The organism is Pseudomonas sp. FDAARGOS_380 (assembly GCF_002591235.1).
GTDB classification, from domain to species: Bacteria; Pseudomonadota; Gammaproteobacteria; order Pseudomonadales; family Pseudomonadaceae; genus Aquipseudomonas; species Aquipseudomonas salmasensis.
In genome coordinates this window covers 1597830-1655500 of sequence record NZ_CP023969.1, presented here as the reverse complement: position 1 = coordinate 1655500, position 57671 = coordinate 1597830, and the positions used below count along the sequence as shown (strand labels likewise).

At 60.5% G+C, this 57671-nt stretch carries 31 protein-coding genes (2 of these 31 cut by a window edge); 27 read left to right on the top strand and 4 right to left on the bottom strand.

Features of this window, described 5'->3' with window-relative positions; translation table 11 throughout:
• Window positions 1-17655: the 5' portion of a retention module-containing protein gene (locus CRN80_RS07765; RefSeq protein WP_098949902.1), read on the bottom strand. 66 nt of this gene lie to the left of the window's left edge; the window shows 17655 of its 17721 coding nt (coding positions 1-17655); the start codon lies at window positions 17653-17655; its stop codon lies beyond the left edge, outside the window.
• Window positions 17656-17991: 336 nt separating this feature from the next.
• On the opposite strand from CRN80_RS07765, the gene CRN80_RS07760 reads away from it, so the two are divergent.
• The 11 genes from CRN80_RS07760 (at window position 17992) to CRN80_RS07705 (ending at window position 33678) form a co-directional block, all read left to right on the top strand.
• Window positions 17992-19347 (top strand): TolC family outer membrane protein, encoded by a 1356-nt coding sequence (locus CRN80_RS07760; protein ID WP_098949901.1) that lies wholly within the window; start codon window positions 17992-17994, stop codon window positions 19345-19347.
• A gap of 41 nt (window positions 19348-19388) precedes the next feature.
• Window positions 19389-21545, top strand: a complete 2157-nt coding sequence (locus tag CRN80_RS07755; RefSeq protein WP_098952584.1) for a type I secretion system permease/ATPase — start codon at window positions 19389-19391, stop codon at window positions 21543-21545.
• Complete coding sequence (locus tag CRN80_RS07750; RefSeq protein WP_032894247.1) at window positions 21535-22899, top strand: HlyD family type I secretion periplasmic adaptor subunit; 1365 nt, start codon at window positions 21535-21537, stop codon at window positions 22897-22899. The genes CRN80_RS07755 and CRN80_RS07750 overlap by 11 nt, the downstream gene beginning before the upstream one ends.
• Before the next feature lie 215 nt (window positions 22900-23114).
• Entirely contained in the window at window positions 23115-23987 is an 873-nt protein-coding gene (locus CRN80_RS07745) for a TauD/TfdA family dioxygenase (protein ID WP_098949900.1), read from the top strand.
• 60 nt (window positions 23988-24047) lie between these two features.
• Window positions 24048-24968, top strand: a complete 921-nt coding sequence (locus tag CRN80_RS07740) for a LysR family transcriptional regulator (protein WP_032894244.1) — start codon at window positions 24048-24050, stop codon at window positions 24966-24968.
• Between the two features lie 581 nt (window positions 24969-25549).
• A complete protein-coding gene (locus tag CRN80_RS07730) occupies window positions 25550-27085 on the top strand; it encodes an MFS transporter (protein ID WP_047712278.1) in 1536 nt (511 codons plus the stop codon).
• A gap of 15 nt (window positions 27086-27100) precedes the next feature.
• Window positions 27101-28159 (top strand): HlyD family secretion protein, encoded by a 1059-nt coding sequence (locus CRN80_RS07725; RefSeq protein WP_098949899.1) that lies wholly within the window; start codon window positions 27101-27103, stop codon window positions 28157-28159.
• Window positions 28156-29601 (top strand): efflux transporter outer membrane subunit, encoded by a 1446-nt coding sequence (locus CRN80_RS07720; RefSeq protein WP_098949898.1) that lies wholly within the window; start codon window positions 28156-28158, stop codon window positions 29599-29601. Before CRN80_RS07725 ends, CRN80_RS07720 begins: the two co-directional genes overlap by 4 nt.
• Window positions 29602-29675: 74 nt before the next feature.
• On the top strand, window positions 29676-30185 hold the full coding sequence (locus tag CRN80_RS07715) for a sigma-70 family RNA polymerase sigma factor (protein WP_003187450.1): 510 nt from the start codon (window positions 29676-29678) through the stop codon (window positions 30183-30185).
• Window positions 30182-31132, top strand: coding sequence for a FecR domain-containing protein (locus CRN80_RS07710; protein WP_098949897.1), 951 nt, complete (start codon window positions 30182-30184; stop codon window positions 31130-31132). The genes CRN80_RS07715 and CRN80_RS07710 overlap by 4 nt, the downstream gene beginning before the upstream one ends.
• Window positions 31133-31224: 92 nt before the next feature.
• Window positions 31225-33678 (top strand): TonB-dependent siderophore receptor, encoded by a 2454-nt coding sequence (locus tag CRN80_RS07705; protein WP_098949896.1) that lies wholly within the window; start codon window positions 31225-31227, stop codon window positions 33676-33678.
• 241 nt (window positions 33679-33919) lie between these two features.
• On the opposite strand, the gene CRN80_RS07695 is transcribed toward CRN80_RS07705, so the two are convergent.
• The 3 genes from CRN80_RS07695 to CRN80_RS07685 form a co-directional block, all read right to left on the bottom strand.
• Window positions 33920-34279 carry a helix-turn-helix transcriptional regulator gene (locus CRN80_RS07695; RefSeq protein ID WP_098949895.1) on the bottom strand — a complete coding sequence of 120 codons (360 nt, stop codon included), beginning with the start codon at window positions 34277-34279 and terminating at the stop codon, window positions 33920-33922.
• 205 nt (window positions 34280-34484) lie between these two features.
• A complete protein-coding gene (locus CRN80_RS07690) occupies window positions 34485-35189 on the bottom strand; it encodes a DUF3142 domain-containing protein (protein ID WP_098952582.1) in 705 nt (234 codons plus the stop codon).
• Window positions 35186-37348: an outer membrane assembly lipoprotein YfiO gene (locus CRN80_RS07685; RefSeq protein ID WP_098949894.1), complete on the bottom strand. Its 2163-nt coding sequence runs from the start codon at window positions 37346-37348 to the stop codon at window positions 35186-35188. Before CRN80_RS07685 ends, CRN80_RS07690 begins: the two co-directional genes overlap by 4 nt.
• Before the next feature lie 193 nt (window positions 37349-37541).
• On the opposite strand from CRN80_RS07685, the gene CRN80_RS07680 reads away from it, so the two are divergent.
• The 16 genes from CRN80_RS07680 to CRN80_RS07605 all read left to right on the top strand — a co-directional run.
• Window positions 37542-39122 carry a glycosyltransferase family 39 protein gene (locus tag CRN80_RS07680; protein WP_098949893.1) on the top strand — a complete coding sequence of 527 codons (1581 nt, stop codon included), beginning with the start codon at window positions 37542-37544 and terminating at the stop codon, window positions 39120-39122.
• Between the two features lie 32 nt (window positions 39123-39154).
• Window positions 39155-39400, top strand: coding sequence for a DUF2789 domain-containing protein (locus CRN80_RS07675; protein WP_098949892.1), 246 nt, complete (start codon window positions 39155-39157; stop codon window positions 39398-39400).
• A 97-nt stretch (window positions 39401-39497) separates the two neighbouring features.
• Window positions 39498-40970 (top strand): Fic family protein, encoded by a 1473-nt coding sequence (locus tag CRN80_RS07670; RefSeq protein ID WP_098949891.1) that lies wholly within the window; start codon window positions 39498-39500, stop codon window positions 40968-40970.
• 52 nt (window positions 40971-41022) lie between these two features.
• Window positions 41023-41439 (top strand): hypothetical protein, encoded by a 417-nt coding sequence (locus CRN80_RS07665; protein ID WP_032894231.1) that lies wholly within the window; start codon window positions 41023-41025, stop codon window positions 41437-41439.
• A 289-nt stretch (window positions 41440-41728) separates the two neighbouring features.
• Window positions 41729-42148 (top strand): MarR family winged helix-turn-helix transcriptional regulator, encoded by a 420-nt coding sequence (locus tag CRN80_RS07660; RefSeq protein ID WP_003187465.1) that lies wholly within the window; start codon window positions 41729-41731, stop codon window positions 42146-42148.
• Window positions 42145-44223: an FUSC family protein gene (locus CRN80_RS07655; protein WP_056782539.1), complete on the top strand. Its 2079-nt coding sequence runs from the start codon at window positions 42145-42147 to the stop codon at window positions 44221-44223. The genes CRN80_RS07660 and CRN80_RS07655 overlap by 4 nt, the downstream gene beginning before the upstream one ends.
• Entirely contained in the window at window positions 44220-44429 is a 210-nt protein-coding gene (locus CRN80_RS07650) for a DUF1656 domain-containing protein (protein ID WP_003187469.1), read from the top strand. The genes CRN80_RS07655 and CRN80_RS07650 overlap by 4 nt, the downstream gene beginning before the upstream one ends.
• On the top strand, window positions 44426-45316 hold the full coding sequence (locus CRN80_RS07645; RefSeq protein WP_032894228.1) for an HlyD family secretion protein: 891 nt from the start codon (window positions 44426-44428) through the stop codon (window positions 45314-45316). The genes CRN80_RS07650 and CRN80_RS07645 overlap by 4 nt, the downstream gene beginning before the upstream one ends.
• Complete coding sequence (locus CRN80_RS07640; protein ID WP_098949890.1) at window positions 45313-46755, top strand: efflux transporter outer membrane subunit; 1443 nt, start codon at window positions 45313-45315, stop codon at window positions 46753-46755. Before CRN80_RS07645 ends, CRN80_RS07640 begins: the two co-directional genes overlap by 4 nt.
• 81 nt (window positions 46756-46836) lie before the next feature.
• A complete protein-coding gene (locus tag CRN80_RS07635; RefSeq protein ID WP_019819550.1) occupies window positions 46837-47469 on the top strand; it encodes a hypothetical protein in 633 nt (210 codons plus the stop codon).
• 252 nt (window positions 47470-47721) lie between these two features.
• Complete coding sequence (locus tag CRN80_RS07630; protein WP_098949889.1) at window positions 47722-49218, top strand: YdgA family protein; 1497 nt, start codon at window positions 47722-47724, stop codon at window positions 49216-49218.
• Window positions 49219-49555: 337 nt separating this feature from the next.
• On the top strand, window positions 49556-52036 hold the full coding sequence (gene pgaA / locus CRN80_RS07625) for a poly-beta-1,6 N-acetyl-D-glucosamine export porin PgaA (RefSeq protein WP_098949888.1): 2481 nt from the start codon (window positions 49556-49558) through the stop codon (window positions 52034-52036).
• Window positions 52037-52048: 12 nt separating this feature from the next.
• Complete coding sequence (gene pgaB / locus CRN80_RS07620) at window positions 52049-54046, top strand: poly-beta-1,6-N-acetyl-D-glucosamine N-deacetylase PgaB (protein WP_098949887.1); 1998 nt, start codon at window positions 52049-52051, stop codon at window positions 54044-54046.
• A gap of 2 nt (window positions 54047-54048) precedes the next feature.
• Window positions 54049-55389, top strand: coding sequence for a poly-beta-1,6-N-acetyl-D-glucosamine synthase (gene pgaC / locus CRN80_RS07615; protein WP_014716391.1), 1341 nt, complete (start codon window positions 54049-54051; stop codon window positions 55387-55389).
• A 2-nt stretch (window positions 55390-55391) separates the two neighbouring features.
• A complete protein-coding gene (gene pgaD / locus CRN80_RS07610; protein ID WP_032894220.1) occupies window positions 55392-55868 on the top strand; it encodes a poly-beta-1,6-N-acetyl-D-glucosamine biosynthesis protein PgaD in 477 nt (158 codons plus the stop codon).
• 455 nt (window positions 55869-56323) lie between these two features.
• Window positions 56324-57671, top strand: the 5' portion of a protein-coding gene (locus tag CRN80_RS07605; protein ID WP_098949886.1) for a ShlB/FhaC/HecB family hemolysin secretion/activation protein. The gene runs 374 nt beyond the window's last position; only the first 1348 of its 1722 coding nucleotides appear in the window; it begins with the start codon at window positions 56324-56326; the stop codon falls past the right edge of the window.

Genomic DNA, 57671 nt, shown 5'->3' with positions numbered 1-57671 from the left:
CCAATCGTTGCCTTCCAGCTTGATCGTCACATCGGCATTGGCCAGGCCACCGGCGGCGTTGAGCTTGCCTTCACTGCTCACTTGCAGGGTCGACACGCCGTCTACCGTGGTGATCTTGAGGTAGTTGTCGATGGTGCTGTCGGTTTCACCTTTCAACAAATCACGCAGATCAATGCGGTCGCCTTCCGAGGCCTTGAAGTCCTTGATCACATCGTTGCCGATGTCGCCAGACTTCCACACAAAGGTGTCGGCACCCGAGCCACCGATCAGGATGTCGTTGCCCTGGCCGCCAATCAACGTGTCGTTGCCGGTGCCACCCAGCAGGATGTCATTGCCTTTGCCGCCATCGAGCGTGTCGTTGCCGCCTTGGCCGAACAGGATGTCATCGCCAGCGCCGCCCAGCAGCGTGTCGTTGGCATCCTTGGCGCCGGAGACGTCGAAGTCCACATAGTGTTCGGTGACGTACTGGTGAACGTTAGAAGCGGTTACCGCAGAGACAGCCACGCCGGTCTTCTGTGCGACAAAGGCCTGCAGCGCGTTGTAACCCTCGCCATTGATCCCGCTGAAGCTCACCAGGTCGCCGAACAGGATGTCATTGCCGTCGCCACCGTTGATGGTGTCTGCGCCCGGCAACGTCGCCTCGGTGTGGCCGAGGATGGCGTTGGCCAGGTCTTTCGGATCGATGTTGGTTTGCGGCTTGCCATCGGTATCGTACGGCTTGAGATCGTCGAGACTGACGGCGCCGTTGATCCCGATTGCTTCCACCGCCGACAACCCTTTGAGCAATGCAAAACCGCTGTTGGCGTTGTTGATGGTTGCGGTGCTGGTGCCGTTACCGTAGCCGTCGAGGTAGGAGACTTCAAAAGTCCCGTCACCCTGGGCGTGCACGGTACCTATGACGCCGTTGTCGTACCAACCACCCAGGAACGTCTGCTTCCATTGGTGCAGTTGGCCCTGGCCGTCGATCAACTGCAGGTTAGCGCCATTGACGTTAATGCTGAACGTGTTACCCAGCACATAGTTGTTCGCACTGATGTAGTCGTCCAGGCGCCCATCGGTGGTGCGGAAGTCGTAGAAGTCAGTCACTACCGGGTTGGTCTGCTCGCCGCTCTGGTGGTAGGTCGGCTGGCCGTCGGTGATGAAGTACGTCAAGTTGGTTGCGCCGGTGTTTTTGGTCGCCAGGTCGCTCTGGAAGAAGTTGGCCGTGGCCTTGAACACGTCTTCGTAGTTGGTACCGCCTTCCGATGCCATCGAGTTCAGCACCGCTTTGAGCTGAGTCAGTGCACTAGGATCGTTGAGGTTGATAGCCACCGACTTTTTCACCTGGCTATCGAAGTCCGCCAGGAAGATATTTACGGTACCCGATGTGTTGGCGCCCAGGCTGTCCTTGAGGGAGTTGAACACCGAAGTCAACGAGGCCTTCGCGGCGTCGAGCGAGGCGACGCTCATACTGCCGGAGCTGTCCACCATGAACGCGATGTTGTAGTTCTTGCCCTGCACCACGTTCAGGCCGGCGATGTCGGCCACGACGATGTCGTTGCCATCGCTGCCATTGATAGTGTCGCTGCCCGAGGTGCCGGTGACCGAGTTGTAGGTCGCTGGGTGCACCGTGACGGGCAATTGCGCGGTGGTGGTCGCTGAACCGCCGATGCTCTCGGTGGAAGTCGAGGTGACCGTCAGGTTGAACTGGCCGCTGTAGTAGGTCGGCGGCTTGATGGTCAGGGTGTTCAGGTCCCAGCCGGTGACATTCACTTCGCCCACGGTTTTACCCGCGGTAAAGGTGTGCCCCGATGCGTCGGTAAGCACCGAGCCTGCCGGAATGCCGCTGATCTTCACGCTCAGGGTTTCCGAACCGTCGGTGTCGGTCAGCGCGGTGGTGACCTTGGACAATTTGACCGTGCCGTTTTCCTGGCCTTCGTTGAGCTTGTAGCCCACGTAGTAACCGTCGCCGTTGCTGCCATGCAGGTCGGACAGGGTTACGCCGGCGTTGGTCAGGTCGGTGAGGCCGGTGTACAGCGGCACGGTGCTGGTGCTCAGGTTCTGCACCGCCCCGCCGTTGACCGACAGGTTGACGTCAAAGCTGCCAGGCCCCGCCTGGTTGGCCTGGTAGATCTCAAGGCTGTAGTAACCGGTGGTGGTTGGCGTGAACGAGCCGCTGAACTTGCCGCTGTTGGTGCCCCACAAACCGCTGGCAACATCTTTACCGCCAACGTTGACCACCACGCTGTCATCGGCGATACCGCTGAAGGTGTAGCTCTTGCCCGCTTCCATATAGATCAGACCGGAGATCTTGGAACCCGAGCCGGCGGCGACGTTGTCGACGGACTCGACGTTGGTCACCACAGAGGTGTTGTTGGGTGTGCCCGCGTTGTCGATGGCTTTTTTCAGTACGTCTGGCGCAGCGCCGTTGCCGTTGTTTCCAAGGCCGGCGATGCTGTTCCAGCCCTGTTTGACCAGCCCGGTCGAGGCAACGTTGTTGTCGGCCACGCTGAGGGTCGGTGCGTCGGCCACTGGGGTGATATCGACTTTCACCGTGGCGCTGGTACCCAGGTCCTTGCCATCGGTTGGCTGGAATTTGAACTGCGCGTAATCCGCCTGCTTGTTACCCACACCGGTGCCGCCATAACCGTCGGCGCCGGACTCGTTGGCGTTCGGCGTAAAGCGCAGTTGGCCGCCGTCGATCTGGGCCTTGGTAAAGGTCTGGCCGCTGGTCACGTTGGTCCAGGTGCTGCCGTCCGCCGCCAGGTATTGCAGCTTGCCGGCCACCGGCAGCTCGGTGATTTTCACCCCGAGGCTGGCTTGCGGCGAGTCCACATCGCTCACGCCGAAGTTGGCCCAGGTCAGGGCCAGGGCGGTGTCTTCCGTACCGGTCACGGCACCGCCAGTGGCCACTGGCGCATCGTTGACCGCCACCACGTTGACGGTGGTGGTGGCAACGTTGGAGTAGTTACCGCCATCGGTCACCGTCACGGTGATGGTGCGCGGCGTGGTGCTTGGGTCGTGGCTGTTGTTGGTGAACGTGATGTTCTGGATACGCTGCATGTAGTCAGCCAGCGTCGCGCTGCCGGACAACGTCAGGGTGATAGTGCCCGTCTGGTTGTTGGTGCTGACGCTGATGCCATTCACGCTATTGCCCAGGTTCAGGGCGTCACCGGCCTGTGCGTTGGTCAGCGTGACCGTCGCGCCCGTCAGCAGTGTGCTGTCTGGGTCAGTGATCTTGATATCCGTGTCGGCGATCGACACGCCCGGCCCGGCGGTACCCTCGGTAAACGTCGTCTTGTAATCAGCACCCGTGGCGCCGCTGGAGTTGTTGGCATCCAGGTCGAGCACCGGCGGCGCATCGTTGTCGAGGATGTTGGTGGTGACGGTGCCTTTGTCGATCACCAGATTCTCGAAGTTGCCCCCGGTGACCTTGTCGATGGTGATAACGATCTGTTCCGTAGGTTCGGTGATCTTGTCGTCGAGCGTGCGGATATCAAACGGCACACTGCTGGAGCCTGCCGGGATCTTCACGGTGTACACGCCAGTGAAGTCCGAACCGTCAGTGGCGGTGCCGCTGTATTTGAGCGTCACGGTCACGTCGGTTTGCGGCGGGTTGGTCAAGGTCAGGGTGTAGTGGGCGGTGCCACCTTCAGTGACCGAGCCGTCGCCCGTAATGCTGATTTTGGTGTCCGTCACCACATCCGTGACTTTGGTGACCGCGGGGTTGCCGTCAACAATCAGATGCTCGTACTTGTCGCCACCGCTGACCACGCTGGTGATCTTGGCGCTGACATCATTGGCGCCGATATAGGCATCGTTCGGTGCGGTAGCCGTCGTGAAGCTGGTGGACTTGCCGTTGCCGATGGTGATGGTCGAGCCGTTATCCAGCCTTACCACCAGGTCGGAGCCCACGTTGTTCACGGCTGCGCCGTTTTTGTCGACCAGGGACGCGGTGTAGACGATCTGCCCGCCTTCGCTGACCGAGCCAGTGGCCTTGAGTACCACGGTCACGTCGTCGATGGTGTCGTTGACGGTGGTCGTGGCGCCCGCAGGTGTGAAGGTCACACCCTCGAAATTGCCGCCGGTGGTGCCGGTGATCTTGACGGTCTGGGTGCTCTTGTCGATGAACACGTCATCGGTAGGCGCCGGGACGGTCACCGTGCCCACGGTCTCACCTTGCTTGATGGTGATGCTCGAACCGTTGTCGAGCTGGACCAGCATGTCGCTGCCGGCCTTGTTGCTCAAGGTGGCGGTGTAGGTGATCTGGCCGCCTTCGTTAACCGCGGTCGGGGCGGTCAGGGTGATGGTGGTCAAATCGGTGGTGCCCGGCGTGTCGGTGACAGTGGTGTTCACCGCCGTCGTGCCCGGCACCAGGTTCTCGAAGTGCTCGCCGCCAGTCACGCCTTTGATGGCGGTGGTGACGGTTTGGTCGCCTTTGTAGACGTCGTTTGGTGCTACGGTGGTGATGGAGCCGCTCGACTGATTCACGCCGATGGTGATGGTCTTGCCATTGTCCAAGGTGACGGTCAGCGGATTGGTGATGTTGGTTACCGCTGCGCCGTTTTTATCCACAAGGCTGGCGGTGTAGACGATGTTGCCGCCTTCGCCGACGGTGGTGGTGGCGGTCAGAACCACATCGACTTTGTCGATGGTGTCGTTGATGGTGGTGGTTGCGCCGTTGCCTGCAACTTCCAGTTTTTCGAAGTTGCCGCCGGAAGCGTCGGTGATCTTGACGGTCTGGGTGCTCTTATCGATAAACACGTCATCGGTAGGCGCAGGCACAGTCACGGTACCGACGGTTTCGCCGGCCTTGATGGTGATGCTTGAACCGTTGTCGAGTTTCAGCGTGACGTCAGTACCGGCCTTGTTGCTCAAGGTGGCGGTATAGGTGATCTGGCCACCTTCGTTAACGGCACTTGGTGCAGTCAGGGTGACAGTAGTCGTGTTGTCGGTACCTGGTGTGTCCGTAACGGTGGTGTTCACCGCGGTAGTGCCAGGGACCAGATTCTCGAAATGCTCGCCGCCGGTCACGCCTTTGATGGCGGTAGTGACGGTTTGATCGCCTTTATAGACATCATCCGGAGCAAGAACCGAAACGCTACCGCTCGACTGGTTTACGCCGATGGTGATGGTCTTGCCGTTATCCAGGGTCACGGTCAGCGGATTGGTGATGTTGGTCACCGGCGCGCCGTTTTTATCCACAAGGCTAGCGGTGTAGACGATATTGCCGCCTTCGCCGACGGTGGTAGTGGCGGTCAGGACCACATCAACTTTGTCGATAGTGTCGTTGATCGTGGTCGTTGCGCCATTGCCTGCAACTTCGAGTTTTTCGAAGTTGCCGCCAGTAGTCTCAGTGATCTTGACGGTCTGGGTGCTCTTGTCGATGAACACGTCATCGGTAGGCGCGGGCACGGTTACGGTGCCAACAGTGTCGCCAGCCTTGATCGTGATCGACGAACCGTTATCCAACTTCAGCGTTACATCAGTGCCAGCTTTGTTGGAGAGCGTGGCGGTGTACGTAATCTGCCCACCTTCGTTTGCCTGGGCCGGAGCCGTCAGCGTCACGGTGGTGGTGTTGTCGGTACCGGGGGTATCGGTGACAGTGGTGTTCACTGCCGTAGTGCCAGGCACCAGGTTCTCGAAATGCTCGCCGCCAGTCACGCCTTTGATGGCGGTGGTAACGGTTTGATTGCCCTTATAGACATCATCCGGCGCAATGGTAGTGATGGAGCCACTCGACTGATTCACACCGATGGTGATGGTCTTGCCGTTGTCCAAGGTGACGGTCAGCGGATTGGTGATGTTGGTCACCGGTGCGCCGTTTTTATCCACAAGGCTGGCGGTGTAGACGATGTTGCCGCCTTCGCCGACGGTGGTGGTTGCGGTCAGGACAACATCAACTTTGTCGATGGTGTCGTTGATCGTAGTGGTCGCGCCGCTGCCTGCAACTTCCAGTTTTTCGAAGTTGCCGCCGGAAGCGTCGGTGATCTTGACTGTCTGGGTGCTCTTATCGATAAACACATCATCGGTAGGGGCGGGCACGGTCACAGTACCGACGGTCTCGCCGGCCTTGATGGTGATCGACGAACCGTTATCCAACTTCAGTGTTACGTCAGTGCCCGCTTTATTGGAAAGCGTGGCGGTGTACGTAATCTGCCCACCTTCGTTTGCCTGTGCCGGAGCCGTCAGCGTTACGGTAGTGGTGTTATCGGTGCCAGGGTTATCGGTGACAGTAGTGTTCACTGCCGTCGTACCAGGGACCAGGTTTTCGAAGTGCTCGCCGCCGGTCACGCCTTTGATGGCGGTGGTGACGGTTTGATCACCTTTGTACACATCATCCGGTGCGAGGGTGGTGATAGAGCCGCTCGACTGATTTACGCCGATAGTGATGGTCTTGCCGTTATCCAAGGTGACGGTCAACGGGTTGGTGATGTTGGTCACCGGTACGCCGTTTTTATCCACAAGGCTGGCGGTGTAGACAATGTTGCCGCCTTCGCCAACGGTGGTAGTGGCGGTCAGGACGACATCGACTTTGTCGATCGTGTCATTGATCGTAGTGGTTGCACCGTTGCCCGCAACTTCCAGTTTTTCGAAGTTGCCGCCAGTGGTCTCGGTGATCTTGACCGTCTGAGTGCTCTTATCGATAAACACGTCATCGGTAGGCGCAGGGACAGTGATGGTGCCAACAGTTTCGCCAGCCTTGATGGTGATGCTTGAGCCGTTGTCGAGTTTCAGCGTGACGTCGGTACCGGCCTTGTTGCTCAAGGTCGCGGTGTAGGTGATCTGACCACCTTCGTTAACGGCACTTGGCGCAGTCAGCGTAACCGTGGTGGTGTTATCGGTGCCTGGGGTATCCGTAACGGTGGTGTTCACCGCCGTAGTACCCGGCACCAGATTTTCAAAGTGCTCGCCGCCGGTTACGCCTTTGATAGCGGTGGTGACGGTTTGATCGCCTTTATAGACATCATCAGGAGCAAGAACCGAAACGCTACCGCTAGTCTGGTTTACGCCGATGGTGATGGTCTGGCCATTATCCAAGGTGACGGTCAACGGATTGGTGATGTTAGTCACCGGTGCGCCGTTTTTATCCACAAGGCTGGCGGTGTAGACAATGTTGCCGCCTTCGCCAACGGTGGTGGTCGCGGTCAGGACCACATCAACTTTGTCGATGGTGTCGTTGATGGTGGTGGTTGCACCGTTGCCTGCAACTTCCAGTTTTTCGAAGTTGCCGCCGGAAGCGTCGGTGATCTTGACGGTCTGGGTGCTCTTATCGATAAACACATCATCGGTAGGCGCAGGCACAGTCACGGTGCCAACGGTTTCGCCAGCTTTGATAGTGATCGACGAGCCGTTATCCAACTTCAGCGTTACATCAGTACCGGCTTTGTTGCTCAAGGTCGCGGTGTACGTGATCTGGCCGCCTTCGTTAACGACACTTGGCGCTGTCAGCGTCACAGTAGTGGTGTTGTCGGTACCCGGAGTGTCCGTAACGGTGGTGTTCACCGCGGTAGTGCCAGGGACCAGATTCTCGAAATGCTCGCCGCCGGTCACACCCTTGATAGCGGTGGTGACAGTTTGGTCGCCCTCGTACACATCGTCAGGAGCAAGAACCGAAACGCTACCGCTAGTCTGGTTTACGCCGATGGTGATGGTCTGGCCGTTATCCAAGGTGACGGTCAACGGATTGGTGATGTTAGTCACCGGTGCGCCGTTCTTATCCACAAGGCTGGCGGTGTAGACGATATTGCCGCCTTCGCCGACGGTGGTAGTGGCGGTCAGGACCACATCAACTTTGTCGATGGTGTCGTTGATGGTGGTGGTTGCGCCGTTACCTGCGACTTCGAGTTTTTCGAAGTTGCCGCCGGAAGCGTCAGTAATCTTGACGGTCTGGGTACTCTTATCGATGAACACGTCATCGCTAGGAGCGGGCACAGTCACAGTGCCAACAGTGTCGCCAGCCTTGATGGTGATGCTTGAACCATTGTCGAGTTTCAGCGTGACGTCAGTACCGGCCTTGTTGCTCAAGGTCGCGGTGTAGGTGATCTGACCACCTTCGTTAACGGCACTTGGCGCTGTCAGCGTCACAGTAGTGGTGTTGTCGGTACCCGGTGTGTCCGTAACGGTGGTGTTCACCGCGGTAGTGCCCGGCACCAGGTTCTCGAAATGCTCGCCGCCGGTCACACCCTTGATAGCGGTGGTGACGGTCTGATCGCCTTTGTACACATCGTCTGGCGCGATGGTGGTGATAGAACCACTCGACTGATTCACACCGATGGTGATGGTCTTGCCGTTATCCAAGGTGACGGTCAACGGGTTGGTGATGTTAGTCACCGGCGCGCCGTTCTTATCCACAAGGCTGGCGGTGTAGACGATATTGCCGCCTTCGCCGACGGTGGTAGTGGCGGTCAGGACCACATCAACCTTGTCGATGGTGTCGTTGATCGTGGTCGTTGCGCCATTACCTGCGACTTCCAGTTTTTCGAAGTTGCCGCCAGTGGTTTCGGTGATCTGGACGGTCTGGCTGCTCTTGTCGATGAACACGTCATCGGTAGGGGCGGGCACGGTCACAGTACCGACGGTCTCGCCAGCTTTGATGGTGATCGAAGAGCCGTTATCCAGCTTCAGCGTTACATCAGTACCGGCTTTGTTGCTCAAGGTCGCGGTGTACGTGATCTGGCCGCCTTCGTTAACGACACTTGGCGCTGTCAGCGTCACAGTAGTGGTGTTGTCGGTACCCGGAGTGTCCGTAACGGTGGTGTTCACCGCGGTAGTGCCAGGGACCAGATTCTCGAAATGCTCGCCGCCGGTCACACCCTTGATAGCGGTGGTGACAGTTTGGTCGCCCTCGTACACATCGTCAGGAGCGAGAACCGAAACGCTACCGCTAGTCTGGTTTACGCCGATGGTGATGGTCTGGCCGTTATCCAAAGTCACGGTCAACGGGTTGGTGATGTTAGTCACCGGCGCACCGTTTTTATCCACAAGGCTGGCGGTGTAGACGATGTTGCCGCCTTCACCAACGGTGTTAGTGGCGGTCAGAACTACATCAACCTTATCGATGGTGTCGTTGATGGTGGTGGTCGCGCCGCTGCCTGCCACTTCTAGTTTTTCGAAGTTGCCGCCGGTGGTTTCGGTGATCTGAACGGTCTGAGTGCTCTTATCGATGAACACGTCATCGGTAGGGGCGGGCACGGTTACGGTGCCAACCGTGTCGCCAGCCTTGATGGTGATGCTTGAGCCGTTGTCGAGTTTCAGCGTTACGTCGGTACCGGCCTTATTGCTCAAGGTCGCGGTATAGGTGATCTGGCCACCTTCGTTTGCCTCGGCCGGAGCGGTCAGCGTCACGGTAGTGGTGTTATCGGTGCCTGGTGTATCAGTAACGGTGGTGTTAACCGGGGTAGTACCTGGAACCAGATTTTCGAAGTGCTCGCCGCCGGTCACACCCTTGATAGCGGTGGTGACGGTCTGGTCGCCTTTGTAAACATCATCAGGAGCAAGAACCGAAACACTACCGCTCGATTGGTTTACGCCAATGGTGATGGTCTGGCCGTTATCCAAAGTCACGGTCAACGGGTTGGTGATGTTAGTCACCGGCGCACCGTTTTTATCCACAAGGCTGGCGGTGTAGACGATGTTGCCGCCTTCACCAACGGTGTTAGTGGCGGTCAGAACTACATCAACCTTATCGATGGTGTCGTTGATGGTGGTGGTCGCGCCGCTGCCTGCCACTTCTAGTTTTTCGAAGTTGCCGCCGGTGGTTTCGGTGATCTGAACGGTCTGAGTGCTCTTATCGATGAACACGTCATCGGTAGGGGCGGGCACGGTTACGGTGCCAACCGTGTCGCCAGCCTTGATGGTGATGCTTGAGCCGTTGTCGAGTTTCAGCGTTACGTCGGTGCCGGCCTTGTTGCTCAAGGTCGCGGTGTAGGTGATCTGGCCACCTTCGTTTGCCTCGGTCGGAGCTGTCAGCGTTACGGTAGTGGTGTTATCGGTGCCCGGTGTATCAGTAACGGTGGTGTTAACCGGGGTAGTACCTGGAACCAGATTTTCGAAGTGCTCGCCGCCGGTCACACCCTTGATAGCGGTGGTGACGGTTTGATCGCCTTTATAGACATCATCAGGAGCAAGAATCGAAACGCTACCGCTAGTCTGGTTTACGCCGATGGTGATGGTCTGGCCGTTATCCAAGGTGACGGTCAACGGGTTGGTGATGTTAGTCACCGGCGCGCCGTTTTTATCCACAAGGCTGGCGGTGTAGACGATGTTGCCGCCTTCACCAACGGTGTTAGTGGCGGTCAGAACTACATCAACCTTATCGATGGTGTCGTTGATGGTGGTGGTCGCGCCGCTGCCTGCCACTTCTAGTTTTTCGAAGTTGCCGCCGGTGGTTTCGGTGATCTGAACGGTCTGAGTGCTCTTATCGATAAACACGTCATCAGTAGGGGCGGGCACGGTTACAGTACCGACGGTGTCGCCAGCCTTGATCGTGATCGAAGAGCCGTTATCCAGCTTCAAGGTGACGTCAGTACCGGCCTTGTTGCTCAAGGTCGCGGTGTACGTAATCTGACCACCTTCGCTCGCCTCGGTTGGAGCCGTCAGCGTCACGGTAGTGGTGTTATCGGTACCCGGTGTATCAGTCACAGTTGTGGTGACGTTATCGGTACCTGGGACCAGATTTTCAAAGTGTTCGCCGCCGGTCACGCCTTTGATGGCGGTGGTGACGGTTTGATCGCCTTTGTACACATCGTCTGGCGCGATGGTGGTGATGGAGCCGCTCGACTGATTCACACCGATGGTGATGGTCTTGCCGTTATCCAAAGTCACGGTCAACGGATTGGTGATGTTGGTCACCGGTGCGCCGTTTTTATCCACAAGGCTGGCGGTGTAAACGATGTTGCCGCCTTCGCCAACGGTGGTGGTGGCGGTCAGGACGACATCGACTTTGTCGATGGTGTCGTTGATCGTGGTCGTTGCGCCATTGCCTGCAACTTCCAGTTTTTCGAAGTTGCCGCCGGAAGCGTCAGTGATTTTGACGGTCTGGGTGCTCTTATCGATAAACACATCATCGGTAGGCGCAGGCACAGTCACGGTGCCAACAGTTTCGCCAGCCTTGATCGTGATCGACGAACCGTTATCCAACTTCAGCGTGACGTCGGTGCCGGCCTTGTTGCTCAAGGTCGCGGTGTAGGTGATCTGGCCGCCTTCGTTAACGGCACTTGGCGCAGTCAGCGTAACCGTGGTGGTGTTGTCGGTACCCGGAGTGTCCGTAACGGTGGTGTTCACCGCGGTAGTGCCAGGGACCAGATTCTCGAAATGCTCGCCGCCGGTAACACCCTTGATAGCGGTGGTGACGGTCTGGTCGCCCTTGTAAACATCATCAGGAGCAAGAACCGAAACGCTACCGCTAGTCTGGTTTACGCCAATGGTGATGGTCTGGCCGTTATCCAAAGTCACGGTCAACGGGTTGGTGATGTTGGTCACCGGTGCGCCGTTCTTATCCACAAGGCTGGCGGTGTAGACGATGTTGCCGCCTTCACCAACGGTGGTGGTAGCAGTTAGAACTACATCCACCTTGTCGATGGTGTCGTTGATCGTGGTCGTTGCGCCGGAGCCTGCCACTTCGAGTTTTTCGAAGTTGCCGCCGGAAGCGTCAGTAATCTTGACGGTCTGGGTGCTCTTATCGATGAACACGTCATCGGTAGGGGCGGGCACGGTCACAGTGCCAACAGTGTCGCCGGCCTTGATGGTGATGCTTGAACCGTTGTCGAGTTTCAGTGTTACGTCAGTGCCCGCTTTGTTGGAAAGCGTGGCGGTGTACGTAATCTGCCCACCTTCGTTCGCCTCGGTCGGCGCTGTCAGTGTAACGGTGGTGGTGTTATCGGTGCTCGGTGTATCGGTAACGGTGGTGTTCACCGCTGTAGTGCCAGGGACCAGATTTTCGAAGTGCTCGCCACCAGTGACACCTTTGATGGCGGTGGTGACGGTCTGGTCGCCCTTGTAAACATCATCAGGAGCAAGAACCGAAACGCTACCGCTAGTCTGGTTTACGCCAATGGTAATGGCCTGGCCGTTATCCAAAGTCACGGTCAGCGGATTGGTGATGTTGGTCACCGGTGCGCCGTTCTTATCCACAAGGCTGGCGGTGTAGACGATGTTGCCGCCTTCACCAACGGTGGTGGTAGCAGTTAGAACTACATCCACCTTGTCGATGGTGTCGTTGATCGTGGTCGTTGCGCCGTTGCCTGCAACTTCCAGTTTTTCGAAGTTGCCGCCCGAAGCGTCGGTGATCTTGACGGTCTGCGTGCTCTTATCGATGAACACGTCATCGGTAGGCGCAGGCACGGTCACAGTGCCAACCGTGTCGCCGGCCTTGATGGTGATCGAAGAGCCGTTATCCAACTTCAACGTGACGTCGGTACCGGCCTTATTGCTCAAGGTCGCGGTATAGGTGATCTGGCCACCTTCGTTTGCCTCGGCCGGAGCGGTCAGCGTCACCGTAGTGGTGTTGTCAGTGCCTGGTGTATCCGTAACGGTGGTATTAACCGGGGTAGTACCTGGAGCCAGATTTTCAAAGTGCTCGCCGCCGGTCACGCCTTTGATGGCGGTAGTGACGGTCTGGTCGCCTTTGTAGACATCGTCTGGCGCGATGGTGGTGATAGAACCGCTCGACTGGTTTACGCCAATAGTGATGGTCTGGCCGTTATCTAAAGTCACGGTCAACGGGTTGGTGATGTTGGTCACCGGTGCGCCGTTCTTATCCACAAGGCTGGCGGTGTAGACGATGTTGCCGCCTTCACCAACGGTGGTGGTAGCAGTTAGAACTACATCCACCTTGTCGATGGTGTCGTTGATCGTGGTCGTTGCGCCGGAGCCTGCCACTTCGAGTTTTTCGAAGTTGCCGCCGGAAGCGTCAGTAATCTTGACGGTCTGGGTGCTCTTATCGATGAACACGTCATCGGTAGGGGCGGGCACGGTCACAGTGCCAACAGTGTCGCCGGCCTTGATGGTGATGCTTGAACCGTTGTCGAGTTTCAGTGTTACGTCAGTGCCCGCTTTGTTGGAAAGCGTGGCGGTGTACGTAATCTGCCCACCTTCGTTCGCCTCGGTCGGCGCTGTCAGTGTAACGGTGGTGGTGTTATCGGTGCCCGGTGTATCAGTAACGGTGGTGTTAACCGGGGTAGTACCTGGAACCAGATTTTCGAAGTGCTCGCCGCCGGTTACGCCTTTGATAGCAGTAGTGACGGTCTGGTCGCCTTTGTAAACATCATCAGGAGCAAGAACCGAAACGCTACCGCTCGATTGGTTTACGCCAATGGTGATGGTCTGGCCGTTATCCAAAGTCACGGTCAACGGGTTGGTGATGTTAGTCACCGGCGCACCGTTTTTATCCACAAGGCTGGCGGTGTAGACGATGTTGCCGCCTTCACCAACGGTGGTGGTAGCAGTTAGAACTACATCCACCTTGTCGATGGTGTCGTTGATCGTGGTCGTTGCGCCGTTGCCTGCAACTTCCAGTTTTTCGAAGTTGCCGCCCGAAGCGTCGGTGATCTTGACGGTCTGCGTGCTCTTATCGATGAACACGTCATCGGTAGGCGCAGGCACGGTCACAGTGCCAACCGTGTCGCCGGCCTTGATGGTGATCGAAGAGCCGTTATCCAACTTCAACGTGACGTCGGTACCGGCCTTATTGCTCAAGGTCGCGGTATAGGTGATCTGGCCACCCTCATTCGTTTCGGTCGGAGCTGTCAGCGTTACGGTAGTGGTGTTATCGGTGCCCGGTGTATCAGTAACGGTGGTGTTAACCGGGGTAGTACCTGGAACCAGATTTTCGAAGTGCTCGCCGCCGGTCACACCCTTGATAGCGGTGGTGACGGTTTGATCGCCTTTATAGACATCATCAGGAGCAAGAACCGAAACGCTACCGCTAGTCTGGTTTACGCCAATAGTGATGGTCTGGCCGTTATCCAAAGTCACGGTCAGCGGATTGGTGATGTTGGTCACCGGTGCGCCGTTTTTATCCACAAGGCTGGCGGTATAAACGATATTGCCGCCTTCGCCAACGGTGGTAGTGGCGGTCAGGACCACATCAACTTTGTCGATCGTGTCGTTGATGGTGGTGGTGGCGCCGCTGCCTGCCACTTCGAGTTTTTCGAAGTTGCCACCACTGGTTTCGGTGATCTTGACGGTCTGGGTGCTCTTATCGATGAACACGTCATCGGTAGGCGCGGGCACGGTTACGGTGCCAACCGTGTCGCCAGCCTTGATGGTGATCGAAGAGCCGTTATCCAACTTCAGCGTGACGTCAGTACCGGCCTTATTGCTCAAGGTCGCGGTATAGGTGATCTGGCCACCCTCATTCGTTTCGGTCGGAGCTGTCAGCGTTACGGTAGTGGTGTTATCGGTGCCCGGTGTATCAGTAACGGTGGTGTTAACCGGGGTAGTACCTGGAACCAGATTTTCGAAGTGCTCGCCACCAGTGACACTTTTGATGGCGGTGGTGACGGTTTGGTCGCCCTTGTACACATCATCAGGAGCTAGAACCGAAACGCTACCGCTCGATTGGTTTACGCCAATAGTGATGGTCTGGCCGTTATCCAAAGTCACGGTCAACGGGTTGGTGATGTTAGTCACCGGCGCACCGTTTTTATCCACAAGGCTGGCGGTGTAAACGATATTGCCGCCTTCGCCAACGGTAGTAGTAGCCGTCAGCACCACATCAACTTTGTCGATCGTGTCGTTGACGGTGGTGGTTGCACCGTTGCCTGCAACTTCCAGTTTTTCGAAGTTGCCGCCAGTAGTTTCGGTGATCTGGACGGTCTGGGTGCTCTTATCGATAAACACGTCATCGGTAGGCGCAGGGACAGTCACGGTACCGACGGTTTCGCCGGCCTTGATGGTGATCGAAGAGCCGTTATCCAACTTCAGCGTGACGTCAGTACCGGCCTTGTTGCTCAAGGTCGCGGTGTAGGTGATCTGACCACCTTCGCTCGCTTCGGTCGGAGCGGTCAGCGTCACCGTAGTGGTGTTGTCAGTGCCTGGTGTATCCGTAACGGTGGTATTAACCGGGGTAGTACCAGGAACCAAGTTCTCGAAATGCTCGCCACCGGTCACGCCCTTGATAGCAGCAGTGACGGTCTGATTGCCTTTATAAATATCGTCTGGCGCCACGGTAGTAACGGTGCCGCTGGATTGATTAACACCGATAGTAATGGTCTGACCGTTATCCAAAGTGACGGTCAACGGGTTGGTGATGTTAGTCACCGGCGCGCCGTTCTTATCCACAAGGCTGGCGGTGTAGACGATATTGCCGCCTTCACCAACGGTGGTGGTGGCCGTCAGAACCACATCGACTTTGTCGAGGGTGTCGTTGATCGTGGTGGTTGCGCCATTACCTGCAACTTCCAATTTCTCGAAGTTGCCGCCAGAGGTCTCAGTGATCTGGACGGTCTGCGTGCTCTTGTCGATGAACACGTCATCGGTAGGCGCAGGCACAGTCACGGTGCCAACAGTTTCGCCAGCCTTGATCGTGATCGAGGAGCCGTTATCCAACTTCAGCGTGACATCAGTGCCCGCTTTATTGGAAAGCGTGGCGGTATACGTAACCTGCCCACCTTCGTTCGCCTCGGTTGGCGCTGTCAGCGTCACAGTGGTGGTGTCGATCGAATCGGTAATGGTGGTAATCGCTGGCGTGGTGCTCGGCACCAGGCTCTCGAAATTGCCGCCAGTCGCGCTCGTGATCGTCGTACTGACGGTGCTGCCGTTGACATAGACGTCATTAGCCGGCGTATCAACGACAACGCTGCCTGTCGACTCACCGGCCTTGATGGTGATCACCGAGCCATTGCTCAAAGTGACGTTCACCGGCGTCTGCGCCGGGTTGGTCAGGGTGGCGGTGTAGGTGATCTGGCCGCCTTCGGTCACGGTCGAACCAGCGGTCAAAGTAACCGTGGTGGTGTCGATCGAATCGGTAATGGTGGTGACCGCAGGCGTGGTATTCGGTACCAGATTCTCGAAGTTACCGCCCGTTGTACCGGTGATCGTGGTGCTGACCGTCGAACCGTTGTTGTAGACGTCGTTAGCTGGCGTATCAACGACAACGCTACCCGTCGACTCACCGGCCTTGATGGTGATCACCGAGCCATTGCTCAAGGTGACGTTCACTGGCGTCTGTGCCGGGTTGGTCAGCGTGGCGGTATAGGTGATCTGGCCGCCTTCGGTCACAGTCGAACCAGCGGTCAAAGTAACCGTGGTGGTGTCGATCGAATCGGTAATGGTGGTGACCGCAGGCGTGGTATTCGGTACCAGGTTCTCGAAGTTGCCGCCCGTTGCGCCCGTGATCGTGGTGCTGATCGTCGAACCGTTGTTGTAGACGTCGTTAGCCGGCGTATCAACGACAACACTGCCTGTCGATTCGCCGGCCTTGATGGTGATCACCGAGCCATTGCTCAAGGTGACGTTCACCGGCGTCTGCGCCGGGTTGGTCAGCGTGGCGGTGTAGGTGATCTGGCCGCCTTCGGTCACGGTCGAACCAGCGGTCAGGGTGACCGTGGTGGTGTCGATCGAATCGGTAATGGTGGTGACCGCAGGCGTGGTATTCGGTACCAGGTTCTCGAAGTTGCCGCCCGTTGCGCCCGTGATGGTGGTGCTGATCGTCGAACCGTTGTTGTAGACGTCGTTAGCCGGCGTATCAACGACCACGGTCCCCGTCGACTCACCGGCCTTGATGGTGATCACCGAGCCATTGCTCAAGGTGACGTTCACCGGGGTCTGCGCCGGGTTGGTCAAGGTGGCGGTGTAGGTGATCTGGCCGCCTTCGGTCACGGACGAGCCAGCGGTCAGGGTGACCGTGGTGGTGTCAATGGTGTCGGTGATCTGCGTCACGGCCGGGTTAGGGTCGATGGTCAACACCAGGTTGCCGCCGCCGCTGGTGCCGGTAACGCCCACGCTGATCTGGCTCGGGTCGTTGTAGGGGGTGTCGTTAGGGGCCAGGGGAACGTTGACCGTACCGGTCAGTTGGCCGGACGGGATGGTAATCACCGCGCCATTGGACAAGGTGACGGTCAGGTCGCTGGTGGAGGGCCTGGTCACGGTGGCGGTGTAGGTCAGCACACCACCGGCTTCGGTGATGGTGGGCGTTGCGCTCACGGACAGGGTCGACGGCTGCAGCACCAGGTTGCCCGCGTCAGCGGAGCCTGGGGCGCCGGTCAGCGCGTTGAGAGCCGAAGTGCCCTGGCCAAGTGTGCCGGTTGGGAAGCCGATGGTGGGATCGACGCGGCCGGCGGTCGCATCCAGCACCACGAAGCTATGGCCACCCCCGGCGGCACCGTTACCGGCAGCGTTTGCGCCGGCGGCGGTGGCTTCCAGCTCGGTGGTCGGGTCAGCGCCAGCGGCGATGGCTTGTTGCAACTCGGCCACCGATGGCGCGGCTTGCTCGCTGGCCGCCGCCAGGTCGGTGGTGGAGTCCGGCATATCGGCGCTCCACTGGGTGTCACGGCCCAGGTCCAGGATACGGCCGTCGGCCAGCTCCAGGCTCACGGCGCCCGACATACCGGTGTCGATCTGGTCACCCGCGAATAAGCGATCACCTTCAACGAGGACGCGGCGAGCACCTTCCGGAGAAATTACGAAAACTTGACCAACAATGCTTTTGACGGTGGCAACAACACTGCTCATTAAAATTTTCTCCGGCGATCCGTTTCGACAAATCCATTTCGCAGCGCGCTATTAGCGCTGCCAATCTGGGGGCGTAGTCTATAAATGCATTGACGTCAAATATTTGGCTGGATTTTTTAGCTATCTAGTTTGTGCCAAACTATTGACCTTATGGTCGCCATCCTAAACAATCGCCCTAGTAATGTCACATTGATATTTATGCGGCGAACCGTCCTACATGTGTGAAGCAGTTCCGCTTTTTGAACTTTCCGACGTACGGTCATTACGGTAGCCATTATCCGACGCAGCGGTGCCAATCGCTGTGATTTAAGACAAGAAGTCTTGGGGAAATTTTAAATGCGTCTGCACCTGTTCAAGGCAATACCGTTCGCTCTCGCCGCCAGTTTCGTACAAGCCCAGACACTGCCCCAAGCCATGCAACAGGCATTGGATGTACACCCGGAAATCCAGGCGGGTGTTAACAGCCGTATTGTCGCCGATTACCAATTGCGCGCCGCACAAGGTGGCTACCTGCCGCGTGTCGACTTGAACGCCGGTTACGGCCGCCAAGGAACCGACAACGCCACCACCCGCGCCAACAACCCGGGCGGCAATCACTGGGACACGCTCAACCGCGGCGAATCCAGCCTGCGCCTGCAGCAAATGATTTTTGACGGTTTTGCTACCTCCAGCGAAGTCGGGCGTCAACAAGCCAACGTTAATTCCCGCGCTTACTCCTTGCTGGGTACTTCCGAGCGCACCGCGCTGACCGTTGCCCAGGTTTACCTGGAAGTATTGACCCGCCGTGAGTTCGTGCGCCTGGCCGAAGACAACCTGCGCAACCACGAGCGCATCTACGACCAGATCAAGTTGCGCACCCAGCGTGGCGTTGGCAACGGTGCCGACCAGGACCAGGCCGAAGCGCGCCTGGCCCAGGCCCGCAACAACTTGATCACTGAGCAGACCAACCTGGCCGACGCGCAGGTCAACTACCTCAGCGCCGTCGGCCAGATGCCCGACGAACTCGAGCGTCCGGCCCCGTTCATGGCCATGCTGCCAGCCGACCTGAACGAAGCGCGCCGCCAGATGCTCGACAACAGCCCGGTGCTGCGTTCGGCTGAGTCGGATATCTCTGCCGCCGAGAAGCAGTACGACGCCGCCAAATCCACGTTCTACCCACGCTTTGACGCTGAACTGGGCACCAACGCCGACAACAACGTCTCCGGTGACCCCAACCACAGCAATGGCTGGGAAGCCATGGTGCGCATGCGCTTCAACCTGTTCGCCGGTGGCAGCAACAAGGCCGACCTGCAATCGAAGTCCTACCAGGCCAACCAGGCGCTCGACATCCGCAACAACGCCTTGCGCCAACTCAATGAAGAGCTAGGCTTGGCTTGGAACGCCCTGAACAACGCCAACGCGCAATTGCCGGTCGCCCAGCAGTACGTGGATCACAGCACCCGCGTACGCACGTCCTACCAGCAACAGTTCAGCCTTGGTCAACGTACTCTGTTGGATTTGCTCGACAGCGAGAATGAATTGTTCACTGCTTCCCGCCGCCTGGAAGAAATCAAGAACATTCAGTTATTTACTCAGTACCGAATCAAGGCGACCATGGGCGAATTGCTCAAGAGCCAGGGAGTGGTTGCACCAATGGCCTCCGTCGTGCAGAACGACGTGAAACCTAAAGTCCAACTGCCTGGGATGAATTGAGCCACCCCAATAGCCCCATCTGTTAGTCGAGAGTGCGCCGCGTGGAACCTGAAGTCAGTCGAGTTCATCTCAGTCATGATCCACGCGCACTACACGATGACCCGTTACTCGACGGGTTGTTGGCGCTCTGCGCCCTGCATCAGAAACCGGCCAGCGCGGCCATGCTCACCACCGGCCTGCCGCTGCCTTCGCAACGGTTGAGTGCCGAGTTGCTATCGCGTGCCGCTGCGCGGGCCGGGCTGCAAGGCCGGCTGCTGCAACGCAAGCTGGATCAGATCCCGACCATTGCATTGCCGGCGCTGCTGTTGCTCAAGGACGGTCGCAGTACCGTACTGGTCGGCTGGCAGGGCGAAGATGAAGCGCGGATCCTGCTCAGTGAAAGCGACGGCGGTGAAGTGCTGATCAAGCGCGAAGCATTGGCCGACGACTACATCGGTAAAGTCTTCTTTGCACAGCCGCAACACAAATTCGACGTCAACCACGGCAGCCTGATTCCACGGGCGCGCTCGTGGTTCCGCGACACCCTCATGCGTTCGCGCTGGCTCTACACCGACGCCATCGCCGCCAGCTTCCTGATCAACATCATCGCCATGGCCGCGCCGCTGTTCGTGATGAACGTGTACGACCGCGTTGTGCCGAACCAGGCCACCGCCACCCTGTGGGTGCTGGCCGTGGGCATCTGCGGTGCCTACCTGTTCGACCTGATCCTCAAAAGCCTGCGCAGCCTTTGCCTGGACCTGGCCGGCAAAAAAACCGACCTGATCATCTCGGCCACGTTGTTCGAGCGCATCGTCGGCATGTCCATGAAGTACCGCCCGGCGCGGGTCGGCAGCTTCGCGCAGAACATCCACGAGTTTCAAAGCCTGCGCGACTTCCTCGCGTCTTTGACCCTCACCAGCCTGATCGACCTGCCGTTTACGCTGCTGATCTTCCTGGTCATCGCCATCCTCGGCGGGCACCTGGTGTGGATTCCGGTGTTGGCGTTCCCGCTGGCCCTGGGCATCGGCTATGCCCTGCAGAAGCCCCTGGTCGCGACCATGGAGCGCACCATGGCGCTGGCCGCCGAGCGTCAGTCGAGCCTGATCGAAACCCTTGCCGGGCTCGATGCGGTCAAGGTCAACAATGCCGAGAGTGAGCGTCAGTACGGCTGGGAACAGACCATCGGTACCCTGAGCCGGCTTGAGCTGCGGGTGAAGTTGCTGTCGGGCCTGTCGATGAACATGACCCTGCTGATCCAGCAACTGGCCGGCGTGATCATGATCGTATTCGGCGTGTACCAGATCATCGATGGCAACCTCAGCATGGGTGGCCTGATTGCCTGCTACATGCTCAGTGGCCGCGCCTTGAGCCCGCTGGCATCGTTGTCGGGCCTGCTGACGCGCTACCAGCAAGCCAAGGTCACCATGACCTCGGTGGACCAGATGATGGAGCTGCCCCAGGAGCGCAACTTCGAAGAGCGCCCCATGAGCCGTCGCACCTTGCAAGGCGCCATCGAGTGCCGGGGCCTGAACTTCACTTACCCGAACCAGCAGAACCCGGCGCTGAAAAACATCAACCTGGTGATCAAGCCAGGGGAAAAAATCGGCATCATCGGCCGCAGCGGCTCGGGCAAAAGCTCCCTGGCCAAGCTGATCGTCGGCCTTTACCAGCCCGACTCCGGCTCTTTGCTGGTGGACGGCGTGGACGTGCGCCAGATCGACGTGAGCGAGCTGCGCCACAACATCGGCTATGTCGCCCAAGACATTCAATTGCTGGCCGGCACCCTGCGCGACAACCTGGTCAGCGGTGCGCGCTACGTCGAGGATGAAATGGTCCTGCAAGCCGCCGAACTGGCCGGCGTGCACGAATTTGCCCGCCTGCATCCCCAAGGCTACGAACTGCAAGTCGGCGAGCGTGGGCAGAACCTGTCCGGCGGCCAGCGCCAGAACGTCGCCCTGGCCCGTGCGCTGCTGCTCAACCCGCCCATGCTGTTGCTGGACGAACCCACCAGCGCCATGGACAACACCGGTGAAGAACGCTTGAAACAACGCCTGCAAGCCGTGGTGCAAAACAAGACCGTGGTGCTGGTCACGCACCGAGCCTCACTGCTCTCCCTGGTCGACCGCCTGCTGGTGGTCGACCGTGGGCAGATTCTCGCGGACGGCCCGAAAGCCGTGGTCATGGAAGCGTTGAAGAAGGGGCAGATCAGTGTTGCTTAACTCCATCAAGAGTGCGGTCGGCCGCTACTTCAAAGGCTCCGACTCGCTGCAGGGCCAGCCGCTGCCCGAGGTCAACAAGGCGCTGATCGAAGATGCGCCGCGGGTGATCCGCCTGACCATCTGGGCGATCATCGCGTTCTTTATATTCCTGGTGGTGTGGGCCGGTTTCTCCCAGATCGACGAAGTGACCCGTGGCGACGGCAAGGCGATTCCGTCGTCCAAATTGCAGAAAATCCAGAACCTGGAAGGCGGTATTGTCGCCGAGCTGTACGTCAAGGAAGGCCAGATCGTAGAAGCCGGCGCGCCGTTGATTCGTCTCGACGACACGCGGTTTGTCTCCAACGCCGGCGAAACCGAAGCCCTGCGCCTGGCCATGCAGCTGCGCGTCGAGCGTTTGAGCGCGCAGGTGGATGACCGCCCGCTGAACATCCCCGACGACGTGCTCAAGGCCGCGCCGAGCCAGGCCGCCAACGAGCGCTCCTTGTATGAAAGCCGCCGCCAGCAGTTGAAAGACGAAGTCGGCGGCTTGCAGGAGCAACTCGTCCAGCGCCAACAGGAACTGCGCGAATTCACCTCCAAGCAGGGTCAATACCGCAGCCAGTTGTCCCTGCAACGCCAGGAAATCAATATGTCCGAGCCGTTGGTGGCCCAGGGTGCGGTGTCGCCGGTAGAAGTGCTGCGCCTCAAGCGCGCCGAAATGGAAACCCGTGGGCAGTTGGACGCCACCACCCTGGCGATCCCGCGTGCGGAATCGGCGATCAAGGAAGTGCAACGCAAGATCGATGAAACCCGCGGCAAATTCCGCAGCGAAGCCCTGACCCAACTCAACGAAGCCCGTACTGAACTGAACAAGGCCGAATCCACCGGCCGCGCGCTGGAGGATCGGGTCAGCCGCACCCTGGTCACCTCGCCAGTGCGCGGGATCGTCAAGCAGTTGCTGGTCAACACCGTTGGCGGTGTGATCCAGCCTGGCAGCGACATGGTCGAAATCGTGCCGCTGAACGACACCTTGCTGGTAGAAGCCAAGATCCGCCCGCAAGACATCGCCTTCCTGCACCCTGGGCAGGAAGCGGTGGTCAAGTTCACCGCGTATGACTACACCATCTACGGCGGGCTGAAAGCCAAGCTCGAACGCATCGGTGCCGACACCATCACCGATGAAGACAAGAAGACCACCTACTACATGATCACCCTGCGCACTGATCGCAGCCATCTGGGCACCGATGAAAAGCCGCTGCTGATCATCCCCGGCATGGTCGCTTCGGTGGATATCATCACCGGCAAGAAAAGCATCCTCAGCTACCTGCTCAAGCCGATCATCAAGGCGCGGGCAGAGGCGTTGCACGAGCGTTGATCTTCAGCGCCTGTACCGCCCTCATCGCAGGCAAGCCAGCTCCCACATTTGAATGTGTTCACAAATCAAAATGTGGGAGGGGGCTTGCCCCCGATGAGGCCGTCAGCATCGCCCTACAGCTCAAACCAAACGCCATATCCATATGCGCTAACGGTATTTAAGCTTCCATCCTTATGTCTATAAATTCACTCCCCTGTCCGCCGGGAATGAATCCAATGTCTGCCACCACCGCCCCCCAAACCTTCGACATCCACCCCTTCCCCGGCAGTGTCGGCGCCCAGATCATCGGCCTGGACTTATCCCGCCCAGTCAACGACCAGGACTTCGCCCGCATCCACCGCGCGCATCTGGACCACCACGTCATCGTGTTCCGCAACCAACGCATCACCCCCGAACAACAGATCGCTTTCAGCCGCCGTTTCGGTGTGTTGCAGATCCATGTGCTCAAACAGTTCCTGTTGGCCAACCACCCCGAAATTCTGATCGTCTCCAACATCATCGAGAACGGCCAATCCATCGGCCTGGGGGATGCGGGCAAGTTCTGGCATTCGGACCTGTCATACAAAGAACTACCCAGCCTGGGCTCGATGCTGCACGCCCAGGAACTGCCCTCTGAAGGCGGCGACACCCTGTTCGCCGACATGCACAAAGCCTGGGAGCAACTGCCAGGCCACCTGCGCAATGCCGTCGAAGGCCGCAGCGCCGCGCACTCCTACACCGCGCGCTATAGCGAAACCAAATTCGAAGGCAACTGGCGCCCAACCCTCACCCCGGAACAGCTCGCCCAGGTTGCCGAAGTGGTGCACCCCGTTGTGCGCACCCACCCGGAAAACGGCCGCAAGGCGCTGTTCGTCAGCGAGGGTTTCACCACCCGTATCGTCGGCCTGCCCGATGACGAAAGCCGTGACCTGCTGGCCCAACTCTATGCCCACAGCGTGCTGCCGGAAAACATCTACCGTCATCAGTGGCAGCCCCACGACCTGGTGTTCTGGGACAACCGCTCGCTGATCCACCTGGCCGCCGGTTGCCCAAGCCACCTGCGGCGCAAATTGTTCCGTACCACCATTCAAGGGGATGCGCCTTTCTAACCCGATAAAGCCTGCTAGGATTGCGCCCAGTTCACTCCCAACGGACCACGAGTGCTTGGCATGCAACTACCGGACATGAACCTGCTGGTCGCCCTCGACGCGTTGCTCGACGAGGGCAGTGTGGTGGGCGCCGCGCGGCGGATGAATCTGAGCCCTGCCGCCATGAGCCGCACCCTCACGCGTATTCGCGAAGCGGTCGGTGACCCGATCCTAGTTCGTGCCGGCCGTGGCCTGGTGCCGACGCCCAAGGCGCTGGAGCTGCAAGGCCAGGTGCGCAACGTGGTGGAGCAGGCCGCGTTGCTGTTCCGGTCGGCAGACCAAGTCGATTTGAGCACCTTGCGCCGCCGCTTCAGCGTGCGCGCCAATGACTTTTTCATCGGCGTGTATGGCGGGCGGCTGTTCGACACCATGGAGCGCATGGCGCCGCTGTGCGAGCTGCGCTTCGTGCCCGAAGGCGATACCGACGATGAAGCCCTGCGCGAAGGGCGGTTGGACTTGCGGGTGAGCAACACCATGCCCGCCAGCCCGGAAGTGAAGGTGCAGAACCTGTTCTCCACCACCTTTGTCGGCCTGGCGCGGCAAGACCACCCGCTGTTCGACGAAGAAATCACGGCGGCACGCTTTGCCAGTTATTCCCACATCAGCATCTCCCGGCGCGGCATCGCCCGTGGGCCCATCGATACCGCGTTGAATGCCCAAGGCCTGGAGCGCCGAGTGGCCATGATCGCCCCAGGCTTTCACGGTGCGATGTTCATGCTGCCCGATTCCGACCTGCTGCTGCCGGTGCCCAAGGAAGCCCTCCTGAGCGCCAAGCGTCTGAACCTGCCACTGCGCGCGTTCGCCTTGCCGATTTCACTGCCCACCCTGGTCCTGGCCCAATCCTGGCACCCACGCTTCGACAAAGACCCGGCCCATAAATGGCTGCGCGAAACCATGCGCGAAAGCTGCCACGCCACCTGGCTTGAAGCCCAGCCGGTTTAAAGCGAACGCGGATGAATGTGGGAGCTGGCTTGCCTGCGATGACGCCCTGACAGCCGACACAGTTGGATTGTGTACATATCCGTTATTTAGGTAACGGCCACTTAGGGTTCCGCCCTGACGGCGGCTCACTTTTGAACAGCGCAAAAGTAAGCAAAACGCTTCTTGCCCCACCACTCGGCACCTCGCTTAGGCTCGGTGTGCCCGAACACAGGCTTGAATCCGTGGGCCGCCGCCACGCGCCATCCATGGCGCGGGGCGGCTAACCCGGCGTCCTGCCGGGTTACCCACGAATTCAAGCCTGCGTTCGGCCAGCGTGGTTTAACGGGGCGCCTGAGATCAAGATCAAAAGCAGATCAAGAGCGACTCGCTTCGCATCGTGGTTACCGTCTGCTGCTACCGGCTACAGCCCAGAAAGTTGAGTAAATACTTATGGCTATCGCAGGCAAGCCAGCTCCCACAGGGTTCAGTGTTGATGCTCAACGTTGCGTCTGGCGCACTTATAACCTGCCAACAAGTAACTTTTTGTCATGAGAGTGCCTGATTAAACTGCTCGGGTATTTCTCATTCCGAGTTGCCTGTTCATGACGTCCCTCGCTGCCCCCGCTGTCCAGGCCGCAGCCAAACCTACGGCGCTGAGCCCACCCGTGTTCGGCCCGCGCATCATCATCGGGCTGCTCGGCGTATTGCTGGCGGTACTGGTGTCTGGACTCAACGAGATGGTCACCAAGGTCGCCCTCGCCGATATCCGCGGTGCGCTGTACATCGGCTTTGACGAAGGCACGTGGTTGGTCGCCGCCTACACCGCTACATCCGTGGCGGCCATGGCCTTCGCGCCGTGGTGCTCGGTGACGTTTTCCCTGCGTCGTTTCACCCTGTGCGCCATCGGCTTGTTCACCGTGCTGGGCATCCTCTGCCCGTTTGCGCCGAACTACGAAAGCCTGTTGCTGCTGCGCACCGTGCAAGGCTTGGCCGGTGGCGCGCTGCCGCCGATGCTGATGACCGTGGCGCTGCGTTTCTTGCCAGCCAACGTCAAGTTGTACGGGTTGGCCGGTTACGCACTCACCGCCACCTTCGGCCCCAGCCTTGGCACACCGCTGGCGGCGTTGTGGACCGAATACGTCGGCTGGCAGTGGGCGTTCTGGCAGATCGTCGCGCCGTGCCTGCTGGCCATGGCGGCCGTGGCCTACGGCTTGCCACAAGACCCGCTGCGCCTGGAACGCTTCAAGCAGTTCAACTGGCGTGGTTTGCTGTTGGGCTTCCCGGCGATTTGCATGCTGGTGATCGGCCTGTTGCAAGGCAATCGCCTGGACTGGTTCGAGTCGGGCCTGATTACCTTCCTGCTGAGTGGCGGCACGCTGTTGCTGGTGCTGTTCATGCTCAACGAATGGTCGCAGCCGCTGCCTTTCTTCAACTTGCAGATGCTCGGCCTGCGCAACCTGGCATTTGCCCTGATCGTGCTGGCCGGCGTGCTGATGGTGCTGACCTCGGTGATCATCATCCCGTCCAGTTTCCTCGCCCAGGTCCAGGGCTACCGGCCGCTGCAGACCGCACCGGTGATGCTGCTGATGGCGTTGCCGCAGTTGATCGCGCTGCCGCTGGTGGCGGCGCTGTGCAACCTGCGCTGGGTCGATTGCCGCTGGGTGCTGGGCATTGGCCTGAGTATGTTGGTGCTGTGCTGCCTCGGCAGTTCACACCTGACCTCGGCGTGGATTCGCGACGACTTTTATGGCTGGTACCTGCTGCAGATTTTCGGCCAGCCGATGGCCGTGTTGCCGCTGCTGATGCTGTCCACCGGCAGTATTCAACCCATCGAAGGGCCGTTCGCCTCGGCCTGGTTCAACACCGTCAAGGGCCTGGCTGCTGTGATCGCCACTGCGGTGCTGGATACATTGACCACCCAGCGCGGGCATTTCCATTCAACCATGTTGGTGGACCGCCTGGGCAATTCGCCCCTTGCCGACGCTGACGCGCCGGGCCTCGCCCACCGCTTGCACGAGCAGACCGTGGTGCTGACCTCTTCGGATCTTTACGTCGTCATGGCCGGTGTCGCGGTGGCGTTGATCCTGCTGATTTTCTGGATGCCCACGCGGATCTATCCGCCTCGCGCTCCGGCCTGACCACAAGGACTTTCCATGAAACGCAAAGACAAAATTGCCGTCTCCGTTATCGCCGTATTTGCCGTCGGCGTGCTGGTTTACCTGGTTGCGCCGGGCGTACTGGACAGCAAGCACCAGACCACCAACGACGCCTTCGTCGCGGCTGATTTCACCCTGGTCGCTCCCCGCGTTGCCGGCTTCATCAAGGAGGTGCTGGTAGAAGACAACCAGCGTGTCAAAGCCGGGCAACTGCTGGCGTTGATCGACGACCGCGATTTTCGCGCCGCCGCCCAGGCCGCCGATGCCGACACCCTGGTCGCCCAGGCCCAGCTGAAAAACGCCAGCGCGACCCTGGAGCGCCAAAGCTCGGTGATCGCCCAGGCCCAGGCTACGGTGGCAGCGGATCGCGCCGAAGTGGCGTTTGCCGAGCATGAACTGAACCGCTACAACCACCTCGCCGGCGTCGGTGCGGGCACCGTGCAGAATGCCCAGCAAGCCAAGACACGCATCGATCAGGCCACTGCGCGCCTGGCCAAATCCACCGCCGTGCTGGCCGCCGAACGCAAGCAGGTGGAGATCCTCACCGCCCAGCGTGACGCCGCCGAAGGTGGGCTCAAACGCGCCCAGGCCGCGCTGGAAATGGCCAGTTATCAGCTGTCTTACACGCGCATTGTCGCACCGGTAGATGGCATGGCTGGTGAGCGTGCGGTGCGGGTCGGCGCCTACGTGACACCGGGTAGCAAGATCCTTGCGGTGGTGCCGCTTTCTGAAGCCTATGTGGTGGCCAATTTCCAAGAGACCCAACTGTCGCATATGCACGCGGGGCAAGCGGTGCAAGTCAGCGTCGACAGCCTTGACGGCGAACTGCTCAAAGGCCACCTGGAAAGCCTGGCGCCTGCCACCGGGGTGACCTTCGCCTCGGTCAAACCCGACAACGCCACCGGCAACTTCACCAAGGTGGTGCAGCGTATTCCGGTGAAGATCGTGCTTGAGCCGAACCAGCCACTGACCGAGCGCTTGCGCGTCGGCATGTCGGTAGAAGCCAGCGTCGATACCCGCCCCGTCGAGCAGCAGCGTGAGGTGGCCCAGCAATGAGACACCTCGCCTGGCTCACCCTGAGCCTTATCAGCCTGAGCGCCTGCACGGTCGGCCCAGATTTCCAACGGCCCGATGCCTCGCGCGTCGGCCAGTGGAGCGAACCCCAAGGCCGCCAAGCCGCCAGCCATGCCGTCAGCGATCCCTTGCAGGAACGCTGGTGGGACGTGTTCCAGGACGCGCAGCTCTCGGCCCTTACGCGCCGCGCCCTCAACGATAACCTCGACCTGAAACTAGCCAGCAGCCGCCTGCAACAAAGCCGCGCCATCCGCCAGGTGACCACGGCTGAACGCTACCCCAACGTCGATGCCGGCGGCGCCTACCAGCGAAAGCGCAACAGCGGCAAAGGCTTGAACGACCCTTCGGGCGAGAATGGTCGCTCGGCCTTCAACCAATGGGACATGGGCTTTTCGGCCGCCTGGGAGTTGGACTTCTGGGGCCGGGTCAAGCGCGAGACCGAGGCCGCCGACGCCACGTTGGAAGTTGCCGAAAATGACCGCCGCGCCGTGTTGTTATCGGTGTTGGCCGAGACCGCCCAGGACTACATCCAACTGCGCGGCGTCCAAAACACCCGTGCCGTCACCGAGCAAAACCTTGATGTTGCGCGCCACAGCCTCAAGCTCTCGCAATTGCGGTTGGCCGACGGCGTGGCCACCGACCTGGATGTGGCCGAAGCCGCCGCCCAGGTCGCGGCAATCGAAGCGCGCCTGCCGGATCTACAGCAGCGCCAGGACCAGTTGATCAACGCCCTGAGCCTGCTGATGGGCGAGCCGCCTCAGGCCTTGCACGCGCAGTTGTCCAAAGACGCCCCTGTGCCGCAAACCCAGCGCCAGGTCGCGATCGGCCTGCCATCGGAACTCGCCGAGCGTCGCCCCGACATCCGCCAAGCCGAAGCCCGCCTGCACGCCGCCACGGCCAGCATCGGCGTGGCCAAGGGCGACTTCTACCCGCGCATCACCCTGTCCGGCAGCCTTGGCTCCCAAGCCATGCAACTCTCGGATTTCGGTTCTTGGGGTTCCCGCGCCTTTACCTTCGGCCCACAGTTGAGCCTGCCGCTGTTCAACGGCGGACGCCTGCAAGGCATGGTGGATTTACGGGAAGCCCAGCAACAGGAAGCGGCCCTGGCCTACCAGCAAACCGTGCTGCGTGCCTGGCATGAAATCGACGACCAACTGACCCGCTACAACGCCAGCCAACTGCGCCGCGACAGCCTCGCGGAAGCCGTGCGCCAGAACCAAATTGCGCTGACCACCGCCCAACACCAGTACGTCGAAGGCGTGGCGGATTTCGTCAACGTACTCACCGTGCAGAGCGCGTTGTTGGCGACTCAGGAACAGTGGGTGGAGAGCTCCACCGGCGTGTCATTGGCCATGGTCGGGCTGTACAAAGCGCTGGGAGGAGGGTGGGAGTCGGTGTACCCGTTGCAGACCGCTGGGCGCTGAGCAACAAAGAGTTTTTGTCAGTCGCCAAATAAGATGTAATGATAATTGCTCTCAATAACACTTCTGAGCTTTTCATGGGCAGCGCGACTGACGGCCAGCAACAGCTTCACATCCTGTACCGCGACCATCACGGCTGGCTGCAAGGCTGGTTGCGCAAGCGCCTGGGCGACCGCGAACAGGCCGCCGATGTGGCGCAGGACACCTTCCTGCGCCTGCTGGTGGCCGGGCGCTTCCCGGGTGACAAGGAAAGCCGCAGCTACTTGGCGCAGATCGCCCGCAACCTGGTGATCGACCAATGGCGCCGCCTGCGCATCGAGCGTGCTTACTTGGAAAGCATCGCGCACTTGCCCGAGCCCGAGTCGCCGTCCCTGGAAACCCGCGCGTTGATCCTCGAAACCCTGATGCAGATCGACGCCATGCTCGACCGTATGCCCGACAATGTACGCCGTGCGTTTTTACTTTCGCAGTTTGAAGGCTTGAGCTACGCGCAAATCGCCGAGCGCCTGGGCGTCACCGTCAGCTCCGTGCAGAAGTACATGACCCGCGCCATCGTCGCCTGCTACCAGGTGGTGTACGAAGAATGAAGCACGACGCGCCCATCGCCCCCGCGATTGTCGAGCAAGCCAGTGAGTGGTTGATGCTGCAATGGGGCGGCGAGCTCAAGGGCAAGCAGCGCCAGGCGTTTGCCCGTTGGCAGGCTGCTGACCCGGAGCATCGTCGCGCCTGGCAGCGCTTGCAGCAGCTGCAACACACCCTGGGCGGCGTACCCGCCGACAGCGCTCGCGCGGTATTGCGCGACACCCCGGACACCCAACGCCGTGCCGCGCTCAAACTGCTCGGCCTGTTGCTGGTGGCCGGTGGCAGCGGCTACCTGGTGCAACGCAGCGAACCCTGGCAAGCGGCCTTTGCAGAGCTGCGTACCGCCACGGGCGAAATTCGCCATATGACCTTGAGCGACGGCACGCAACTGGACCTCAACAGTGACAGCGCCGTAGACCTGCGTTTCAGCGCTACCGAACGACGTATTCGGCTGATCCGAGGCGAGGTCCTGCTGACCAGCGGCCACGACGCCTTGCGCCCGTTGATCGTCGAAACGCCAGCCGGTGATGTGCAGGCGTTGGGCACGCGCTTTGCGGTACGTGAACTGCCCGACGGCAGCCGTGTGGATTTGTACGAAGGTCGCCTGCGGGTCACGCCGTTGCAGGGCACCCCGGTGCATATGCAGGCAGGGGACAGCCTGTGGTTCAACGCACGCAAAAGCACCGCGTTGCCAGCGGTGAGCGCCAATGCCAGCAGTTGGACCGAGCACCGTCTGGTTGCCGAGCGCCAGCCGTTGGGTGAGTTCGTGGCGCAACTGAGTCGCTACCGCCCGGGCCTGTTGCGCTGTGATCAAGCAGTGTCGAACCTGCTGTTGACCGGCGTGTTCCCGCTGAACGACACCGACGCGATCCTGGCGGCCTTGGAGCGTTCATTGCCCGTGCACGTGCAGGCGGTGACCCGTTACTGGGTAACGATCAAGGCGCGGGTCTGAAAATACTTTGTACAGGGCTTGTCGGTTTCTGCGGCCCGTTCGGGATACCTCTTGAAAGCCAATCAAGAAGCGTTCTCACGGGGAGTCCTGCCATGTCGCACCACCCAATCCAACCTTTGGCCCGCGCGCTGCGTCGTGGCCTGTTTGCCGGCCTGCTGGCAACGGCTCCGGTACTGCCGAGCATGGTTCAAGCCGAAGAAAGCACCGAAGCGCTGCGCAGCTATGACATTCCCGCGGGCAGCCTCGACCAGGCGTTGAACCGTTTCGCCAGTGCCTCAGGCATCCTGCTGTCGGTTGACGCTTCGCTCACCGACGGCAAGCGCAGCGCCGGCTTGAAAGGGCGTTATGGCGTAGGTTCGGGGTTGCAGCGCTTGCTGGCGGGCAGCGGTTTGGCGGCGGTGCAATCCCAGGGCGGTTGGTCGTTGCAGGCCCTTTCCGGCGACGCAGCCTTGCAGTTGGGCGCGACCCAGATCAGTGGCCGGCAGGAGCAGGAAAGCGCCTGGGGCCCGGTGGACGGTATTGTCGCCAAGCGCAGCGCCTCGGGCAGCAAGACCGACTCGGCGCTGGTGGAAATCCCCCAGACCATCAACGTGATCACCGCCGCCGAGATCAAGGCGCGTGGCGCCCAGAGTGTCACCCAGGCGTTGCTCTACACCCCAGGTATGAGCGCGGGTGGTTTTGCCGACCGGGTCAAATTGTTCGATGAGCCGACGTCACGCGGCTTCTCGCCCACGCCGTTGTATCTGGACGGTTTGCACCTGCCTTATGGCGGCGGCAGCACAGGCGGCGCGTTGCAGATCGAACCGTATTCCCTGGAGCGCATCGAAGTGCTCAAAGGCCCGGCGTCCGTGCTTTACGGCCAGAACCAGCCGGGCGGTATCGTCAATATGGTCAGCAAGCGCCCCAGCGAAACGCCGATACACCAAGTGGTACTGGAGGCCGGCACCTACGAACACAAAAGCGCGGCCATCGACCTGAGCGGCCCGCTGGACGAGGAGGGGCAGTTTCTCTACCGCCTGACCGGCCTGGCAAATGACGCGCAAGATGAAATCAACTACGTCGAAAACAAGCGCCAGTTCATCGCCCCCAGCCTCACCTGGCGCCCTAACGACGACACCAGCCTGACCCTGTTCGCCCAGTACCAGAAAGATAAAGGCGTGCCCGAAGCCCAAGGCCTGCCGGCGTCCGGCACGCTGTGGGACAACCCCAACGGCAAGATCAAGCGCGATGTATTTATCGGCGAGCCGGGCGTCAACCAGTACAACCGCGAGCAATACGTGCTGGGCTACGAAGTTTCCCATCGCCTCAACGACATCTGGACCCTCAAGCAAAACGCCCATTACGCCGAGGTCGACGACCGCTACACCGCGCCATTGCACGGCTACCGCTTCGTCGCCAACCCCAACACCGGCGTGCAGGACCAGCGCTACCTGCAACGCTTCGGCGTGGACTGGTCGCAGACCAACAAAGTGTTCGGCGTGGACAGCATCGCCCAGGCCGAATTCGACACGGGCGCACTGTCCCACACCTTCATCGTTGGCCTGGACTACTACCATTCCAACTCGCAGTTCCATGGCCTTTACGACCGCAACCCGCCGATCATCGACCTGTTCAAACCGGTGTACGGCCAGCCCCTGAACTTCGGCCAGCCGTACCGCTGGGATCGCACCATTACCCAGACCGGCCTGTATCTGCAGGACCAGATCAAGCTGGATAAATGGGTGCTGGTACTCGGCGGCCGCTACGACTGGGCGAATGTGGTGAACAAGGAGCCGATACAGGACACCCGCTTTGCCAGCAAAGACCAGGCGTTCACCGGCCGTGCGGGCCTGGTGTACCTGTTCGATAACGGCGTGTCGCCCTTCGTCAGCTATTCGGAATCCTTCCTGCCGCTGGCCGGCACTGATGCGAACCGAAAACCCTTCGAACCCTCCACCGGCAAACAGTACGAAGTCGGCGTGAAGTTCCAGCCACCGGGCCAGAAGAGCTTCATCCAGGCCTCTGTGTACCAACTGGACCAGGAAAACGTGCTGACCACCAACCCGGTAGACACCACCTTCAGCACCCAAAGCGGCGCCCTGCGCTCGCGAGGTGTTGAACTGGAAGCCAAGGCGGTCTTGAGCGACGCATGGGAAGTGGTCGCCTCGGCTGCGCGCAATGACGTCAAATACACCAAGGACAACGATGGCCGCCAAGGTCGCCATCCGGCCGGCATCTCCCCCCTCACCGCCTCGATGTGGGTCAACTACACCGTGCTCGGCGACACGCCCTTGGCAGGGTTGGGTGCGGGCCTGGGCGTGCGCTATGCCCGTCAAAGCCTGGGCGACGACTACGAAGGCGCTTTTAACGTGCCGTCCTACAGCGTCTACGATGCAAGCCTGAGCTACGACCTCGGCGCCTCGCCGCTCAAGCTCAAAGGCGTGAAGCTGGCGATGAACGTGCAGAACCTCAGCAACAAGACCTACGTCTCGCAGTGCACCAGTGATCTGGATTGCTATTACGGGGAAGGGCGCACGGTGGTGTCGAGCCTGACGTACGACTGGTAATCAAGCGTTTACGTGATGTCTGTTGCGGCGCGCACCCGTCAAGGGTGCGCTCTGTTGTCGCCCTACACCAGGTCCGCTGCAAATCGTGTACACACATTGGAAAGCATGCGCACCTCGGCACCGCTGCAGCCTGCCGCTTCGAAAAAACCGGAGGCTTCTCGCACGACGGCATACATATCCGTGACGATGGACCTTGCTTCATCCGCCCCCAACCCAAAGCGTTCAGGCGTACTCAAAGGCATTACCAATCGGCTTCCAGGACATCGGGTTCTCCTTCAGTGCGAATTCGCTGAGGCTCACGGGCGAGGCTCATGGTAATCCCAACCTGGTCAAGCTCTGGTGACGCGATGCTCGCCATGCCTTCTTCCAGGTCCATCGCGCTAAGCACGTTCATCAGCACGCCGAGGGATACGCCGGCCTCGCCCTGTCTCAGCCGCTGATACGTCTGCCGTGTAATGCCCGCGCGGCTGCATATGGTCGAGATTTTCAATCGGCGACGAATGCGGGCTATTTCGATACCGTTGCCGATACCTCTCATCAGCTCAGCGCTTCTCTCTGAGATGTACCCTTTGTGCGGGTAGGGCTTGGCTGTATCTTGCATGATATATCACTCGTTAAAGCGGTAAAGGTAACTTATATCATCCAAAACTCTAAGGCTACCTGCAAAAAACCGGCTCGATGCTAAGGCTTTTTGTAGGAGCGAGCTTGCTCGCGAAAAACTTACAGGCGCCGCGTTCAATCAGGAAACACGCGTTATCGTTGACGTTTTTCGCGAGCAAGCTCGCTCCTACAGGTGTTAGCAAACTTCAAAGATTCTGCAAAAACACCACATACCCCCGAAAGCACTCATTGCCCCGCAGATACCCCGGCTCTTTCCACTCCCCGCCCTGAATCAAGCCAATCTTGAACGGCACGCCCAGCCGATTCATCCGCGGCAAATACGCCGCGTAATCCGGGATGCTGTGACGTCCTTGATAGGTCTGCACCACCACTTCATCCACCACGCCCTTGAGCTGGGCGATGGCGGCCGGGTCGGCGTTGCTGCTCCAGTCCATCAGGCCGGTGATGCTCAGGCGCAGGTCGGCGGGCAGGCGTTGGCGCAGGTCGCGCAGGAAGTCGGCGTATTCATGCAGGTATTGGGTGCGGGCATCGAAGTCGATCTGGATACCGATCACCGGGTTGCCGGCGTCACGCCAGCGTTGCACCTGGCCCAGCACCTGGGTGTAGACCCGTTCCGGCCAGCGCAGGGTGTGGGCGCGGTACACCACCCAGACGTGGCCTTGGGTAATGCGAGGCACGCTCATGCCTTGGGCGATCAGTTGTACACCGCGCTGGGGCGCGCGGCGGGTGGCGTTGATCTGGCCCTGCAGGATGTACAGGGTTTTTGCCTGCTTGATCACCGGCTGGGGCGTGACCCCGCTCCACAGCCAGAAGGCGTCGTAGTCGCCCGCGTTAACGGCGCCAAAGGCCGGGCTTGGCAGCAACAGCAAGCCCAGCCACAGCGGCTTCACCAGTAGTACTGCAGCGATTTGCCCCACTGGGTATCGGCAAAACCGCTCTTGAGTTGGCGGAACCAGGCTTTGCGCACCGCCGGCGCTACGTCTTCGCCGCCGCAGCTGTTGTAGCCGGCCGGCGCGTAGCAGTTGATGGCGCGGAACAACGCGTAAGCCTTGTCGGTTTTCGGCGCCTTGGCGTTGGCGATCACCTGTTTGTAGCCGTCCAGGCGCGAGAAGGTTTCACCTTTGAAGTCCGAGGCGGTGCTGCCCAGGCTGCCGGCGGCGCGGGGTTGTTCCAGGGGCATGCCGTCCAGACCGTTGCGCAGGATGAACTCGCCGAAGCAGTTCAAGGCGTGCGGGTTTTTGGCTTCGCCCTGCAAGGTCGCGGCGGTTTGCGCAATGCTTGGGCAGGCGTAGCCGGATTCGGCCTTGTCGCCGTTCCACTGGAACAGCTTCAAGGTCTGGCCGCTGGTATAGGTGTAGCCCAGGCTGGTGCCGAGTTTGTCGTCAGAGAGCGAGGCCTGCTTGAGGTCATCGGCGAAGGTGGCGTACTGGCCGCGCAGCAGGTCTTTGTAGAGCAGCACGAATTGCGCACTCTGACGCTCGGTCGGGTCGCTGGCGTTGGCGATCTGCTGGCGCAGCAGGTCGGGGCCGGCGACGTTGCGCAGCAGGATGTAGCGCACTTGCTTGGCGCTGATCGGCGAGTCGGCGGCGAACACCTTGGCCAGTTGGCCGCTGCGCTCGTAATTCATGGCCAGGGCCAGTTCCAGTTGGTCGCGTTGCAGCGGTTGCTTGGCCAATGGCAGCAGTTGCAGCCACAGGGTTTCGGCGGCCTTCCAGTCTTGCTTGGCTTCCAGGGCCAGGGCGCGCAGTGTCTGTTGGCTGAAGGCGAAGTAATCCAGGCTCGACGGCACATCCGCCGGCAGGTGCTTCAAGGCCGCGTCGGGTTGGTGTTCGACGTACAGGGCGTAGCTGGCTTGCAGGAAGTCAAACAGCGCTGGCTCACTGGCGAAGGTGCCCTTTTGCTTATCCAGGTCTTCGCGGCTCAACAGCGGCGGGGTGTGCGCGCGCATCGCCATCAGGTCGCTGACCACTTGCAGCATCGGGCTGTTCGCGGCTTTGTTGCCGACCATCAGCAACTTGAGGTCGGCCTCTTCCACCAGTTCGTCCACGCTCACATTGCGCTGGGCCTCAGTGGCCTCGGTAAATTGCCAGGTGAAGTCTTCGGCAAGCTTGGCGTCGTCGTTCGCCAGCCAATGCACGCGGCGCAACAGGCCGCGGGCCGACGCAACGTAATCGCCCTGTGGGTAAGTTTTCAGGTAACTAAGAAAACCTTCTTCGGCATCGCTCAAGGCCGACTTATCCACATGCTCGCGCTGCGGCATGCCGTATTCGTCGAAGGCTTCGGCCTGGGCCTGATTCAGCGACGTACGCGCAGTCATGTACAGCGCCGTTTCCTTCAGCCATGGCACATCGCTGGTGGAGGCAGCGGCGAACCCGCGCTCGGCGTAATCGAAGCGCCCGCTGTAGAAGTCGCCGGCGGCCTGCAAATAGGTACGAAACAACTGAGCATTGGCCGACGGGGTCAGCTGCGCGTCCACCACCTGGCGGCTCCAGTCACAGGTGGTCAGTAATTGCAGGCGTGCTTTGACCAACACATCGCGCTCGGCGGGCGGCATCTGGGCCTTGATCACCTGGCTGATAAACGCCGTGGCGCTGTCATCGTCATTGCTGCGGCAACGGCTGCCTTCGCCATTCAGGAAGGCCTGGCCTGCGGTCTTGTACTCCTCGCGCTTGATACCCAGGGGCTGGAGCAGGGTGTCGAGTTCGGCTGTGCGTGAATCGTCAGCCTTGTTATCCGGCTCCTCAGCCGTGGCCGGAACCGGCACCAGGCGATACACCGGAAACGGCACCGGGCCGAAGCCTTGCGCCAAGTCGTCTTCGCCCAAGGCATTGGGGGCCAGGGGCGCGGCTTTTTTGTCGGCCAGCAACAGGCGCAGGTTCACCCGGCTGTCGTTGCCAGGGCTGAGAAACGGTTGGTTGCTGCACGGCTCGTAGCCGTCACGCGATACCCTCCAGTCGGGGTAGCACGAGTCGTCAGAACTGGCCTGGGCCGGTAGGGAAAAACCGGCCAGCAGGGCCAGGGCCAGAGGTGACAGCAAACCGATACGCATAACGTTTCCTTGATCCTGAGTCCTTGGAGAAGGGGCAATAATAGCCTGATCCGACGAGCGCTTCGGTGAAGGCCTACACAAATTGCTGATTTGTCCGATTCCAGCGGCGAGGCCAGGCCTTTTGGCCTAGAGTGGCGGTGTTTGCGCATGCGCAGTGTTTGTCCTGCAAGAGGGCAGTAGTAGCGGAGTCGATATGCGTCGGTCTGTGGTAGAGCAACACGAAAAAGTCGGGGCATTGCCTGCCATTCATCGCTTGAGCTGGGAAGGTGCCGGCTGGCTCAGCCGCCTGTGGTGGGTGCCGATCCTGGCGCTGGCCATGGCCCTGCGGTTTTACCACCTCACCGCGGCGGCGATCTGGGGCGACGAAGGCTCAAGCCTGTTGCTCAGCGAATACGCCCTGGCCGACCTGTGGTTCCACGCAGCCCATGATGTACACCCGCCGCTGTATTTCTTGCTGCTGCGCGGTTGGATCGAGGTGTTCGGCGACAGCATCGGCTCGATACGCAGCCTGAGTGCGATCCCTGGCGTGGCCGTCGTGGGCCTGGGCATCTGGCTGACACGGCAACTGTCCACCCGACGCGCAGCCGTGCTGGCGGGGATCCTGCTGGCTCTACTGCCCACGGCGGTGCGCTACAGCCAGGAAGTGCGCATGTATTCGCTGCTGGGCGTTTGGCTGCTGGGCGCCACGCTGGCGCTGGTGTACTGGGTGCGCCAACCCGAGCGCACACGTTACCTGGCCGTCTATGTGCTGTTGATGAGTGCCGGTTTTTACACGCATTACTTCACGGCGCTGTGCGTGCTGGTGCATTGGGCTTATCTGGCAATGCAGAGGCCCGGCCACCGTTTGATTACGCGGCCTGCCTGGTGGGCGGCCAACGTGGCGATAGTGTTGTTGTATCTGCCCTGGCTGCCCAGCCTGCTGGATTTGGTGCTGCACGTCGAACAGCTCAAAGTCGGCGGCGACATTGGTTGGGAAGAGCCGGTCAACCTGCTGTCCCTGCCGTCGATGGTCTGGCAGTTCCTGCTGCAGGATGACGGTCTCGGCCTGTGGCCGCCGCTGTTCTGGCTGTTCCCCCTGCTGCTGGCCGTGGTGGTTGTACTGGCGGCCTGGCGCAACCACGCGGCGCGCCTGCCGGCACTGTTTTGCTTGCTGCCGCTGCTGTTGGTCTATGGCGTTTCCTTTATCTCACCGGTGTTTATCGAGCGCTACCTCACGGTGTATGCGTTGGGCCTGCCGATTGTCCTGGCGCTTGCCATCGACCGTTTGCCGCCCCGTTTGTCCTGGCTGGGCGTGGCGCTGTTCGCGCTGTTTGTGGGCGTAGAACTGCTGGGGTTAAAGAACAATTTTGAGGTGGATGAACACGACCAGTTCAACGTGCCCGTGGAGTTCGTCAATCGCAACTACCAGGAAGGCGACCGCATCATCCTCAGCGACATGCTGTGGTACCTCAGCTACGTGTATTACGACCAGACCGACGCCCAACTGCAGCTCTTCACGCCGCCCAAACCCGACGGCACCGCGACCCGCCCGAATGCTTATGGCTTCGGCACACTGGTGGACCAGGACGGTGGCCGCATCTATCTGGACCGCCTCTCGGCACTGCCAGCTCAAACGCGGCGGGTATGGTTGATCAGCAGCAACGAAGCCCCAGATGAATTCGCGCCACTGCCCAACGGCTGGCGCGAACTCAGTCGCCAGGACGGCGGTGGCGCCAGGGCGCGGCTGTTCGTGCTATGCAACGCACCGGCGCCGCAACCCGAAGGCTGCCGCTAGACTCACTTGAACCTACTGATGAGGAGCCTTTCATGGAATCGCCACTGCACAGCTTGCCGGCTTTGTTCAAACAGCTTGGCCTGGCGGATGACCCGGTCAGTATTGAGCAATTTGTCGCCTCTCATTCGCCGCTCAAGCCGGAGTTGAAACTGGCGGAGGCGTTTTTTTGGAGCGACGCCCAGAAGGCATTTTTGCGTGAAGAGATTCTGGAGGATGCGGATTGGGCGGTGGTGGTGGATGAGTTGAATCTGATGTTGCGGGGTAGGCGAGGGGTGTAAAAAACTGAGCAAAAAAACCAAAACTTGAAAAAAATTGATGAGGCTTGAAAAAATCTAGGCTTTAATCGCGCAAGTGAACTTTTTCTGAGGTTGAGCGATGTCTTTGGTCGGCTATGCCCATCTTCACCAGCTCCTCGGGTTGAAGGCCATTGCGCCTGCTCGTTCAGCGATGGTCAAGCCCGTCACTCGCATCTCATTGATTGGCGATTGCCTTGCTGTTCCCCAAACGGTTGCGCCTGCAGCCGATTCGGTGCTCGACCATATTCTTTTTGCCCTCAAGCACGAAGGCATAAATCTCGCCATTCTCGCTCAGGCACTTGACGCGGTCAGCGCCGATCAATTGCTGCAAGAGCTGGATAAAGCACCTAACGGCGTATTCATCCGCAAGGCCTGCTATTTATGGGAGGGCCTGACGCTGCAACGGCTCGATTACAGCAAGCCTATCAATAGCCGAGTTTCCCCCCTGTTTGATCCGCAGCGCTACGTAACGGGGCCGTCTACACGCAATTCCCGCTGGCGTATCGACTTCAACGGTTTGGGCTCATTGGCCTATTGCGCGACAGTCGAGCGTACGTCTGAAATTGACGCATTACTGAGTCTAGACATACTGGGCCGCGCCAAATCCTTCATGGCCACCCTCCCACCCGAAATGATGGACCGCGCCATCCAATGGGCGTACCTGCACGAAACCCGTGATTCATTTGCCATCGAAAAAGAACAACCCAGCGAAGAAAAATCCCGCCGCTTCGTTCAACTCCTGCGCCAGGCCCACGAAGGCCGTTTGCTCACCGAGGACTACTTGGTCGAGCTGCAAAACAGCACCGTCTCCAACCCCTTCGACAAAGCCGTTGCCTTTCGCCACGAACAGAACCATCTGCACAACGGGCTGCGTGGCGCAGCCGGTGTGAGCTACGTACCGCCAGCCCCCGCGCTTTGCCAGGAATTGATGGAAGAGCTGATGGCCTTCGCCAACCAGCCCGTGCGAGACGTCGATCCTTTAGTGGCGGCCGCGGTCACCGCTTTCGGTTTCGTCTTCCTGCACCCGTTCATGGACGGTAATGGGCGCCTGTCTCGCTTCCTGATTCACCAGACGCTCTGCCACTACGGCGCACTGGAAAATGGTTTGCTGCTACCGGTCTCCGTCGCCATGAAGCACGAGGAACAAGCCTATCTGGAGGCACTCAAGACCTTCTCCCAGCCGACTCGGGAATTCTGGAACGTCACCTGGCTGGACGCCGACCACATGGCGTTCGACTTCATCGGCCACCCTTCGATCTATCGCTACTGGGATGCGACCCGTTGCATCGAATTCACCCTGCAAATGGCCCGCCGCGCACTGGAAGTGGAACTGCGCGAAGAAACCCAATTCCTCGACCGCTACGACCGTGTGATCAAAGCGGTGAACCAACGCTACGACGTGCGCGGCAGTGATCTGTCGAAGCTGGTGATGATGTGCCTGGATAACGGTGGGAAGCTTTCCAAGCATCGGCGTAAGCAGTTTCAGTACAGCGTGGCGGAGGAGGTGTTTGGGTTTATTGAGGAGGAGAGCTTGAGGTTGATGGGCGAGTAAGAGGTCATCCAGTCACACCAGATGAGGCGTATGAAAAAAAAGAGGGTGCAAAATGAGCCGTCGCAGAATTTGGCTGTTTTGGGGAGCGATGGATGCGATTTATCTCATTTGGTATGCGTCCAATAGTTTTTTAAACAATAGAATTCCGTATCTAAGTGATGTGATAAGCGCTTCAAATGTTTTGCGAGCGCACGGTGATGTGCAAATAGTTATGTTTGTGGGGGCGTTGGTTTTACAGGCCTCAATTTTTGCATCCTGCGCCATGTTTTTTCTTCAGAAAAAATCAGTCGTGTGGCTTGTCTTTTTTCAAACCCCCTTACGACTTGTGCTCGTTATCCCCTCCGTTTCGCTCCTGTTGATTGGCGCTCGAGTTTTGCCGCAGTACAACGTCCTGGCAATGGCTGGATTGATCGGTGCGTCGGAGATTTTAAAAGTCTGGAGCGTGTGGCGATGGAGCAAAAGACGTTGACCTAATGTGGGAGCGGGCTTGCCCGCGAAGGCGGCGTGTCAGTCACTGAATATTCAACTGAACCACCGCTTTCGCAGGCAAGCCAGCTCCCACATTTCGTTTGTCGCATGGCGAATATCGCGATTTGCTGGTGCCCACCCTCAAACCCGCTTTACTCAAGCCACATCCCACCACTCATCTGCGAAATTGTTTCAAAACTTGACGGCAAACCCTTCCTCCACCATATTGATAGTTAGCAAACTAACTGTATGCGAACTATCCAGTGCCTCAATCCCTCGAACAACTCCAGATGAGCCTCAGCAGCAGCATGGTGGTGGGCGCCCGAAATTGGCGCAAAATCTGCCAGACCACGCTGGTGAGCTATGGCATCTCCGAAGCCTGCGCCGTGCCGTTGTTGATGATCGGTCGCTTGGGCGACGGTGTGCATCAAGTCAAAGTCGCCCAGGCTTCCGGTATGGAAAGCCCGTCACTGGTGCGCCTGCTCGACCGGCTGTGCGGCGATGGCTACGTCTGCCGCACCGAAGACATCCACGACCGCCGCGCCAAGGCCTTGAGCCTCACCGAGCGTGGCCGTGAGTTGGTGCAGGCGGTGGAGGCGCAACTGGTGCGTCTGCGCAAGGATGTGTTGGCGGATATCGCTCCCGACGATCTGCAAGCCGCACTGCGCGTACTGCGCGCCTTCGAAGCGGCTGAGGCTGTGTCGTCTTGAACGGATTTTTTACCGGCTTCCCGCCTGCCCGCGACTGGTTCTACGGGGTGCGTACCTTCGCCGCGTCGATGATCGCGCTGTACATCGCCATGCTCATGCAAATGCCGCGTCCGTACTGGGCGATGGCCACGGTGTATATCGTCTCCAGCCCGTTTGTCGGGCCTACCAGTTCCAAAGCCCTGTACCGCGCCATCGGCACCTTGATGGGCGCGGCGGCGGCGGTGCTGTTTGTGCCGATGTTCGTGCAGTCACCCTACATTCTGGTGGTGGTGATTGCGCTGTGGACCGGCACTTTGCTGTTCTTGTCCATGCACCTGCGCACCGCGAATAACTACGCCCTGATGCTGGCCGGCTACACCTTGCCGCTGATTGCCCTGCCGGTGGTGGATAACCCCTTGGCGGTCTGGGATGTGGCGGAGGCGCGTACCGAAGAAATCTTCCTTGGCATTGCGGTCGCGGCGGTGGTGGGCGCGATGTTCTGGCCTCGGCGCCTGATGCCGGTGTTCGATGGCTCGGTGGCCAAGTGGTTCAGCGACGCCCAGGTCTATAGCCAGCGCTTTCTCAGCCGCAAGGTCGACCCGGAAGAAGTCAGCAACCTGCGCGGCGGCATGGTCGCCACCTTCAATACCCTTGAGTTGATGATCGGCCAACTGCCCCACGAAGGCGCGCGCCCGCAGACGGTACGCAACACCAAGGAACTGCGCGGGCGCATGATTCACCTGCTGCCGGTGATCGACGCGTTGGATGATGCGGTGTATGCCATTGAGCACCGTGCGCCGGAGTTTCTTGATCAGCTCACGCCGCTGTTGGAGGAGGCCAATGCCTGGCTGCAAAGCACCACCGAACAAGCGCCCCTGGATCGCTGGCGCGTGCTGCGTGACAAGATCGACGCCGCGCAACCCCAAGGCGAAGCGCTGGATGACCGCCACACCTTGCTGTTCTCCAACGCGCTGTATCGCCTGGGCGAATGGGTCGACCTGTGGCAAGACTGCCGCAGCCTGCAAGCCGCCATCCAATGCGAAAGCCAGGACACCTGGCGCGCTGTCTACCGCCACTGGCGCCTGGGCCGACTCACGCCGTTCCTCGACCGTGGGCTGATGTTCTACTCGGCGTTTTCCACCGTCACCGCGATCATCGTCGCCTCGGTATTGTGGATTCTGCTGGGCTGGACCGATGGCGGCAGCGCCGTCATCCTCGCCGCCGTGGCGTGCAGCTTCTTCGCCTCGATGGACGACCCGGCGCCGCAGATCTATCGGTTCTTTTTCTGGACCGCCATGTCGGTGCTGTTCGCCAGCCTGTATCTGTTTCTGGTGCTGCCCAACCTGCATGACTTCCCCATGCTGGTACTGGCCTTCGCCGTGCCGTTTATCTGCATCGGCACCCTTACCGTGCAGCCACGCTTCTACCTGGGCATGTTGCTGACGCTGGTGAACACGTCATCGTTCATCAGTATTCAGGGCGCCTATGACGCGGACTTTCTCAACTTCGCTAACGTCAACCTGGCCGGGCCCGTAGGCTTGCTGTTCGCCTTTGTGTGGACGTTGATCGCCCGACCCTTCGGCGCCGAACTGGCGGCCAAGCGCCTCACCCGTTTCAGCTGGCGCGACATCGTCAGCCTTACCGAGCCCGCCACCCTGGCCGAGCACCGGCACATGGCTGCCCAAATGCTCGACCGCCTGATGCAACACCTGCCGCGCCTGGCCCTCACCGGCCAGGACACTGGCATCGCCCTGCGCGACCTGCGCGTGGCGCTGAACCTGCTCGACCTGCTGGCCTACTCGCCACGCATCCTCGGTGTGCCACGGGTGTTGCTCAACCAGGTGGTGGAAGGCGTGGGCGGTTACTTCAAGGCGTGCCTGAAAGCGGGTGAACGCTTGCCCGCGCCCAGCGGTCTGCTGATGACCCTGGACCGCACGCGCCGTGCCCTCAACGGCCAGGGCCTGCAAGACGAAGACGACACGCGCCTGCATCTGCTGCACGCCTTGGCCGGCCTGCGCCTGGCGCTGTTGCCCGGTGTGGAGTTCATTGGCGGTACAGAGATGCAAGCGCCGTTACCTGATGGAGCGCCTTTATGATCGGTGACCTGGATATCAGCGGGGTGTTCCTGCCCACGCTGCTGGTGCTGATGGGCATTACTTATGTGTTGTTTCTGGTGGTGCACGGGTTGTTGACGCGCATGCACTTCTATCGCCTGGTCTGGCACCGGGCATTGTTCAATGTGGGGCTCTACGCGCTGTTGCTGGGCGCTGTGGACTCACTCAGTCGATATTTGATGACATGAAAAAACCTTTTTTGACTATCGGCCGTGTCGTCCTGACGTTGTTGGTCGTGAGTTTCGCGGTCGTCGTTGTGTGGCGCATGGTCATGTATTACATGTTTGCGCCCTGGACCCGTGACGGCCACATCCGTGCAGACATCGTGCAGATCGCTCCGGACGTGTCCGGGCTGATCCAACGCGTGGACGTGCGCGACAACCAGTTGGTGACCAAGGGCCAGGTGCTCTTCGCCGTCGACCAGGACCGCTTCAAGCTGGCCCTGCGCCAAGCCCAGGCCGCCGTGGCCGACCGCCAGGAAACCCTGGCCCAGGCCCAGCGCGAGTACAAGCGTAACCGTGGCCTGGGCAACCTGGTACCCAGCGAGCAATTGGAAGAAAGCCAGTCCCGCGTCGCCCGCGCCCAATCGGCCCTGGCCGAAGCGCAGGTGACGGTGGACTCCGCCCAACTCAACCTCGACCGCTCGGTGATCCGCAGCCCTGTGGACGGCTACGTCAACGACCGCGCACCGCGTACCCAGGAATTCGTCACCGCCGGGCGCCCGGTGTTGTCGGTGGTGGACAGCAATTCTTTCCACATCGACGGCTACTTCGAAGAGACCAAACTCGACGGCATCCACGTCGGCATGGGCGTGGACATCCGGGTGATCGGCGACAATGCGCGCCTGCATGGCCACGTGCAGAGCATCGTCGCCGGTATCGAAGACCGCGACCGCAGCAGCGGCTCCAACCTGCTGCCCAACGTCAACCCGGCGTTCAGCTGGGTGCGCCTGGCCCAGCGGATCCCGGTGCGTATCGCCTTTGATGACGTGCCGGCGGACTTTCGCATGATCGCCGGGCGTACGGCGACGGTGTCGATTATCGACGACAAGGTTAAAGACGGGGACAAACCATGAAGCGGCTCCTGGCAACCGCTTCCCTGGGGTTGTTGCTGTCGGCCTGCCAAGTAGTAGGCCCGGATTACAAACTGCCGGAACAGGCTGCGGTCAACCGTGGCGACCTGCAAGGGCCGATCATGGGCGAGGGCAGCAACGTCGTCTCGGCACCGGTGCCGGCCGATTGGTGGAAGCTGTACAAAGACCCGCGCCTGGACGAACTGGTGCGCCAGGCCATGGCTTCCAACACCGACCTGCGCGTGGCCGCCGCCAACCTGCAGCGCTCGCGTTACCAGGTGCAGCAGGCTGAATCCGCTGGCGGCTGGAGTGCCGGCGTCAAGGCCGAGGCCCAGCGTTTGCAAGAGTCTGGCGAGGCCTTCCTGCTGCCGGACAAAGTCCCGGTGGGCAATATCGGTAGCGTCGGGATTACCACGTCTTATCAATTCGACCTGTTCGGCACCCTGCAGCGTGGCATCGAAAGCGCCCAGGCCAGCGCCGACGCCACCCAGGCTGCGGCGGATATCGCCCGCATTACGCTGGTGGCCGATGTGGTGCGCTCGTATACCCAGGTGTGCGCGGCCAACGAAGAACTGGCGATTGCCAACGAGTCCCTCGACCTGCAAGCCCAGAGCACCAAACTGACCCAGCGCCTGCGCGATGCCGGGCGTGGCGATGAGACCCAGGTGACTCGCTCGCAAACCCAATACAAATCCCTGCGCGCCGACATACCGCGCTATGAAGCCTCGCGTCAGGCGGCGCTGTTCCGGCTGTCGATGTTGCTGGCCAAACCGGTCGACCAATTGCCCGCGGGCACCGGCACCTGCGCCGAGCTGCCGCATATCGCCCAACTGCTGCCGGTGGGCGACGGCGCCACGCTGCTCAAGCGCCGCCCGGACGTGCGCCAGGCCGAACGCCAACTGGCTACCGCCACCGCACGCATCGGTGTGGCGACCGGCGCGTTGTACCCGGATATCAGCATCGGCGCCACGGTCGGCACCGTCGGCTTGTTGGAAAACCTCGGCACGCCTGCCACCAACCGCTGGGGCTTTGGCCCAATGATCAGCTGGACCGTGCCAACCAACGGCGCCCGCGCCCGCGTGCATGAAGCCGAAGCGGCAACTCAGGGCGCCCTGGCCCACTTCGACGGCGTGGTGCTCAACGCCATCCGCGAAACCCAGACCGGCCTGGCCCAATACACCGCCGTATTGCAACGCCGCGACGCCCTGGCCGACGCCGAACAGTCAGCCCGAGAAGCCGCAGGCCAGACCCACCGCTTCTTCCAGGCCGGCCGCGAATCGTTCCTGGCCGACCTGCAGGCCACCCGCACCTACACCGACATGCGTGCGCAACTGGCGGCCGCCAACACCCAGGTTGCCATGAGCCAGATCGACCTGTTCCTGGCCCTGGGCGGCGGTTGGGAAAGCGGACGAACGCAAGGGCAAAAACCCGGCAAACCGTGAGGTGATTGCTATGCTTTCTTGGGTGAGGCCCGCTGACGCCTCGCCCGACAAAGCTCGCGTTTGCTCATGGGGATTCCAAGAATGAAAAACCCTTATGCTCCCGCTTTCTGGTGCGTGCTCTTTGCACTGGTGTTGTTATCGGCCGCGTATTTTTATGGCGTCATGCTCGCCCATCAACTCGACAAGGCCATGGTGTTCCTCGACAGCGCCTGCCTGGTGATCGGCACCTTGTCCATCGGCGTGGTGGCCTGGGCGTCGTATCAAAACCAGCGGGTGAAGAAAAAACTCCTCGAACAGGGCAAGACCCGCGTGGCGATCTGGGACACCAAGGTTGCCCTGCGCCGCGTCGAAACCGTGTTCGACCGCTATTTCTGGGGCAGTTACTGGCAGCCGGGGCGCACGTTCCAGGAAGTCATGGGCGACCTCACTGGCACACCCCTGGAAAAAAGCCTCGAAGTCCTGAAAAAACAATGCGTGCTGCTGGATCGGCAGGTTGCCGACGGTAGGCATTGGCTGGATAACGCGCGGGAATTGTCCGACGTGGCCACGCAAATGGCCCGCGAGCGTTACCAGCTGGATTTTTGCGACCCCAAGGCCGACACCCCCGGCAATGCCGTGATACACCGCGAGTTCGAGGTGCTGGTGTACACCTGGACCGCACGCTTGAAGAGTTTTGATCACCAATTGGATGAAGTCGAACAAGAGTACTCCTGAACTCCTGCTGAACTGATCCCTCTGAAAGGCTGGGCCGTTTACGCCCGCCAGTGCTAATCTTCCCCAGCCTTTGGCCTCTCGGGCCACGACTGTAGGAGCGAGCTTGCTCGCGAAAGACGCCAACGATAACGCGTGCATCCTGGATGAACGCGGTGCCCCTGCGGTCTTCGCCAGCACGCTCGCTCCTACAGGAACCCCTATAGGGTTCAAGGAAGACAGCCCACTTCTCACAGGATTTGATCAGGTCACTTCATGAATAAGCCAGCCGTTGTTTTCTTGGGTTTTGTTGTCGCCGTCGGCGCCGTCAGTGCGGGCGGTGCCTGGTACACCGGTAAACAACTGGAGCCGGTCCTGCAAACCGCTATCCAGAGCGCCAATAAAGAACTGCAGACCTCCATGGCCGGCGTCGATGGCAGCGTGACCCTGGAGCTGGTGTCCCTGGACCGTGGCGTGTTCAGCAGCACCGCGCACTATCGCCTCAAAGGCCAAGGCAGCGTGTTCGGCGAAGATAACCCGAACCCTGAATTGCTGTTCGTCGACCATATCGAACACGGCCCGCTGCCGTTCTCGCGCCTGGTGACCCTCAAGTGGTTGCCGGTCATGGCCACCAGTCACTACGAACTGGAAAAGAACCCCACCACCGAAAAATGGTTTGCCGCCAGCAAAGACGTATCGCCCCTCAAAGGCGTGGCGAATATCGGCTATAGCCGTTCGGTCAGCGGCAACATCGAATTGCTGCCCCTGGAATTCAAAGAGGCCACCTCCTCGGTGAGCTTCTCCGGCGCCAACCTCAACTTCGACAGCAGCGCCGAAGGCCAGAAGGTCAAGGCCGAAGGCTTCATGAACAGCCTTAAAGTCGCCGCAGTGGACGCCGAAGGCGCACCGTTCGAAGCAGAACTGGCCGGCTTGACCGTGGCCAGCAACCTGGAAAAAACCACCTTCGGTTTCTACACCGGCCAGAACACCGTGGAGCTGACCGACACCAAGGTCACCTTCGGCCCGCAAAAAGCCGTGCTGACCCTCAAGGGTTTCGAGCAGAAAGACTCCAGCGAGACCAAGGACAACAACCTGGCTGGCCGCGTCGACTACAAGATCGACGAGATCGGCTACCAGGGCAAAGCGGTAGGTTCGGCCGCCATGGCCGTGAGCATGAAGAACGTCGACATTCCGGCGATGCTGGTGCTGACCAAGCTCTACCAGGACAAAATGCAACCGGTGCAAGCCGCCGCCGCTGCCGGCCAACCGGTGCCGGAGCTGCAAATGACCGAAGCCGAGCAAGCCCTGGCCGAAGCCAACGTCAACCAGTTGCTGGCCGCCAAGCCGCAACTGGCCGTCGAAAACCTGTCGCTCAAAACCACCCGTGGCGAAAGCAAGTTCAACCTGGTGGTGGACCTGACCAAGCCAACGTCGATGGAACTGCCGCCGGTTGAACTGGGCAAGCAAATGGTCTCGCTGCTGGATGCCAACCTCACCCTGTCCAAGCCGATGATCAGCGACGTGGCGGCCCTGCAAGCCCAGGTGGGCGGCGTGACCGACCCGCAAGCCATCGAACAGCAATCGCAGATGGCGGCCGAGATGGTCAGCAGCATGGCGGTTGGCACCCAAATGGCGACCCTGGTGGGCACCGATATAGTTTCCAAGCTGCACTACGCCAACAACGAAGTGACCTTCAACGGCCAGAAGATGACCGTTGAGCAGTTCCTCAGCTTCGTGATGTCCAAAGCCGGTGCGGTCAGCGGCGCCCAATAAACCTCAAATGCAGTAAAAAAATGTGGGAGCTGGCTTGTGTGGGAGCTGGCTTGCCTGCGATAGCATCGCCTCGGTCTGGCTGAATAACCGAGGTGCCTGCATCGCGGGCAAGCCCGGCTCCCACCCAAATCTTGCTCCCACATTTGTTTTTTGTGAGGGGCAAAACACCGCGCTCGCACAATTCTGAATAAATGTTTTGATTTGAGCTTTTCTGAACCGCACTCGGTGATAGTGCATCCAGGAAAGCTAGGTCGGGTCACGAGACGCCGACACCCTGATGCGTTTCGCTCAGGATCACCTATCGTTAAGGCTTTCCGTGTGTAAGGAAGCTCACGATATGCTGCGAAACCACCCCTACAGTGCCTCCGGCCGGTTGCGTCTGCTTATCGGGGCCGCCCTGTGCAGCCAATTGCTGGTTCCAGGCCTTGCGTTTGCCGACCCAGCCTACGACGCCCTGATCATCCAGGCCCGCAACGGCCACTTCACGCCAGCGCTGACCCAACTGCGCCAACTCTCCGCCGAACGCCAGACCCCAGGACAGGTCAGTGACCACCTGGTGATCGCCGGCTGGGCCGGGCAAGACGCTGAAGTGCTCAAGGTGTACGAAGCGCAAGGCAAGCATCGCAACCTCACCACCCAGGCACTCGCCACGGTGGCGCGCACTTATCGCAATCAAAAGCAGTGGGCTCAGGCCGAAGCGGTCTATCGCCAGGCGTTGCTGCGTGAACCCAATAACGTCGACCTGCAACTGGGCCAGGCCCTCACCCAGGCCGATGGCGGCAAAGCCAACGAGGCGGTGCAACGCCTGCGCACGCTGGTGGCGGTCCAACCCAATGACCCCAACCGCCGCATGGCCCTGGGCTATGCGCTGACACGCGCTGGCCTGAACTACGACGCGCTGTTCGAGTTTGACCAAGCCTTTATCCGCGCCGGTGACAAACCCGAAGTGGCCCGCGAATACATCGTCGCGCTGCAAAAGGCGCGGCTGCCGGAGCCGGCACTGCGCCTCTCAGCCAAGCGCCCGGGGTTAGTGGACGCCGTCACCCAGCGCCGCCTCGAAGGTGACCTTGCAGCCGAGCGTGTGCGCATGGCCGAGTTCGCCACGCGCAGCGAAAAGGAACGCTACGTCATTGCTGACCGTGCCCTGCAGGACTACGACAAACTGATCAGCCGCTGGGCCCCGGACGCCACAGCCAAGGACGATGTCGTTCGCTGGCGCATCGACCGCCTGGGCGCGCTCAAGGCGCGAGCACGGCATGCCGAGGTGATCCGCGATTACCAAACCCTCACCAGCGAAGGCGTGCAACTGCCCACCTACGCGTTGCGTTGGGTCGCAGGCTCTTACCTGGAACAGCGCCAGCCGGAAAAAGCCGAGCCGCTGTACCGCCAGGTACTCACCGCCCCCGACACCGACGCCAGCTATCGGGTCGATGACAGCACGGCGCTGTTCTACGCCTTGTTGGAAAGCGACAAGGTCGACGAGGCTCGCCAGGTCGCCAACAACCTGGCCAAGGAGCAAAACCCCCGCGTTGAACTCAAGGGCTTGCCCATTGGCAACCCCAATGACAACTGGATGGACGCCCAACAATTATCCGCCCAGGCCGGTACCTATGGCGGTGACCTGCCCGGCAGCGAAGCCAGCCTGGAAGCGCTGGTGGCCAAGGCCCCCGGCAACGTTGGCCTGCGTCTGGCCCAGGCCGACATGTACCGCGCCCGCGACTGGCCGCGCCGCGCCGAAGGCACGCTCAAGGAAACCGAAACCCAGGCCCCCCGCGACATCGGCCTGGAAGTCTCCCAAGCCTATACCGCCATGGACTTGCAAGAGTGGCGGCAGATGGACACGCTCACCGACGACGTGCTCGCCCGCAACCCGGACAACCGTCAGGTGCAACGCTTGAGCCGCCTGCGCGATGTGCACGACATGGCCGAGCTGCGTGTCGAGGCCTACACCGGCAAAAGCTACGGTGGCGGCAATAACAACGACGCCGGCGCCGTCTCCGGCAGCCGAGACTGGGGCATCGAAAGCGTGATCTACACGCCGCCCATCGACGAAGACTGGCGCCTGTTCGCCGGCGCCGGCTATGCCACCGCCGACTTCCAGGAAGGCACTGGCCAACATCGCTGGCAGCGCGTGGGCGTGGAGCGTCGCACCCGCGACATGACTATCGAAGCCGAAGTGTCCAACCACTCCTATGGCGACGGCTCCAAGCAAGGCGCCAGCGTGTCGATTGCCCGCGACATCAACGACCACTGGCAATACGGCGGCAGCCTCGGCTATTTGCTCAGCACCACGCCGTTGCGGGCCTTGAATGACGGCGTCACAGCCAACGGCGGCAGCGGTTTTATCCGCTGGCGCGCCAACGAAAGCCGCGAGTGGAAGCTGACCCTCAGCCCGTCCCATTTCAGCGATGGCAACGACCGCTTCGAAGCCTTGCTCACCGGCCGCGAGGGCCTCTACAGCTCGCCCCATGTGCAAGTGGACCTGGGCCTGGAAGTGGGTGCCAGCCGCAACAGCAAGGAAGACACCGTGTACTTCAACCCGAAGTCGGACTTCACGGTGTTGCCCATGATCAACGTCAATCACGTGCTCTATCACCGCTACGAAACCCAGTGGAGTCAGCAGTTCCAAATCGGCGCGGGTACCTACAGCCAGCGTGACTATTCCACCGGCGGTATCGGCCTGATTGGCTACGGCCAACGCTATCGCTGGAACGACGTACTGGAAATGGGCGCCAACCTCAGCCTGATCAGCCGACCTTATGACGGTGATCGCGAACGCGATCTGCGCCTGCTCGTCGACCTCACTTACCGTTTCTAAAAGAGCCTGACCATGACCGTCCTCAGCCGTTGCTTGTTGGTCCTGGGTGTAATGCTGGCCGCCGCCTGCGCCCAACAACCCGCGCCCTACACCCCACCCGCCGAACGGCCGATAGCGCCCAACGAAGCGCCGTGGCCGAAGAACCACTTTTTGGGCATTGCCTATCACGACGTGGAAGATCGCGACCCCGATCAAGCCGTGGTGGCGGTGCGCACCGAGCGTTTGATCGAGCAGTTGGCGTGGCTGCGGGAGAATGGCTACCAGGCGGTCAGCGTCGATCAGATTCTGGCGGCCCGGCGCGGCGGCCCGGCATTGCCACCCAAGGCGGTGATGCTCAGCTTCGATGACGGTTATTCCAGCTTCTACACCCGCGTGATGCCGATTCTGCGTGCTTATCACTGGCCGGCTCTGTTGGCTCCGGTGGGCTCCTGGATCGACACGCCGTTGAACCAACCGGTGGACTTTGCCGGTACACCACGACCACGCGGAGAATTCCTGACGTGGCAGCAGATTCGCGAAGTGTCCCAGTCGGGCCTGGTGGAAATTGCCGCCCACACCGACGCCAACCACAAGGGCATCCTCGCCAACCCCCAGGGCAACCTGGAACCGGCCGCCACCACGCGAAGCTTTGACCCCAAGACCAACGGCTACGAAAGCGAAGCGCAGTTCCAGGCGCGCATGCGGGCTGACGTCGCCGCGATTTCGAACAAAATTCGAACCGTCACCGGCAAGGCGCCGCGTGTGTGGGTGTGGCCGTACGGGGCCGCCGATGGCACCTCGTTGGCGGTGGTCGGCGAGCACGGCTATGAAATGGCGTTGACCCTGGAGGATGGGCTCGACGACCTCGGCAACCTGATGAACAGCCCACGCTTTCTGGTGGCCTCCGACCCGGACGGCGAGCATTTTGCCAACAGCATGGTGGCTGTGCAGGCCAAGGCGCCGATGCGCGTGCTGCACGTAGACCTGGACAACGTGTACGACCCCGACCCAGCCCAACAGGCGCGCAACCTCGACGTGTTGGTTCAGCGCGTGGTGGACATGGGCGCCGGCACCGTCTTCCTGCAAGCCTTTGCCGACCCCAAGGGCGACGGCCTGGTGCATTCGCTGTACTTCCCCAACCGCCACCTGCCGATGCGGGCCGACCTGTTCAACCGGGTCGCCTGGCAGTTGCACACCCGCGCCCATGCCAGTGTGTACGCCTGGATGCCGGTGCTGAGTTTCGCCCTGGACCCCAAGTTGCCGCGTGTCACCCGCTGGGACCCGCAAACCGGCCAGGTCGGCCCCGACCCGGATCAATACAAGCGCCTGTCGCCGTTTGATCCCAAGGTGCGGCAGATCATCGGTGAGATCTACCAAGACCTGGCGCGTGTAGGGCCGATTGACGGCATCCTTTACCACGATGACGCGGTGTTCAACGACTTTGAAGACGCCAGCCCCGCCGCGCTCAAGGCCTACGCCGCCCAAGGCTTGCCGGACAGCATCGCCGCCCTGCGGGCCGACCCTGCCGTGATGCAGCGCTGGACCCGTTTCAAAAGCCGCTACCTGATCGACTTTACCCATGAGCTCACCGCCAAGGTCCGCGCCATCCGTGGCCCGCAGGTGCTGACGGCGCGCAATATCTTCGCCGAGCCCATGCTCAACCCTGGCAGCGAAACCTGGTTCGCGCAGAACCTCGATGACTTCCTCCAGGCCTACGACTGGACCGCGCCGATGGCCATGCCGTTGATGGAAGGCCAGGAAGTGAAAACCTCCAACGCCTGGCTGGAAAAACTCATCGCCACGGTCAAGACGCGCCCTGGCGCGATGGAAAAAACCATCTTTGAATTGCAAGCCAAAGACTGGCGCACCCAAGCCGCACCGGATATCAGCGCTGAGCAATTGGCAGAGTGGATGGGTGTACTCAAACGCCAGGGCGTCACCAGTTTCGGCTACTACCCGGACAACTTCCTGGAAAACTCCCCGGACTTGAAGACCATCCGTCCGGCCCTCTCCAACCAATGGAACCCTTGATCATGGTTGACAGAATCCTGGCTCTATTCGTGTTGGCACTGGTTCTGGGCTTGCCCCTGGGCCTGATATTCCTGGTGACCGGGCAGTTCCTGATGGACTTCGTGTTCTTCTACCCGTTGTTCATGTCGGCGCTGTGGATCGCCGGTGGCCTGTATTTCTGGCTGCACTGGGAACGCCACTGGCCCTGGGAAGAAGACACGCCGGCGCCGACCCTGGCCGGCGAGCCGCTGATCTCGATCATCATCCCTTGCTACAACGAGGGCGATAACGTCGCCGACACCATTGATGCGGCCCTCGGCCAGGTGTACCCGAACATCGAAGTGATCGCCGTCAACGATGGCTCCAGCGACAACACCGCCGCAGTACTCGATGCCCTGGCGTTGCAACACCCGCGCTTGCGCGTGCTGCACCTGGCGCAGAACCAGGGCAAGGCCGTGGCCCTGCGCATGGGCGCCGTGGCTGCCCGCAGCGAATACCTGGTGTGCATCGACGGCGATGCTTTGCTGGATAAAAACGCGGCGGCCTATATGGTGGCGCCGATGCTCGACAACCCACGCCTGGGCGCCGTGACCGGCAACCCGCGCATTCGTACCCGCTCGACCCTGATCGGCCGGGTGCAGGTGGGCGAGTTCTCCTCGATCATCGGTTTGATCAAGCGTACCCAGCGGGTGTTCGGCCGGATCTTCACGGTCTCGGGTGTGGTGGTGGCGTTCCGCAAGAAAGCTCTGGACCGCATCGACTACTGGAGCACCGACATGATCACCGAGGACATCGATGTCAGTTGGAAGCTGCAACTCGATCACTGGGCGATCTTCTACGAGCCGCGCGCGCTGTGCTGGATCCTCATGCCCGAAACCGTCGGCGGCCTGTGGAAGCAACGCCTGCGTTGGGCCCAGGGCGGCGCCGAAGTGCTGTTCAAGAACATCCGTGGCATCTGGCAATGGCGCCACCGCTACCTGTGGCCGCTGTTGTTCGAATACTGCCTGTCCACCGGCTGGGCCTTTACCTTCCTGCTGTCGGTGATCTTCTGGGCCGTGGGTAAATTCGTCACGCTGCCGGCGGCGATCACCGTGAGCTCGTTGGTGCCGCCCGCGTTCACCGGCCTGGTGCTGGCGATGGTGTGCCTGCTGCAGTTTGCGGTGAGCATCCTGATCGACCGGCGCTACGAAAAAGACCTGTGGAAAACCCTGTTCTGGACCGTGTGGTACCCGATGGTGTTCTGGCTGGTGAGCCTGCTCACTACTCTGGTCAGCTTTCCCAAGGTGTTGTTCAACCAACACCAGAAACGCGCCCGCTGGGTCAGCCCGGACCGCGGTATCAAACCTGCACAAGAGGAGGCGTGACTATGAAACTGGTCAGAACTCGCCAAAACACACTGATGTGGATCGTCGATGTGCTGCTGACCCTGCTGGCCTGGGGTGGGTTGATCTGGCTGCTGGCGCGAGGCATCAGCGCCATGCTTGAAACCCACGGTGGCCCACGCATTGAGGCGCCTATCTTTGCTGCGCTCAACACCTTGCAGGTTTACCTGTGGATCGCGCTGTTCAACGCGGTGATCCTGATCAGTTGGGCGCGCTATCAGCAGCATCGCGGGCGCAAATTCGCCCAGCGCCGCGCCGAGGCCAATGCGCTGAGCGACCAGCACCTGAGTAAAAGTTTCAACTTGGGCGATGGCGACCTCGAACAACTGCGCCGCCCCGGCGTGCTGGTCATCCACAACGACGAAGAAGGCGGCGTCGAAGAAGTGAAATCCCACGTCTCCCGCGACGTCGAACGCCCCGGCCTGACCCTGGTGCCCGACAAAGACAAGGGCATTATGTAGGAGCGAGCTTGCTCGCGAAAAACGCCAACGATAACGCGGGCATCCTGATTAAACACGGCGCCTGTGAGTTTTTCGCGAGCGAGCTCGCTCCTACAGAATGGCGCGAGTGCTCCCCACTGGGTTCAACGCACGCGTCGCAATTCCGATAAATGGGATCCAATTCACAAAACCCCCGCGAACTTTTCCCCCTTCTCCGGTACTAACCTAACTCGACGAACACCTGATGGCTAAGTAATGGCAGTCGGAAAGTCATTCGTCGAATCGCCATCAAAACAGTTGCCGCTTGTCGGAATAATCACCGCAAGTGCCCGACTTAAACTCTTTTGATGAAAAATTATTATTAATAATCAACAGGTTAGAAAACTAATCAGTCGAGCGGCCCCACTTCGCCCGTTTCTAGGCGAGCTGGAAGTTCGATGTTAGTTTCGCGGCCCTTGATTTTCGATGGATCGAACATGTCTTCGTTATTGCCATGGACCCGGTTACTGCTCTGCACTTTGCTGCTCACTTGCATGGGCCTGAACAGTGCATCCGCCGCCCCCACGCCTGGCGATCAGGACTTGATCCGCGACCGGCAGAACCGCCTGCTTGAAGAGCAACAGCGGCGCCTGCAGGAACTCCAGGACCTGCCCGGCAAAGCGGACAAGCCCCAAGCCCCGGCAACCCCGGCCGACACTCGTTGCTTCCCGATCAAAACCATCGAACTCAAAGGCGCCGACAGCCTGCCGGCGCCCGACCGCGAGCGTTTGCTCAAGCCCTATATCGGCCAATGCCTGGGCGTGTCCCAGCTTAACGACCTGCTCAAAACCATCACCGACTACTACCTCGGCAAAGGCCGCGTCACCAGCCGTGCCTACCTGCCGCAGCAAGACCTCTCCACCGGCCATCTGCAAGTGTTGGTGGTGGAAGGCAAGCTCGAAGCCCTGCGCAGCGCCGAAGGCAGCACGGTGACCGACCGCGAACTGGCCATGGCCTTTCCCGGCAAAGTCGGCGAAGCGCTGAACCTGCGTGAAATCGAGCAACTGGTGGACCAACTCAACCGCCTGCCATCCAAACAAGCGCAGATGGAACTCACCCCCGGCCAGCAAGTGGGCGGCAGCGACGTGGTGGTCAAGAACACCGCGCAAAAGCCCTGGCGCGCCAGCCTGTCGCGCAACAACGACGGGCAGAAAAGCACTGGCGAACAGCAATGGGGCGCTGGCCTGGAGTGGGACAGCCCACTCGGCCTGGGCGACCAACTGATGCTGCGCGGCGGCCACGACGCCATCAGCGACCACCAGAAAACTTCGAAAAACACCATGCTCTACTACAACCTGCCCTGGGGCTGGTGGAACTTCAGCTACACCTACAGCGAAAGCGACTACCGCACCTACGGCGTGACCGACGGCTTCAAATACAAGCAGGACGGCGACAACCAGAACCACCAACTGCGCGCCGAGCGGGTGATCCACCGCGATGACGTCAGCAAGACCTCGGTCAACGTCGGCTTGGCGCACCTGCGCACCAACAACTACATCCTCGACGTGCGCACCGCGCCCAGCAGCAACCGCCTCAGCGAACTGCAACTGGGCGTCAACCACGGTCGGCGCATCGGCAGTGCCTTCGTCAACCTGGACCTAGGCATGCAAAGCGGCATCGGCCTGCTCGACGCCCAGGCCCAAGACGAGCGTGACCCAGCAGGCCGTCGCCAGCCGAACTCGCGCTATCGCAAATACACCGCCACCGTCAGCTACCTGCAACCCTTCAGCCTGTGGGGCGAGTCGTTCAGCTTCAGCAGTTTGGCCACCGGCCAACGCAGTGAAG

Coding starts and splice junctions, on each gene's coding strand:
- CRN80_RS07710 (WP_098949897.1), top strand. CDS start 30,182: ATGAAGCACGACGCGCCCATCGCCCCCGCGATTGTCGAGCAAGCCAGT.
- CRN80_RS07675 (WP_098949892.1), top strand. CDS start 39,155: ATGGAATCGCCACTGCACAGCTTGCCGGCTTTGTTCAAACAGCTTGGC.
- CRN80_RS07650 (WP_003187469.1), top strand. CDS start 44,220: ATGATCGGTGACCTGGATATCAGCGGGGTGTTCCTGCCCACGCTGCTG.
- CRN80_RS07705 (WP_098949896.1), top strand. CDS start 31,225: ATGTCGCACCACCCAATCCAACCTTTGGCCCGCGCGCTGCGTCGTGGC.
- CRN80_RS07725 (WP_098949899.1), top strand. CDS start 27,101: ATGAAACGCAAAGACAAAATTGCCGTCTCCGTTATCGCCGTATTTGCC.
- CRN80_RS07760 (WP_098949901.1), top strand. CDS start 17,992: ATGCGTCTGCACCTGTTCAAGGCAATACCGTTCGCTCTCGCCGCCAGT.
- CRN80_RS07685 (WP_098949894.1), bottom strand. CDS start 37,348: ATGCGTATCGGTTTGCTGTCACCTCTGGCCCTGGCCCTGCTGGCCGGT.
- CRN80_RS07695 (WP_098949895.1), bottom strand. CDS start 34,279: ATGCAAGATACAGCCAAGCCCTACCCGCACAAAGGGTACATCTCAGAG.
- pgaB (WP_098949887.1), top strand. CDS start 52,049: ATGACCGTCCTCAGCCGTTGCTTGTTGGTCCTGGGTGTAATGCTGGCC.
- CRN80_RS07640 (WP_098949890.1), top strand. CDS start 45,313: ATGAAGCGGCTCCTGGCAACCGCTTCCCTGGGGTTGTTGCTGTCGGCC.
- pgaC (WP_014716391.1), top strand. CDS start 54,049: ATGGTTGACAGAATCCTGGCTCTATTCGTGTTGGCACTGGTTCTGGGC.
- CRN80_RS07665 (WP_032894231.1), top strand. CDS start 41,023: ATGAGCCGTCGCAGAATTTGGCTGTTTTGGGGAGCGATGGATGCGATT.
- pgaD (WP_032894220.1), top strand. CDS start 55,392: ATGAAACTGGTCAGAACTCGCCAAAACACACTGATGTGGATCGTCGAT.
- CRN80_RS07630 (WP_098949889.1), top strand. CDS start 47,722: ATGAATAAGCCAGCCGTTGTTTTCTTGGGTTTTGTTGTCGCCGTCGGC.
- CRN80_RS07670 (WP_098949891.1), top strand. CDS start 39,498: ATGTCTTTGGTCGGCTATGCCCATCTTCACCAGCTCCTCGGGTTGAAG.
- CRN80_RS07645 (WP_032894228.1), top strand. CDS start 44,426: ATGAAAAAACCTTTTTTGACTATCGGCCGTGTCGTCCTGACGTTGTTG.
- CRN80_RS07730 (WP_047712278.1), top strand. CDS start 25,550: ATGACGTCCCTCGCTGCCCCCGCTGTCCAGGCCGCAGCCAAACCTACG.
- CRN80_RS07715 (WP_003187450.1), top strand. CDS start 29,676: ATGGGCAGCGCGACTGACGGCCAGCAACAGCTTCACATCCTGTACCGC.
- CRN80_RS07660 (WP_003187465.1), top strand. CDS start 41,729: ATGAGCCTCAGCAGCAGCATGGTGGTGGGCGCCCGAAATTGGCGCAAA.
- CRN80_RS07635 (WP_019819550.1), top strand. CDS start 46,837: ATGAAAAACCCTTATGCTCCCGCTTTCTGGTGCGTGCTCTTTGCACTG.
- CRN80_RS07680 (WP_098949893.1), top strand. CDS start 37,542: ATGCGTCGGTCTGTGGTAGAGCAACACGAAAAAGTCGGGGCATTGCCT.
- CRN80_RS07745 (WP_098949900.1), top strand. CDS start 23,115: ATGTCTGCCACCACCGCCCCCCAAACCTTCGACATCCACCCCTTCCCC.
- CRN80_RS07740 (WP_032894244.1), top strand. CDS start 24,048: ATGCAACTACCGGACATGAACCTGCTGGTCGCCCTCGACGCGTTGCTC.
- CRN80_RS07720 (WP_098949898.1), top strand. CDS start 28,156: ATGAGACACCTCGCCTGGCTCACCCTGAGCCTTATCAGCCTGAGCGCC.
- pgaA (WP_098949888.1), top strand. CDS start 49,556: ATGCTGCGAAACCACCCCTACAGTGCCTCCGGCCGGTTGCGTCTGCTT.